The organism is Streptomyces sp. NPDC059895 (assembly GCF_042731035.1).
GTDB lineage: Bacteria > Actinomycetota > Actinomycetes > Streptomycetales > Streptomycetaceae > Streptomyces.
Genome location: NZ_JBHWKO010000057.1, coordinates 1 through 42,196, shown reverse-complemented (window position 1 = coordinate 42,196; position 42,196 = coordinate 1). Strand labels below are relative to the sequence as shown.

General features: G+C 72.9%; 36 protein-coding genes. 20 read left to right on the top strand and 16 right to left on the bottom strand.

Annotation, left to right across the window (positions count from 1 at the left end; translation table 11 throughout):
* Positions 1-326: 326 nt before the first annotated feature.
* The 3 genes from ACFV9M_RS37200 to ACFV9M_RS37190 all read left to right on the top strand — a co-directional run bounded on the left by ACFV9M_RS37200 (position 327) and on the right by ACFV9M_RS37190 (position 4,445).
* A complete protein-coding gene (locus tag ACFV9M_RS37200) occupies positions 327-1,667 on the top strand; it encodes a hypothetical protein (RefSeq protein WP_385102659.1) in 1,341 nt (446 codons plus the stop codon).
* Between the two features lie 154 nt (positions 1,668-1,821).
* Positions 1,822-2,448 carry a DinB family protein gene (locus ACFV9M_RS37195; protein ID WP_385079738.1) on the top strand — a complete coding sequence of 209 codons (627 nt, stop codon included), beginning with the start codon at positions 1,822-1,824 and terminating at the stop codon, positions 2,446-2,448.
* A gap of 158 nt (positions 2,449-2,606) precedes the next feature.
* Positions 2,607-4,445 carry a glycoside hydrolase family 15 protein gene (locus ACFV9M_RS37190; protein WP_385079741.1) on the top strand — a complete coding sequence of 613 codons (1,839 nt, stop codon included), beginning with the start codon at positions 2,607-2,609 and terminating at the stop codon, positions 4,443-4,445.
* 163 nt (positions 4,446-4,608) lie between these two features.
* On the opposite strand, the gene ACFV9M_RS37185 is transcribed toward ACFV9M_RS37190, so the two are convergent.
* Positions 4,609-5,031, bottom strand: coding sequence for a secondary thiamine-phosphate synthase enzyme YjbQ (locus tag ACFV9M_RS37185; RefSeq protein WP_385075301.1), 423 nt, complete (start codon positions 5,029-5,031; stop codon positions 4,609-4,611).
* A gap of 98 nt (positions 5,032-5,129) precedes the next feature.
* On the opposite strand from ACFV9M_RS37185, the gene ACFV9M_RS37180 reads away from it, so the two are divergent.
* Positions 5,130-6,215 carry an NAD(P)-binding domain-containing protein gene (locus ACFV9M_RS37180; protein ID WP_385075297.1) on the top strand — a complete coding sequence of 362 codons (1,086 nt, stop codon included), beginning with the start codon at positions 5,130-5,132 and terminating at the stop codon, positions 6,213-6,215.
* A 58-nt stretch (positions 6,216-6,273) separates the two neighbouring features.
* Here ACFV9M_RS37180 and mltG read toward each other — a convergent pair whose 3' ends face one another.
* Both mltG and ACFV9M_RS37170 read right to left on the bottom strand, forming a co-directional pair.
* Positions 6,274-7,131 (bottom strand): endolytic transglycosylase MltG, encoded by an 858-nt coding sequence (mltG, locus tag ACFV9M_RS37175; RefSeq protein WP_385075294.1) that lies wholly within the window; start codon positions 7,129-7,131, stop codon positions 6,274-6,276.
* Between the two features lie 53 nt (positions 7,132-7,184).
* A complete protein-coding gene (locus ACFV9M_RS37170; RefSeq protein WP_385075291.1) occupies positions 7,185-8,987 on the bottom strand; it encodes an ABC transporter ATP-binding protein in 1,803 nt (600 codons plus the stop codon).
* 94 nt (positions 8,988-9,081) lie between these two features.
* Between ACFV9M_RS37170 and ACFV9M_RS37165 the strand changes: the two genes are divergently transcribed.
* From ACFV9M_RS37165 to ACFV9M_RS37150, 4 genes are all read left to right on the top strand, one after another.
* Positions 9,082-9,531: a MarR family winged helix-turn-helix transcriptional regulator gene (locus ACFV9M_RS37165; protein ID WP_385075288.1), complete on the top strand. Its 450-nt coding sequence runs from the start codon at positions 9,082-9,084 to the stop codon at positions 9,529-9,531.
* Positions 9,532-9,823: 292 nt separating this feature from the next.
* Positions 9,824-11,626, top strand: a complete 1,803-nt coding sequence (locus ACFV9M_RS37160) for an ABC transporter transmembrane domain-containing protein (RefSeq protein WP_385075285.1) — start codon at positions 9,824-9,826, stop codon at positions 11,624-11,626.
* Complete coding sequence (locus ACFV9M_RS37155) at positions 11,623-13,440, top strand: ABC transporter ATP-binding protein (protein ID WP_385075282.1); 1,818 nt, start codon at positions 11,623-11,625, stop codon at positions 13,438-13,440. The genes ACFV9M_RS37160 and ACFV9M_RS37155 overlap by 4 nt, the downstream gene beginning before the upstream one ends.
* A gap of 396 nt (positions 13,441-13,836) precedes the next feature.
* Positions 13,837-14,307 (top strand): DUF5709 domain-containing protein, encoded by a 471-nt coding sequence (locus ACFV9M_RS37150; RefSeq protein WP_385075279.1) that lies wholly within the window; start codon positions 13,837-13,839, stop codon positions 14,305-14,307.
* A gap of 146 nt (positions 14,308-14,453) precedes the next feature.
* Here the strand turns inward: ACFV9M_RS37150 and ACFV9M_RS37145 are convergent, their stop codons facing one another.
* Positions 14,454-15,248 (bottom strand): metal-dependent hydrolase, encoded by a 795-nt coding sequence (locus ACFV9M_RS37145; RefSeq protein WP_385075276.1) that lies wholly within the window; start codon positions 15,246-15,248, stop codon positions 14,454-14,456.
* A 145-nt stretch (positions 15,249-15,393) separates the two neighbouring features.
* Between ACFV9M_RS37145 and ACFV9M_RS37140 the strand changes: the two genes are divergently transcribed.
* Positions 15,394-17,907 carry a DEAD/DEAH box helicase gene (locus tag ACFV9M_RS37140; RefSeq protein WP_385075272.1) on the top strand — a complete coding sequence of 838 codons (2,514 nt, stop codon included), beginning with the start codon at positions 15,394-15,396 and terminating at the stop codon, positions 17,905-17,907.
* A gap of 43 nt (positions 17,908-17,950) precedes the next feature.
* Positions 17,951-18,817 (top strand): acyl-CoA thioesterase, encoded by an 867-nt coding sequence (locus tag ACFV9M_RS37135; RefSeq protein WP_385075269.1) that lies wholly within the window; start codon positions 17,951-17,953, stop codon positions 18,815-18,817.
* A 27-nt stretch (positions 18,818-18,844) separates the two neighbouring features.
* Here ACFV9M_RS37135 and ACFV9M_RS37130 read toward each other — a convergent pair whose 3' ends face one another.
* Both ACFV9M_RS37130 and ACFV9M_RS37125 read right to left on the bottom strand, forming a co-directional pair.
* The gene (locus ACFV9M_RS37130; RefSeq protein ID WP_385075266.1) at positions 18,845-19,870 is read right to left on the bottom strand and encodes a DUF6397 family protein; all 1,026 of its coding nucleotides are present in this window, start codon (positions 19,868-19,870) and stop codon (positions 18,845-18,847) included.
* 129 nt (positions 19,871-19,999) lie between these two features.
* Positions 20,000-20,413 (bottom strand): roadblock/LC7 domain-containing protein, encoded by a 414-nt coding sequence (locus ACFV9M_RS37125; RefSeq protein WP_385075263.1) that lies wholly within the window; start codon positions 20,411-20,413, stop codon positions 20,000-20,002.
* Positions 20,414-20,519: 106 nt separating this feature from the next.
* On the opposite strand from ACFV9M_RS37125, the gene ACFV9M_RS37120 reads away from it, so the two are divergent.
* Positions 20,520-20,948 (top strand): PPOX class F420-dependent oxidoreductase, encoded by a 429-nt coding sequence (locus tag ACFV9M_RS37120; protein ID WP_385075260.1) that lies wholly within the window; start codon positions 20,520-20,522, stop codon positions 20,946-20,948.
* A 19-nt stretch (positions 20,949-20,967) separates the two neighbouring features.
* Here the strand turns inward: ACFV9M_RS37120 and ACFV9M_RS37115 are convergent, their stop codons facing one another.
* The 5 genes from ACFV9M_RS37115 to ACFV9M_RS37095 form a co-directional block, all read right to left on the bottom strand.
* On the bottom strand, positions 20,968-21,573 hold the full coding sequence (locus tag ACFV9M_RS37115; RefSeq protein ID WP_385075257.1) for an ATP/GTP-binding protein: 606 nt from the start codon (positions 21,571-21,573) through the stop codon (positions 20,968-20,970).
* A gap of 70 nt (positions 21,574-21,643) precedes the next feature.
* The gene (locus ACFV9M_RS37110; RefSeq protein WP_385075304.1) at positions 21,644-22,054 is read right to left on the bottom strand and encodes a DUF742 domain-containing protein; all 411 of its coding nucleotides are present in this window, start codon (positions 22,052-22,054) and stop codon (positions 21,644-21,646) included.
* Positions 22,055-22,135: 81 nt separating this feature from the next.
* A complete protein-coding gene (locus tag ACFV9M_RS37105) occupies positions 22,136-22,573 on the bottom strand; it encodes a roadblock/LC7 domain-containing protein (RefSeq protein ID WP_385075254.1) in 438 nt (145 codons plus the stop codon).
* Positions 22,570-25,086: a nitrate- and nitrite sensing domain-containing protein gene (locus ACFV9M_RS37100; RefSeq protein ID WP_385075251.1), complete on the bottom strand. Its 2,517-nt coding sequence runs from the start codon at positions 25,084-25,086 to the stop codon at positions 22,570-22,572. Before ACFV9M_RS37100 ends, ACFV9M_RS37105 begins: the two co-directional genes overlap by 4 nt.
* A gap of 46 nt (positions 25,087-25,132) precedes the next feature.
* Complete coding sequence (locus ACFV9M_RS37095; protein WP_385075248.1) at positions 25,133-25,927, bottom strand: MHYT domain-containing protein; 795 nt, start codon at positions 25,925-25,927, stop codon at positions 25,133-25,135.
* Between the two features lie 152 nt (positions 25,928-26,079).
* On the opposite strand from ACFV9M_RS37095, the gene ACFV9M_RS37090 reads away from it, so the two are divergent.
* Positions 26,080-26,679, top strand: a complete 600-nt coding sequence (locus tag ACFV9M_RS37090; protein WP_385075245.1) for a class I SAM-dependent methyltransferase — start codon at positions 26,080-26,082, stop codon at positions 26,677-26,679.
* A gap of 97 nt (positions 26,680-26,776) precedes the next feature.
* Here the strand turns inward: ACFV9M_RS37090 and ACFV9M_RS37085 are convergent, their stop codons facing one another.
* Positions 26,777-27,673, bottom strand: a complete 897-nt coding sequence (locus ACFV9M_RS37085) for an oxygenase MpaB family protein (RefSeq protein WP_385075243.1) — start codon at positions 27,671-27,673, stop codon at positions 26,777-26,779.
* A 113-nt stretch (positions 27,674-27,786) separates the two neighbouring features.
* Between ACFV9M_RS37085 and ACFV9M_RS37080 the strand changes: the two genes are divergently transcribed.
* The gene (locus ACFV9M_RS37080; protein WP_385075240.1) at positions 27,787-28,146 is read left to right on the top strand and encodes a hypothetical protein; all 360 of its coding nucleotides are present in this window, start codon (positions 27,787-27,789) and stop codon (positions 28,144-28,146) included.
* Between the two features lie 139 nt (positions 28,147-28,285).
* Entirely contained in the window at positions 28,286-29,188 is a 903-nt protein-coding gene (locus ACFV9M_RS37075; protein WP_385075238.1) for a hypothetical protein, read from the top strand.
* A 118-nt stretch (positions 29,189-29,306) separates the two neighbouring features.
* Here ACFV9M_RS37075 and ACFV9M_RS37070 read toward each other — a convergent pair whose 3' ends face one another.
* Entirely contained in the window at positions 29,307-29,489 is a 183-nt protein-coding gene (locus ACFV9M_RS37070) for a hypothetical protein (protein ID WP_385075235.1), read from the bottom strand.
* Between the two features lie 736 nt (positions 29,490-30,225).
* Between ACFV9M_RS37070 and ACFV9M_RS37065 the strand changes: the two genes are divergently transcribed.
* On the top strand, positions 30,226-31,569 hold the full coding sequence (locus tag ACFV9M_RS37065) for an esterase-like activity of phytase family protein (RefSeq protein WP_385075232.1): 1,344 nt from the start codon (positions 30,226-30,228) through the stop codon (positions 31,567-31,569).
* Between the two features lie 153 nt (positions 31,570-31,722).
* On the opposite strand, the gene ACFV9M_RS37060 is transcribed toward ACFV9M_RS37065, so the two are convergent.
* Together ACFV9M_RS37060 and xylA are read right to left on the bottom strand one after the other, a co-directional pair.
* Positions 31,723-32,034: a PT domain-containing protein gene (locus ACFV9M_RS37060; RefSeq protein ID WP_385075229.1), complete on the bottom strand. Its 312-nt coding sequence runs from the start codon at positions 32,032-32,034 to the stop codon at positions 31,723-31,725.
* A gap of 510 nt (positions 32,035-32,544) precedes the next feature.
* Positions 32,545-33,711 (bottom strand): xylose isomerase, encoded by a 1,167-nt coding sequence (gene xylA, locus ACFV9M_RS37055; protein ID WP_385075226.1) that lies wholly within the window; start codon positions 33,709-33,711, stop codon positions 32,545-32,547.
* A 127-nt stretch (positions 33,712-33,838) separates the two neighbouring features.
* Here xylA and xylB point away from each other — a divergent pair, with 127 nt between their 5' ends.
* From xylB to ACFV9M_RS37030, 5 genes are all read left to right on the top strand, one after another.
* Positions 33,839-35,284 carry a xylulokinase gene (gene xylB, locus ACFV9M_RS37050; RefSeq protein WP_385075223.1) on the top strand — a complete coding sequence of 482 codons (1,446 nt, stop codon included), beginning with the start codon at positions 33,839-33,841 and terminating at the stop codon, positions 35,282-35,284.
* Between the two features lie 15 nt (positions 35,285-35,299).
* Positions 35,300-36,508 carry an ROK family protein gene (locus ACFV9M_RS37045; protein WP_385075220.1) on the top strand — a complete coding sequence of 403 codons (1,209 nt, stop codon included), beginning with the start codon at positions 35,300-35,302 and terminating at the stop codon, positions 36,506-36,508.
* Positions 36,509-37,424: 916 nt separating this feature from the next.
* Positions 37,425-38,030, top strand: a complete 606-nt coding sequence (locus tag ACFV9M_RS37040) for an N-acetylmuramoyl-L-alanine amidase (RefSeq protein WP_385075216.1) — start codon at positions 37,425-37,427, stop codon at positions 38,028-38,030.
* 117 nt (positions 38,031-38,147) lie between these two features.
* A complete protein-coding gene (locus ACFV9M_RS37035) occupies positions 38,148-39,446 on the top strand; it encodes a GAF domain-containing protein (protein WP_385075213.1) in 1,299 nt (432 codons plus the stop codon).
* A gap of 400 nt (positions 39,447-39,846) precedes the next feature.
* Positions 39,847-41,370: an aldehyde dehydrogenase family protein gene (locus tag ACFV9M_RS37030; protein WP_385075210.1), complete on the top strand. Its 1,524-nt coding sequence runs from the start codon at positions 39,847-39,849 to the stop codon at positions 41,368-41,370.
* Positions 41,371-41,576: 206 nt separating this feature from the next.
* On the opposite strand, the gene ACFV9M_RS37025 is transcribed toward ACFV9M_RS37030, so the two are convergent.
* A partial coding sequence (locus tag ACFV9M_RS37025) for an IS3 family transposase (RefSeq protein WP_385102656.1) occupies positions 41,577-42,196 on the bottom strand: 620 nt, incomplete at its 5' end.

Here is a 42,196-nt window from a genome sequence, read left to right as displayed (position 1 = left end):
CACCCCTGGGGGGTGGGCGGCCGCCCCGCACATCCCACCCCCGGCGGCCGCCGCCCCCCCCGCCGGGGGGCCCCCCCCCCCCCCCCGGCACCCCTGACGGCACCCCTGACGGCACATCCGTCGGCACCCCCGTCGACGCTCCCACCGGAGCGGCCGAGACCGGCACTCAGACCGGAGTACGTGCCGAAGCCCCGGCCGGGATCGCCGCGGAGGGAAGCGGTCTGCGGACGGAGGAAACAGGGGCCGGAAGCCTCCCGGAGGGGCTGGGGAAGGAGCCGGCGGAAGCCGGAACCGCCACCGACGGCCAGCGCGCCGCCGCCCGGGCCGTGTACGACGCGACGGCCGCCGTCCTGGAAGCGGGCACCGACGGGGCCGGCGCCGTGCTCCAGGCGGAGCTGCTGCGCGCCGCGCACACCGCTCGTCTGGCGGGCCTGCCCCGGGCCTCCGCCGCGGCGGTCGCCGTGGTCACCGGGGTGCGCGCGGCGCGCTCCGCCGACCCCGCGTACCGCCTCGCGGACCTGTCGGCCGCCGTGCGCGGGGTCCTGGACCTCGCCCACCGGCTGCCGCGGGCCGGCGGCCCGGACCTGGCCGACCTGCGGGGCACGGTACGGCAGCCGTACCGCCCGGACGGCTCCCTGCGTCTGTACGGACTCTTCTCCGAGCCCGTCCTGACGGCGACCGGGTACGCGGGCGCCGTCAGCTGGACCGCCGACGCCCGAGGGCGCCTCTACACGGTCTCCGACGTGGCCCCGGGCGGCCCGGCCCGCGCGACCGGTGCCGCCGACCGGGCCGTGCGCATCGGCGACACCGCCCTGACCCACCGTGAACTGTCCCGCGCGGGCCTGGCGGTGTCCGGCGCGACCGTCTCCCCCACGGGGCGGCTCGGCGCGGGGGCCGGGGTGCGGGCGGTACGCGCGGCGGGCGCGTCGTGGTACGGCGAGCCGCTGGACCGGCTGTGGTCCGTCCCCGTCTGCGAGCAGGTGTCCCGGGCCCTGAAGGGCGGCCACGACCTGCTGTTCCTCGATGTGACGCTCAGGGGCACGGTCCGGGAGACGGCGGGCGACTGCCTGCTGGCCGACTGCGACGGGCTGGCCCTCCGCCTGGTGACGGCCCACGACGATCCCGCTCTCCCCTACCGCGGCAACCTCCGTCTCCTTGCCGCCGCCGGGGGCAGCCGGCTGCGGATCGTCGCCCGCCTCGCCCCGGGGCCGCTCCCCCGCGCCCTGCTGCTCGCCGCCGAGCATCCCAGCGATCCCACCGCCCGGGTTGATCTGGGGCTGGACCGTCTCCAGCACGCGGACCTGCCCCCGGCGACGGCCTCGCCGTTGGACGTGCCGGCGCCCACGGTGGACGAGGCCCCCCTGCACCTGCTGCGCCGCCGCGTGCACCAGGCGGTGTCCGGGGGCCGCCGGGTACTGGCGTTCCCCGGCATCGGAGGGGCGGGCGACGGCGCCCGCCTGCGCCGTTGCGGCCTGACCACGGCCGGCGACCTCCTGGACGCCCTGCACATGGCCGCCGCGGACCGTTCCCGTGACGTCTTCGGGCGTCTGCTCCCGGCGGACACGGACCGGTTCTCCCGCGCCTGGCTGGCCGCCGCGCTCTACACGGAGGAGGTGGAACGAGCGCTCTGCACGGCGGCATGGGGCGGATCCGTCCACGACGCATGAGGCCGACGGCCACCGACGCGAACCGGACGTCCGGGGACAGGGCCCGATGTCGGCGCCACATCGGCCCGCCCCGCCCTTCTAGGTCAGGATCTGTCCTCTATGGCTCCTAACGTGTTCCTCGTCCACCGAAGACGACCGACGGAGGCCGCAGAACATGAACACGCCGAAGCACCTCGACGAGCCGACCACGCCCACCACCTCGACCCAGTCCACCACCGCGACCGGTTCCGCCGCCGCACCCGCGACCGCCCCCGCCGCCGGCCTGCCGTCCGTCACCGGCGAGCGGGCGGACCTGCTGGAGTCACTGACCGCCCACCGCCGCTTCCTGCGCCTGACCACGCGCGACCTGACCGACGAGCAGGCGGGGCGGCGCACGACGGTGAGCGAGCTGTGCCTCGGCGGCCTGATCAAGCACGTCACCTCGGTCGAGCGGGGCTGGGCGGACTTCATCCTGGACGGTCCGTCCGCACTGGGCGACTGGAGCAGCATGACCGAGGCGGACTGGGAGCGGCGCGCGAACGAGTTCCGTCTGCTGCCCGGCGAGACGCTCGCCGGGGTCCTGGCGGAGTACGCCCGGGTGGCCGGCCGTACGGACGAGCTGGTCGCCACCCTGCCGGACCTGGACGCGGCGCACCCGCTGCCGTCGGCCCCCTGGTTCGAGCCCGGCGCGCGGTGGTCGGCCCGCCGGGTACTGCTGCACATCGTCGGCGAGACCGCCCAGCACGCCGGTCACGCCGACATCATCCGGGAGGCCCTGGACGGGGCGAAGAGCATGGGGTGAGCGGCCGGCGCCTTCCCGCGGGCCCTGCCGTACAGCCGGATCGCCCCGCCGCTTCCTCCTACGGCGGTCCCGCGGGAGCGAGCTTAGGCTGGAAGCCTCGCCAGGCATTCGCGGCCGCCGCGGGCATCGTGTCCGCCGGCCGGGCCAGGGAGGCTGCGATGACGGATGTGTCGAGCGACCGGTATCCGCGCGGGGACGCCCGCTGCCCGCAGATCGCCGAGCACGGGCTGATCGGCGACCTGCACACCGTGGCCCTGGTGGGGACGGACGGCACGATCGACTGGTACTGCTGCCCCTCCTTCGACTCCCCGAGCGTGTTCGCCTCGATCCTGGACACCGAGCGCGGCGGGGCCTTCGCACTGGGGGCGGCGGTCCCCGCGCGGACGAAGCAGTTCTACTTCCCCGACACCAACGTCCTGATCACCCGGTTCTTCACCGAGGACGGGGTCGGCGAGGTGCAGGACTTCATGCCGGTGACCGGCGGGGACGACACCGAGGCGGAGCGGCACCGGCTGATCCGACGGGTGGTGTGCGTGCGCGGCTCCCTGCCGTTCCGGGTCAACGTGGCACCGCGGTTCGACTACGGCGCCCGTCCGCACACCCTCCGGATGGCCGGTGACGTGGCGGTCTTCGCCTCCGACGGCCTGTCGTTGGCGCTGACCGCCACGGTGTTCCTGGAGACCGACGGGCGGGACGCTCACGCGGAGTTCAAGCTCGTCGAGGGCGAGTCGGCGGTGTTCGCCCTCGACCAGGTCGGCGGCGAGGTGACCCCGCGCGGATGTGCGCGGGCCGAGGCGGAGGAGCAGTTCACCGCCACGGTGGCGTACTGGCGGCACTGGCTGTCCGCCTCCAGGTACCGGGGCCGCTGGCGGGAGATGGTGCACCGCTCGGCCCTCACCCTGAAACTGCTCACCTACGCGCCCACGGGGGCGATCGTCGCCGCCCCGACCACGAGCCTGCCGGAGCAGCTGGGCGGCGACCGCAACTGGGACTACCGCTACGTCTGGGTGCGCGACGCCGCCTTCTGCGTGTACGCGCTGCTGCGGCTCGGCTTCACCGGCGAGGCCGAGGCGTTCATGGAGTTCGTGACCCGGCACATCAGCCCGGGTGACGGAAGGCCCTCCGGACCGCTGCAGATCATGTACGGCATCGACGGGCGCACGGACCTGCCGGAGTCCGAGCTCACCCATCTCGGGGGCCATCACGGCTCGGCGCCGGTGCGGATCGGCAACGCCGCCGCGGACCAGCTCCAGCTCGACATCTACGGGGCGCTGATCGACTCCATCTACCTGTACGACAAGTGGGCGCGGCCCGTCTCCAGCGACCAGTGGGACGACGTGTGCGCCCTCGTGGAGTGGGTCTGCGACCACTGGGACCAGCCCGACGAGGGCATCTGGGAGACCCGCGGCGGCCGTAAGAACTTCCTGTACTCGCGGCTGATGTGCTGGGTGGCGATCGAGCGGGCCGTCCGGATGGCGCACCGGCGCGGCCTGCCCGCGGACCTGCCCCGCTGGCAGGAGTGCCGCGACACGATCTACCGGCGCATCCACTCCCGGGGCTGGTCGCGGACCCGCCGGGCCTTCGTTCAGCACGAGGACGCGGAGGTGCTGGACGCGGCCGTGCTGATGATGCCGTTGACGAAGTTCATCGCGCCGACCGACCCGAAGTGGCTGTCCACGCTGGACGCGCTCACCCACGACCTGGTGTCGGACTCCCTCGTCTACCGCTACGACCCGCTGGCCAGCCCCGACGGACTCCACGGCGACGAGGGCACCTTCTCCATCTGCTCCTTCTGGTACGTCGAGGCCCTCGTACACGCGGGCCGGCTCGACGAGGCACGGCTCGCCTTCGAGAAGATGCTGACGTACGCCAACCATCTGGGCCTGTACGCCGAGGAGATCAGCCACACCGGGGAGCAACAGGGCAACTTCCCCCAGGCGTTCACTCATCTCGCGCTGATCAGCGCGGCGTTCAACCTGGACCGGGCGCTGGGCTGACGGGTGACGGGCCGACCGGCGCCCCCCGGGGCCGTAGCGGGCCCGGGGGCCCGGGGACGCCGCGGGCCCGGGGGCCCGGGGACGCCGCGGGCCCGGGGGCCCGGGGGCCCGGGGGCCCGGGGGCCCGGGGGCCCGGGGGCCCGGGGGCGCCGGACGGCGCCGTTCAGCCCAGGAAGCTCAGCCGCACCTTGCGCTCGGGGTTGTCCTTGTTGGTGTCCACCAGGCACACCGACTGCCATGTGCCGAGTTCCAGCCGGCCGCCCACGACCGGCAGGGTCGCGTGGGGCGGGACGAAGGCCGGCAGGACGTGGTCGCGGCCGTGGCCGGGGCTGCCGTGGCGGTGCTGCCAGCGGTCGTCGGCGGGGAGCAGGGTGTGCAGCGCGGCAAGCAGGTCGTCGTCGCTGCCGGCGCCGGTCTCGATGATCGCGATGCCGGCCGTGGCGTGCGGGACGAAGACGTTCAGCAGGCCGTCGCGGCCCGCGGCCGCGTCCTGGAGGAAGGCCTCGCAGTCGCGGGTCAGGTCGACGACCCGCTCCCGGGAGCCGGAGGCGATGTGCAGTACTCGGGTGGTGAACGCATCTGACATGCTCCCATCCTGACCCACGCGCCGGTCTCCACACCCCGGCGAGCGAGCCCCCGCTGTCGCGATGGAAGATCCCCCGCCTCGGCGCTGTTGGGAGAAGCGTGAACGACATGCGCGAGGTCGAGGTGGTGGTGATAGGCGCCGGCCAGGCGGGTCTGGCCGGCGCCTATCACCTGCGGCGTACGGGTTTCGCGCCGGAGCGCGACTTCGTGGTGCTGGACCACTCGCCCGGCCCGGGCGGCGCCTGGCAGTTCCGGTGGCCCTCGCTGACGTACGGCAAGGTGCACGGGATGCACGCGCTGCCCGGCATGGAGCTGGCGGACGCGGATCCGCAGCGGCCGTCGTCCGAGGTGATCGCGGCGTACTTCGACCGCTACGAGCGCGCCTTCGACCTGCGAGTGCGGCGCCCGGTGGATGTACGGGCCGTACGCGAGGGGGACGACGGGCGGCTGCTCGTGGAGACCTCCGACGGTGCGTGGGTGACGAGGGCCCTGATCAACGCCACCGGCACCTGGGACCGGCCGTTCTGGCCGCGCTACCCCGGCCAGGAGACCTTCCGCGGACGGCAGCTGCACACCGCGCGGTATCCGGGCCCGGAGGCGTTCGCCGGGCAGCGGGTGGTCGTGGTGGGCGGCGGCGCCTCCGGTACGCAGCATCTGCTGGAGCTCGCCCCGTTCGCGGCCGCCACCACCTGGGTGACACGGCGCCCGCCCGTCTTCCGCGAGGGCACCTTCGACGAGATCGCCGGCCGTGCCGCGGTCGCGCTCGTGGAGGAACGCGTACGCCAGGGGCTGCCGCCCCGGAGCGTCGTCTCCGTGACGGGGCTGCCGCTGAACGACGCGATCCGGCGGGGGCTGGCGGACGGGGTGCTCGACCGGCTGCCCGTGTTCGACCGGATCACCCCGGAGGGCGTGGAGTGGCGCGACGGGCGGCGGGTGGCCGCGGACGTCATCCTGTGGGCGACCGGCTTCCGGCCCGCCATCGATCACCTGGCGCCGTTGCGGCTGCGCGAGCCGGGCGGCGGGATCCGCGTCGAGGGCACGCGCGCGGTCGCCGACCCGCGTGTCCACCTCGTCGGCTACGGTCCCTCGGCGAGCACGATCGGCGCCAACCGGGCCGGTCGCGCCGCCGTACGCGACATCGGGCGGCTGCTCACCGGAGGCACGCGGGAGCCGGCCGCCGCCTGACGTGCGTCGCGCTCCCGCACCGCCGCTCCGAAGACCGCCGGGTCGCCGGAACGCCTCGTCACCGGGACGTCGACGGGCTTGTCGAGACCTGCGCGCTCTGCTGGTGCCTGTTGAACTCGGCGACATTGCGCTGGTGTTCCGCGTAGTCCGACGTGAAACGCGTGTCGCCCGGCTTGACGGTGACGAAGTACAGCCAGTCGCCCGGGGTCGGGTTGATCGCGGCGCGCATCGCGTCCTCGCCGGGGCTGTCGATCGGCGTCGGGGGCAGACCCATGCGCTGGTAGGAGTTGTAGGGACTCTCGACATGGGTGTCCCGCTCCGTCGTGTTCACCGAGAAGCGGTTCAGCGCGTAGTTGACGGTGGAGTCCAGCTGCAAGGGCATACCGCGCTCCAGGCGGTTGAAGACGACCCGGGCCACCTTGCCCATGTCCGCCTTGGTGGCGGCCTCGGCCTGGACGATGCTGGCGATGGTCACCGCCTGGTACACGTTCATCGCGTTGCGCTGGGCTCCGGCGGCGATCGGCGCTCCGTTGAACTTCTCGTTCGCCGCGTCGACCATCCGCGTCAGCAGCGCCTGCGGCGTCGGCTTCCCGTCCAGCGGATACGCCGCCGGGAAGAGGTAGCCCTCCGGGTTGCCCTCGGCGTCGATCGGGAGCCTCAGATTGGCCGTGGGCAGCGCCTTCCGGGTGGTGCCGGCGGGCAGGGCGAGGGCCTTGTCGACGGCCGCGTAGATCTGGTTCGCCCGCCAGCCCTCCGGAATCACCAGAGAGGTCGGTCTCTTCTCCTCGTGGCTGTCCGGACTCAGCAGCGGCACCGCCACGGCGGTGCCGGCCACGACGGCTCCGGTCACGATGAGGGCGAGACGGCCCCGGCGCGTCAGTCGAATCGTGCTCCGTGGCGGAGTGTTCATCTGCATGCGGGCACGGTAACCCGCATATCCTCAGAAAATCGGCACAACCTGGCATATCGTCATCTTGTCGGCTCCAGCCGGGCGTCCCGCCGCACCAGGGCCGCATACCGCCCGTCCCTCGCCAGCAGTTCCTCGTGCGTCCCCCGTTCGGCCACCTGGCCGGCGTCGAGGACCACGATCTGGTCGGCGCCGCGGACGGTGGACAGCCGGTGCGCGATGGTGAGCGTGGTGCGGTTCGCCGAGAGTGCGTCGATGGCCTCCTGAACGGCGCGCTCGGTGCGGGTGTCCAGGGCGCTGGTCGCCTCGTCGAGGATGAGCACGGGCGGGTCGCGCAGAATGGTGCGGGCGATGGCCAGTCGCTGCTTCTCCCCGCCGGAGAAGCGGTGGCCGCGCTCGCCGACGACCGTGTCGTACCCGTCGGGCAGGGCGGCGATGTGGTCGTGGATCTGGGCCGCCCGCGCCGCGGCGTACAACTCCTCGTCGGTGGCGTCCGGCTTGGCGAAGCGCAGGTTCTCCGCGACCGAGGCGTGGAAGAGGTACGTCTCCTGGGAGACGACGCCGACCGCGCGCGCCAGGGTGTCGAAGTCCAGGTCGCGGACATCGACGCCGTCGAGGGTGACCCGGCCGCCCGTCACGTCGTACAGGCGGGGGACCAGGTACCCCAGTGTGGACTTGCCGGCGCCGGTCGGGCCGACGATCGCGAGGCTGCCGCCCGCCGGCACGGTGACGTCGATGCCGTCGAGGACCGGTCCGCCCTTGCCGTCGTACCGGAACGCGACGTCCTCGAAGCGGACCTCGCCCCTGACCTTGTCGAGGTGGAGCGGGTCCGCGCGTTCGGTGATGTCGACGGGGAGGTCGAGATACTCGAAGATGCGCTGGAAGAGGGCGAGCGAGGTCTGGATCTGCACGCCCGTCGACAGGAGGCTCACGGCCGGGCGGAACAGGCCCTGCTGGAGCGAGACGAAGGCGACGATGGTGCCGAGGGAGACGGCCGGGCCGCCGAACTGGAGCGCCAGTCCCGCGGTCCAGTAGATGAAGGCCGGCATGGCGGACATGACGATGCCGATCACGGCCATGCGCCAGCGGCCGGCCATGTTCGACCGCACCTCGAGGTCGACCAGTCGCTCGGACTCCCCGGAGAAGGACTGCGTGAGGGAGTCGGCGCGGCCCATCGTGCGGCCGAGCAGGATGCCGCTGACCGACAGGGACTCGGTGACGGTGGCGGCCATGGCGGCCATCTGTTTCTGACGCTGCGTGGTGATCTTCCGGCGTTCGTTCCCGACGCGGCGGCTGATCCACACGAAGACCGGCAGCAGGAGCAGGGACACGACGGTCAGCCGCCAGTCGAGGGCGATCATGGCCACGATCGTGGCGACGACGCTGGTGAAGTTGGAGACCAGGGAGGTGGCGGTGGAGGTGACGGTCGCCTGCATGCCTCCGATGTCGTTGGCGATGCGGGACTGCACCTCACCGGTCCGCGTGCGCGTGAAGAACGCGAGCGACATGCGCTGGAGGCGGCCGTAGACGGCGGTGCGCAGGTCGTGCATGACACGCTGGCCGACCGTCGTGGAGATCAGGGTCTGCAGGACACCGAAGACCCCGGCGAGGACGGCACTGAGGATCATGCCGAGGGCGAGCAGACTCAGCAGGCCCGTACGCCCCTCGGGGAGGGCGACGTCGAGTGTCTCCTTGAGCAGGAAAGGCGTGGCCACCGAGACCAGCGAGGAGGCGGCGACCAGCAGGCCTACGATCGCGAGCCGGCCGCGATAGGGGCGGAAGAGCTTCAGAATGCGGCGCACCTGACGCGGCTGCTGCTCGGCGTCGGTGGGCGGGGTCCAGGAATCTGGCGTGTCGGGGTGCATGGGCTCCTTCGGGAGGTCGAACGGGAGGATCTCGTGGAGCGTAGCTCATTGTTACCTATACTCACAATGAACGGCATCCTGATATTGTTCCCGCATGACGACCCCCGATCCCGACGGCCTGCTCGCCGAGCAGCTGCTGCGGCTGACCCGCCGGGTGCACCGCATCCAGAAGCGCCACCTGGAGCACTCCGACATGGGCGTCACCCCGGCCCAGTCCCGCCTGCTGCGCACCTGCGCCCACTTCAGCGAGCCACCGCGCATGGCGGACCTCGCCGAGCGCCTCGAGGTCGTGCCGCGCGCGGTGACCACGCTCGTCGACGGACTGGAGGCGAGCGGGAAGGTGCGCCGGGTGCCGGACCCCACGAACCGTCGGGTCATACGGATCGAGCTGACGGACGCGGGCCGCGAGACGCTCGGCGAACTGCGCAGGGCCCGCCAGTCCGCGGCACGGGAGATGCTCGCGCCGCTGACGGACGTGGAGCGGGCGGTGCTCGGGAAGTTGCTGGACACACTCATCGACGGGACCGCGGCCCCGCGCTGTTGAGCGGCCGTCACCGGCCTCGCCGCTCGTCGGGGTGCCGACGGCTGGGCCGTCGACCGACCGGGTGAGGCGGGCCGTCCGCCAGGACGGAGGGCGGCGCCCGCAGGTGGCTTCGTCCCCGGCGCGGGGCGCATGTCCGCGCGGGCCGTCCGGATCCATGCGGTGCCACGGAAAACCGGTTGATTCCGACCACCCTCCGACGGGAACCTTGCACGGTTTGCTGCCGCCGCTCCTCGCGGGCACTCCCCTGGTCCGCGTTCCCCCCTCCCCTCCTGACACGAGCCACTGGGACGTCATGCAGATCCAAGACCTTCCGTACCCCGACCCGGGTGTGCCGGACGTACGCTCCGGGCCCCGCTTCCTGTGGTGGCTCGGCCGCAATCAGTCGGGCGGTCAACTCAAGGCACTGGCCTGGGGACTGCTGCACTTCGTGGCCGTCTCCACGCTGCCGTTCTGCGTCGGGTTCGCCGTGGAGGCGGTCGTCGACCGCTCCGGTTCGCGGCTCGCCCTCGCCGGCGGGCTGATGGCGTTGTCCGGTACCGCCACCGCCGTCGGAGACACCTTCCTGCACCGCGCCGCCGTCACCAACTGGATCACCGCGGCCGCCCGCGTCCAGCAGCTCCTCGCCCGCAAGACCTCGCAGTTGGGCTCCGTGCTGAGCCGGCGGGTCGCCGCCGGTGAGGTGGTGGCCGTCTCCACGGGCGACGTCGAGAAGATCGGCTGGTTCGTGGAGGCCGTGTCGCGGTTCACCGCCGCGGCCCTCACGGTCGTGCTGGTCTGCGTCGGCCTCGTGGTCTACCAGCCGGCCCTCGGTCTGGTGGTCGCCGTCGGCCTGCCCGTCCTCGCCGTCGCGGTGCTGCCCCTGCTGCCCCGCGCGACCCGCCGGGCCGACTTCCAGCGCGAGAAAGCCGGACGCGCCACCGAACTGGCCTCGGACACGGTGGCCGGCCTGCGGGTGCTGCGCGGCATCGGTGGCGAGGAGCTGTTCCTCGACCGCTACCGCCACGCCTCCCAGGAGGTCCGGCACGCGGCCGTGCGCAGCGCCCGCATGTGGTCCCTGATCAGCGCCATCCAGGTGATGCTGCCGGGGCTGCTGCTGATCGCGGTCGTGTTCCACGGCGTCCAGCTGGCCCGCGAGGGCCGGATCTCCGTCGGGGAACTGGTCACCGTCTACAGCTCCGTCACGGTCCTGACCTACCCCCTCAGGCACTTCGAGGAGATCGCGATGGCGTACTCCTTCTCCCGCCCGTCGGCCAGACGCGCCGCCCGCGTGCTGTCCCTGGAACGCGCCACGGACGCCGCCGGAACCCGCCCGCCGGACCTCCCCTCCGGCGACCTGTACGACCCGGCCACGGGGCTGCTCGCACCGGCCGCCCGCCTCACCGCGGTGGTGTGCGGCGACCCGGACGCCGCCGGGCGGCTGGCGGAACGCCTGGGCGGACACGCCGCGCAGGACGGTCCGTCGGTGCTGCTCGGCGGGGTTCCGCTCGACGAGCTGCCGCTCGACTGCGCACGCACCGCCGTCCTCGTCCAGGACAAGGACCCGGTGCTGCTGTCCGGTTCGCTGCGCGACCTGTTCGACGTGCCCGCCTCGCGTGACGTCGACGCGGCGGCGGCGCTGGCGGCCGCCCAGTGCGGGGACGTGCTGGAGGCGCTCGTCCAGGGGTCGCTGGACGCCGAGGATCCGATGGACGCGCGGATCACCGAACGCGGCCGGTCGCTGTCCGGCGGCCAGCGTCAGCGACTGGCCCTGGCCCGGTCGCTGTTCACCGACCCGGAGGTCCTCGTCCTGGACGAACCCACCTCCGCCGTCGACTCGCACACCGAGGCACGGATCGCCGAGGGCCTGCGAGGGCTGCGCGCCGGGCGCACGACCGTGATGTTCACCTCCTCCCCGCTGCTGCTGGACCGCGCCGACCAGGTCGTCCTCGTGCACCAGGGGCGGGCCGCCGCGGTCGGAGCGCACCGCGAGCTGCTGCACACCGAACCGCGTTACCGCGCCGTCGTGACCCGGGAGACCGACGAGGAAGCCGCTCTGAGCGGTGTGCTCACGGCATTCGAGAAGAACGAGCTGCAAGAGATCGAGGAGACCGCATGATCGGCGTGGCGCCCCCGGCGTACGACCCGGCGGCACCGACCGCGGCCACCACACTGCCGGTCGGCGCCCCCGCCACCGTACGCGCCTACGTGGGGGAACTGTTCCGCCGGCACCGGCGCGCCTTCCTGATCCTCGTCGCCGTCAACACGATCGCCACCATCGCCTCGATGATCGGTCCATGGCTCCTGGGCGACCTCGTGGAACGGCTGTCGGACGGGGCACGGGACCTGCGTCTGGAGCTGACCGTCTCGCTGTTCCTGCTCGCCCTGGTCATCCAGGCCGCGTTCGTCCGGCAGGTGCGGCTGCGCGGCGCGATGCTCGGTGAGCGGATGCTGGCGGACCTGCGCGAGGATTTCCTCGTCCGGTCGGTCCGGCTGCCGCCGGGCGTGCTGGAGCGGGCCGGGACGGGCGACCTGCTGTCCCGCATCACCACCGACGTCGACCGGCTGGCCAATGCCATGCGTGAGGCCGTGCCGCAACTGACCATCGGGGTGATGTGGGCGGCGCTGCTGCTCGGCGGGCTCGTCGTCACGGCACCGCCCCTGGCGCCCGCCGTGCTGGTCGCCGTACCGCTGCTGGTGGCCGGCTGCCGCTGGTACTTCCGGCGGGCACCGGCCGGCTACCGCTCGGAGGCCGCCGGGTACGCCGCCGTCGCCGCCGCCCTGGCCGAGACCGTGGACGCCGGGCGCACCGTGGAGGCCCACCGCCTCGGCGAGCGCCGTGTCGGGCTGTCGGACCTGCGGATCCAGCAGTGGACGGCCTGGGAGCGGTACACGCTCTGGCTGCGCTCGGTGCTCTTCCCGGTCATCAATCTCGTCCACGTCACCGTCCTCGGCTCGGTCCTCATGCTGGGCGGGGCTTTCGTCCTGCAGGGCTGGATCGGGGTCGGCGAGCTGACGACGGGCGCGCTCCTCGCCCAGATGCTCGTCGACCCCGTGAACCTGATCCTCCGCTGGTACGACGAGCTCCAGGTGGCGCAGGTGTCGCTGGCCCGGCTCGTCGGGGTGCGCGACATCGAGCCGGACGCCGGGGACTCCGCGCTGGAGCCGGGCGGACGGGACGTGCTCGCCGACCGGGTGCACTTCGGCTACCGCGAGGGCGTCGACGTGCTGCGCAAGGTGTCGCTGGAGGTCGCCCCAGGCACCCGGATGGCCCTGGTCGGCCCCTCCGGCGCCGGCAAGTCCACACTGGGCCGGCTGCTCGCCGGCATCTACACGCCGCGCGAGGGCCGGGTCACCCTGGGCGAGGCCGAACTGTCCCGTATGACCGCCGAACGAGTCCGCTCGCACGTGGCGCTGGTCAACCAGGAGCACCACGTCTTCGTCGGCTCCCTGCGCGACAACCTCCGCCTCGCGCTCCCCCACGCCCGGCTGCATCCCGGCGAGGACACCCCGGAGGGTGCCGAGGACGCCGAGCTGTGGTCCGCCCTGGCCGCGGTCGACGCGGAGGGCTGGGCGCGGGCGCTGGACGGCGGCCTGGACACCGAGGTCGGCTCGGGCGGGGTCGCGCTCACGCCGGCCCAGGCCCAGCAGATCGCGCTGGCCCGCCTCGTGCTGGCCGACCCGCACACGCTGGTCCTCGACGAGGCGACCTCGCTGCTCGACCCGCGTGCCGCCCGTCACCTGGAGCGGTCCCTGGCCCGCGTCCTGGACGGCCGTACGGTCATCGCCATCGCCCACCGCCTGCACACCGCCCATGACGCCGACGTCATCGCCGTCGTCGAGAACGGCCGCATCAGCGAGCTGGGCAGCCACACGGAGCTGGTCACGGCGGACGGCGCCTACGCGGCCCTGTGGCGGTCCTGGCACGGGTGAGGATCGTGGCGGTCCTGGCACGGGTTCGGACCGTGGCCGCGGATGCGCCGTCCGGCGGTGCGTCCGGGGCGGTGCCGGAGGTCGGGACGGGGCGGGGGCCGGAGTCGGTGCACCCGTCCAGGCCCCGAGGGGGAGCGGACTGCGGAGAGCGTTCGGGGCGAGGTGGCCGGACCGCGCCCGGCGCCCCGGCCCGGCCAGCCCTCCCCGGCTGCCGTTGCGCGCCCCCGAAGCGGGGTGGAACGCTGGAGAGCGGCAGCCGTGCGGACGGCAGCGGGCCGATCCGTTCGAACACGTCCTGATCCGTCCGTGCTCTGTCGTCCCCGGCCCGCGCCCCGCGCGGCGGTGTTCCATCGCCGACCGCGGTGGGGACGGGCCCGTCATCCCCTGGAGGAACCCGTGAACAGCGCCGAAGGATGGGGGGACGACGTCTACCAGCCCGACGCGTCCGAGGTCCAGGACGACGCGGGCCTGCTCGACGCGGAGGACACACTCGTGGACGACGGTGTCGACGACCCCCTGGACCGGGGCTGGTCGCCTCCGGAGAGGCCGTGGGCCGTGGAGCACACCGGCGTGACGGCCGCGGAGCGCCGACAGGGCGAGACCCTCGACCAGCGGCTCGCGGAGGAACTGCCCGATCTCGCAGCCCCCGACGGCGACGGTCTCGGAGACACCGACGGCACCGACGGGGAACTGCTGGACAACGAGATCGGCTCCGTCCGCTCCGGCCGGCTGGTCGCACCGGACGAAGGGGCCCACGAGGACGAGGAGAGCGCCCTGGTCGCCACCGACGTGGGCATCGACGGAGCGGCCGCCTCCGCCGAGGAGGCCGCGATGCACATCGTCGACGAGGACTCCCTGCCCGGCTGACCCGGCCGTCCCCGGTCCGTCCCGCTCGCCCTCACCGCACGGGGAGCACGACGGCCAGGGCCCGCACGGAGGGCCGTGTCGCCCGCTTCGGGCGCCGCGACGGCGAGGGCACCGCGACCTGGGCCGACTCCGCCGACCGCGAGGGTTCAGATGACGTTGAGCGCGGCCGCGCCGCCCACGCCCCCGAGGACCATGAAGACCGGCATCAGCACCTTCAGCTCCACCCAGCTGCCCGCACGGAACCGCATGGCCTTGGGCGGCCCCAGGGGATACCAGCGCTTGCGCCCGATCGGGATGGGCCACAGGACCGGGCAGCCGGAGACGGTCAGCGCGTCCCCGATGTCGTGCACCAGGGCACCCAGCAGGATCGGCAGCCCCAGCCACAGGTACTCCTGGCCAGGGTCCGTGAACAGCCAGCCCGCGCCGTTGCCGGGCTTGTCCAGGACGCCGGCGAGGATCCAGGCGCTCGTCGCCGCCAGCAGCCACACCAGCACGTCGCTGCTGGAACCGCGGGCCGCCCGCCACAGCAGGCCCTCGATCGCCAGCACCATGTGTACGAAGAGGATCCCCAGGACGGCCCAGCGGCCACCGGTGATCGCCAGCGCCGAGGCGCCCGCGCCGATCATGACCGCCCACAGCCAGGTGTGCGTCAGCGTCCGGTGCCCCCCGGAGCGGCGCGGGTCGCCCTGCTTCTTCGTGGCCTTGTAGACGGCGTACGAGAGCTTGTCGACTATCTCGCACAGCCAACGCGAGACGGGGCCGAAGGCCCGGGAGATCGTGGCCGCCTTGTGGTCGAGATCCGGGGCGAGCGCGGCACCGGCACATATCAGCGCACCCGCCAGCAGCACCGGCCACGGCATCGTGTGCCCGGCCGCGGCGGCCGCGGCGCCGACGCCGAGCCAGGCGGCGGCGCCCGACAGTGAATGTGCTGGTCCCATCATGGCCGTTGCCCGCCCTGTTCCTCGTTCGCCGCTGTCCAGTTGACCGGGTGCGATGACGCTCCGTCGGCGACCCAGCGTAGCGGCCGTGATCTTCGGCCGGGCATCCGATTCCCCCCTTGGGCCCGGGGGCAGGCAAGATGGGGTCGTGACCCTCATCGATCAGCTGCCGCCGACCGCAGACCCCGACGCCCTCTACGACGCCTTCGAGTCCTGGGCCCAGGAGCGCGGTCTCACGCTCTACCCGCACCAGGAGGAGGCGCTGATAGAGGCGGTCTCCGGCGCGAACGTGATCGTGTCGACGCCCACCGGCTCCGGCAAGAGCATGATCGCGGCGGGTGCGCACTTCGCGGCCCTCGCCCGGGACGAGGTCACCTTCTACACGGCGCCGATCAAGGCGCTGGTCTCGGAGAAGTTCTTCGAGCTGTGCAAGCTCTTCGGCACGGAGAACGTCGGCATGCTGACCGGTGACGCCTCCGTCAACGCCGACGCCCCGGTCATCTGCTGCACCGCCGAGGTGCTGGCCTCGATCGCCCTGCGCGACGGCAAGGCCGCGGACGTCGGCCAGGTCGTCATGGACGAGTTCCACTTCTACGCGGAGGGCGACCGCGGCTGGGCCTGGCAGATCCCCCTCCTGGAACTGCCCCAGGCGCAGTTCGTCCTCATGTCGGCCACACTCGGCGACGTCTCCTTCTTCGAGAAGGACCTCACGCGGCGCACCGGCCGCCCCACCGCGGTGGTCCGCTCGGCGACCCGTCCTGTGCCGCTGTCCTACACGTACCAGTACACACCGCTCACGGAGACGCTCACCGATCTGCTGGAGACCAAGCAGGCTCCCGTCTACATCGTGCACTTCACCCAGGCGCAGGCGGTGGAGCGGGCGCAGGCCCTGATGAGCATCAACATGTGTTCGCGGGAGGAGAAGGAGCAGATCGCGGAGCTGATCGGCAACTTCCGCTTCACGACGAAGTTCGGCCGCAACCTCTCGCGTTACGTGCGGCACGGCATCGGTGTCCACCACGCCGGCATGCTGCCCAAGTACCGCCGTCTGGTGGAGAAGCTCGCCCAGGCCGGTCTGCTGAAGGTCATCTGCGGTACGGACACGCTCGGCGTCGGTGTCAACGTACCGATCAGGACGGTGCTGTTCACGGCGCTGACCAAGTACGACGGCAACCGTGTGCGCACGCTGCGGGCGCGGGAGTTCCACCAGATCGCGGGCCGGGCCGGACGGGCCGGTTTCGACACGGCGGGCTTCGTGGTGGCGCAGGCGCCGGAGCACGTCATCGAGAACGAGAAGGCGCTCGCCAAGGCCGGTGACGACCCGAAGAAGCGCCGCAAGGTGGTGCGCAAGAAGGCGCCCGAGGGGTTCGTCGGCTGGACGGAGAGCACCTTCGACAAGCTCATCGAGTCCGAGCCGGAGCCGCTGACATCCCGCTTCCGGGTGACGCACACGATGCTGCTGTCCGTGATCGCGCGCCCCGGCAACGCGTTCCAGGCGATGCGGCACCTGCTCGAGGACAACCACGAGCCGCGCAAGCAGCAGCTGCGGCACATCCGGCGCGCGATCGCGATCTACCGTTCGCTGCTGGACGGCGGGATCGTGGAGAAGCTCGACCAGCCGGACGCCGAGGGCCGGATCGTCCGCCTCACCGTGGACCTCCAGCAGGACTTCGCGCTCAACCAGCCGCTGTCCACGTTCGCGCTGGCCGCGTTCGAGCTGCTCGACCCGGAGTCGCCCTCCTACGCGCTCGACATGGTCTCGGTCGTGGAGTCCACCCTCGACGATCCGCGCCAGATCCTCGCCGCCCAGCAGAACAAGGCGCGCGGCGAGGCGGTCGCCGCGATGAAAGCGGACGGTGTCGAGTACGAGGAGCGCATGGAGCGCCTCCAGGACATCACCTACCCGAAGCCCTTGGAGGAGCTGCTCTTCCACGCGTACGACACGTACCGCAAGAGCCACCCGTGGGTCGGTGACCATCCGCTGTCGCCGAAGTCGGTGATCCGGGACATGTACGAGCGGGCCATGTCCTTCACCGAGCTGGTGTCCCACTACGAGCTGGCCCGCACCGAGGGAATCGTGCTGCGGTACCTGGCCGGCGCCTACAAGACGCTCGACCACACGGTTCCCGACGACCTCAAGTCCGAGGATCTGCAGGACCTGATCGAGTGGCTGGGCGAGATGGTGCGCCAGGTCGACTCCAGTCTGCTGGACGAGTGGGAGCAGCTCGCCAACCCGGAGGAGATGACCGCCGAGGAGGCTCAGGAGAAGGCCGACGAGGTCAAGCCGGTCACCACCAACGCGCGCGCCTTCCGTGTCCTCGTCCGCAACGCGATGTTCCGCCGTGTCGAGCTCGCCGCGCTCGACCACGTCGACGAACTGGGCGAGATGGACGCCGAGTCCGGCTGGGACGCAGACGCGTGGGGCGAGGCGATGGACAAGTACTGGGACGAGTACGACGACCTCGGGACCGGTCCCGACGCCCGCGGCCCCAAGCTGCTGGTCATCCAGCAGGAGCCGCAGAACGCGCTGTGGCGCGTCCGCCAGATCTTCGACGACCCCAACGGGGACCACGACTGGGGCATCAGCGCCGAGGTGGACCTCACGGCCTCCGACGCGGAGGGCCGCGCGGTCGTCCGCGTCACCGACGTCGGCCAGTTGTGAGTACGGGCCGAGGCAGAGAATCAGGCACAGGAGAAGCACACCGATGACGAACCCGGCCGAGAGGCTAGTCGACCTGCTCGACCTGGAGCAGATCGAGGTCAACATATTCCGCGGCCGCAGCCCGCAGGAGTCCCTGCAGCGGGTCTTCGGCGGCCAGGTGGCGGGCCAGGCGCTGGTCGCGGCCGGCCGGACCACGGACGGCGACCGGCCCGTGCACTCGTTGCACGCGTACTTCCTGCGTCCGGGCCGACCGGGCGTGCCGATCGTGTACCAGGTCGAGCGGGTGCGCGACGGGCGGTCGTTCACCACACGCCGTGTCACCGCCGTGCAGCAGGGCCGCACGATCTTCAATCTGACCGCCTCCTTTCACAAGCCTGAGGAAGGTCCGTTCGAGCACCAGCTGCCGCCGGCCCGTGAGGTGCCGGACCCGGAGACGCTTCCGACGGTCGCCCAGGAGGTCCGGGAGCATCTGGGTGGGCTGCCCGAGCAGCTGGAGCGGATGGCACGTCGGCAGCCCTTCGACATCCGGTACGCGGACGGGCTGCGCTGGAGCCCCGAGGAGATCAAGGACGCCGAGCCGCGCAGCGCGGTGTGGATGCGCGCGGTCGGTCCGCTCGGCGACGACCCGCTCGTACACACCTGCGCGCTGACCTACGCCAGCGACATGACGCTGCTGGACGCGGTCCGTCTCCCGGTCGAGCCCCTGTGGGGTCCGCGGAACTTCGACATGGCGTCGCTGGACCACGCCATGTGGTTCCACCGGCCGTTCCGGGCGGACGAGTGGTTCCTCTACGACCAGGAGTCGCCGATCGCGACGGGTGGACGCGGGCTGGCCCGCGGGCGGATCTACGACGTGCACGGCCGTCTGCTGGTGTCCGTCGTCCAGGAAGGTCTGTTCCGGACGCTGTAGGGCCGGTGCCCCGCCGAGACCGGTGCGTCAGGTGCTTCTGCGGCGCAGCCGGCCCAGCAGACCGCTCATGAGCCGGTGGGGCCGGTGCCGGTCCGACGACCGCGGGTCCACCGTCGGGCGCGGCTCATCCGTCGGGCACAGGTCATCCGTCGGGCGCGGGACCGCCGTCGGCCTTCGAGAGACCGGGGATGGCTCCACCGCGCGTGCCTGCGGCTTCGGTTCCCGTTGCGCTTGCGGTGTCGGTGTCGGTTGCGGTTTCGGTTGCGGCGGCGAGGGCCGTGGCGCGGGCTGATGGGCGCGGGCCTCGTCCAGAGCCTGCAGCAGGTCGGACCGGAGCCAGTCGATCTCGTCGGGGGCGTCCGCCGTCACGATCTTCTCGATGAGACGAGCGGCCGGGGAACCGGGCGCTCCGTGGGCAGGGGGCCCTGGGCGGAACCGGTTCAGATGGGAACGGTCGTACGGGTCCTTGACGATCTCGGCGATGTGGGTGGGATCGAGGAGAGAGGCCACGGCTGCCGCTCGCTGCCAGGGGCCGTCGGCCTGCCGCAGCAGGAAACCGAGACGGCGGCCCCGCCAGTTGCGGGGGCGCAGGTCGAGGCCCTCGGCCAGCTGCTGCCGCAGGGCTCGGGGCGTCCGGCCCGTGAGCAGTGGGGCGTTGTCCTCGTCGGTGGCGAAGTGTCGTAGCTCCTCGGCGAGATACAGCCAGACGACGGCCCGATAGCGGTTCAGGTAGAACCTCACCGGTACCACCAGACCCAGCCGCGCCAGGCGCGTGAACCGGGTGGGCGCCACTTCCATGACGGCCGCCCCCTCGGCGGTGCCGACGGCCTCGACGCTCCTGCGAAGTGCCCCGGGGAAGCCGGGCTCGGCGCGCAACCGGTCGAGCTCGGTGCGGGGGACCCGGCGTCCCCCTCCCCCTTCGTCGGGCACGGTCCTGATCCGGCCGAGGTCCACGGCGAGTTCGAACTCGCTCCGCTTCAGGCCCAGTTCCCTCGCCGCTCGGCCGAAGGCGGTGACATGGGCGTGGGGTCGGGTGGTGGTGTCGCCTGGCATGGCCGGTCTCCCCCGTTACGTGGTGGGACCCCGCGCAGTCCGCGAGGGCCTCGGAAAAAACCGTAGCCGGATTCGCGGATCCCGTGGCGAGCCTGTGGATAACTCCATGGTCCGGGAGAAGAGCACAGGTCAGAGGTCTGTCGGTGGAGTGCGGGAGGGCTGGCGGGCGTCCACCGCGAGGTGCTCGCCGACCCGGTTGACGAGCAGCGCCATCTCGTAGGCGATCTGGCCCATGTCGGCGTCCACCCCGCTGAGCACGCACAGGCAGCTGCCGGTACCGGCCGCGGTGACGAACAGCACCGCGTCGTCGAACTCGACCATCGTCTGGCGGACCTGGCCCGCGCCGAAGTGGCGTCCGGATCCCTTGGCGAGGCTGTGGAGGCCGGACGAGACGGCGGCGAGGTGTTCCGCGTCCTCCCTGCGCAGCCCTGTGCTGGCGCCCGCCACCAGCCCGTCGTTGGACAGGACGAGCGCGTGCCGAACGTGGTCGACCCGTTCGGTCAGGTCGTCCAGCAGCCACCCCAGCGTCTGCTTCTGCGCCATGTTCCCTCTCCCCGTCTGAGGTTCCCCGTGTGATGTCCCCGCCCGTCGGGTGGCTCCTTCCGCCAGCCTTCCCCACCACCGGCCGCCGGGCAAGCAGGATGAGGGCATGGCACAGAAGATGACCGATGAGGAATGGCGGGCGTTCGTCTCGCACGGCACGCGCACCGGGAAACTGTCGACGGTGCGTGCGGACGGACGTCCGCACGTGACACCGGTCTGGTTCCTGCTCGACGGGGACGAGGTGGTGTTCACCACGGGCGCGAACACCGTGAAGGGGCGCAACCTGGCCCGGGACGGCCGGGTCGCCCTGTGCGTGGACGACGACCGGCCGCCGTTCGACTACGTGGTGGTGCAGGGCGTGGCCGACATCTCGGAGGACCTGGACGAGGTCCGGGACTGGGCGACCCGGATCGCGGCGCGGTACATGGGCGAGGAACGTGCCGAGGAGTTCGGCGCCCGCAACGGCGTTCCGGGGGAACTGCTCGTCCGCGTCGGGATCGGCAGGGTGCTCGCCGAGAAGGCGATCGCGGACTGACCCGACGGGTGGTGACGGCTCAGCTCACGGAGTCGAGCAGCCGGGCGGTGTGCATCCGCCCGGCGTACTCGACGAGCCGGATCAGCACCTCCTTCCCCGAGGCGCGGTCACGGGCGTCGCACAGGACGACGGGGGTGCCCTGGTCGAGATCGAGGGCGCGTGCGACCTCGGGGGCGCTGTGGGTGCGCGCTCCCGGGAAGCAGTTGACGGCCACCACGAACGGGATGTGCCGGTGCTCGAAGTAGTCGACCGCGGGGAAGCAGTCCTCCAGACGGCGGGTGTCGGCGAGGACGACGGCACCCAGGGCGCCTTGGGACAGTTCGTCCCACAGGAACCAGAAGCGGTCCTGACCCGGGGTGCCGAAGAGGTACAGGGAGAGGCCGGAGCGGATGGTGATGCGGCCGAAGTCCATGGCGACGGTCGTCGTGACCTTCCGGTCCACGCCGTCCGTGTCGTCCACCGACCGGCCCGCCTCGCTGAGCAGTTCCTCGGTACGCAGGGGCTTGATCTCGCTGACCGCCCCCACCAGGGTGGTCTTGCCCACGCCGAATCCGCCGGCGACCAGAATCTTCAACGCCAGCAAGGACGTGTCGCCGCCCGTGGCGTCCAAGTGTTCGGAGACCATCGATCACTTCTCTCGGGAGTACGGGAAAACGGTCGACAGGGGAACGGGGAACAGGGGATCGGGCGATCGTCTACAGTGCCCGCAGCCCGTCGATGACCTCGCGCAGGATGCGTTCGTCGGGCAGTCGCGCGGGGGGCACCGGGCGGCTCACGGTCACGCAGCCGACGTCGAGCAGATCGCCGAGGAGCACCCGGACGACGCCCACGGGCAGGTCGCAGCCCGCCGCGAGTTCCGCCACGGACTGGGTCTCCGTACGGCACAGGGCGATGAGGGCGCGGTGTTCCGGGCCGAGCCCCGCGCCGTCGGCTCCCGGGGCGCCCTGGTCGAGGGTGACCAGGGCGATCAGGTCGAAGCGGACTCCGGTGGGTCCGGATCTGGTGCGTCCCCCCGTCACGGCGTACGGGCGGACGAGCGGTCCGGCGTCCATGTCGTACCACTGGCTGCCCGGCCGACAGGGGGCTTCGGTCATGTCCTCGGTCATCTGCTCCTCGGTCATCTGCTCCTCGGTCATCTGCTCCTCGGTCATCTGCTCCTCGGTCATCTGCGCGGGTCGCCTTTCGCCTCAGCCCGCGGCGGGCGGTCGTGCGGAGCGGCGCGGCGGCGCGTGGAGGTGCTCGCCGACGCGCTTGACCAGCCGTGCCATCTCGTACGCGACCAGGCCGAGGTCGGCGGTCACGGCGGTGAGGACGGCGAGGCAGGAGCCCTCGCCCGCGGCGGCCACGAACAGGAAGCCGTCGTCCATCTCCACCATGGTCTGCCGGACACCGCCGGCGCCGAAGTGCCGGCCCGCGCCCTTGGCGAGGCTGTGGAAGCCGGAGGCGACGGCGGCGAGGTGCTCGGCGTCCTCGCGGCCGAGGGCGCTGGAGGCGCCGACGGCGAGGCCGTCGTCGGACAGCACCACGGCGTGCCGGACCTCGCTCACGCGTGTCACCAGGTCGTCCAGCAGCCAGTCGAGTTCGCCGGGCCGCTGGGCCGGTCTCGTGCTCGGGTCCTGAATCACGGGGCTCCTTCGCTGCTGTCGCCGCCCGGTGCGGGAGCCGGGACGACACGTCGGCCGGGTTGCCGTCCGCCTCCGCGCGCCCATCCGTCCCGGTACGCGGCCATCCGGTCCCGTACGAGTTCCGGAGTGCGCCCGTCGTCGCCGCGAGGGTCAGCCGCCGGGGCCGTCTCCTCGGGGCGAGAGTGGCGCAGTTGGGGGGCCAGGTGTGCCTGCCGCACCCGGCGCGGCAGGTCGTCCGACGTGTCGATGTCGTCCGGTGGGTGGTGCGGGCGCAAGGCGGTGACTCCTGGGGGTGGGGGGTCGGCCGCCGCCGGCTCGGCGGCTGCCGGGACAGGAGCGACCAGCGCCGGCCGGTCCGCTGTGGCGGGTACGGCGTCCTGGTTCCGGTCGGCGGCGGGCACGCGCGCGTACGCGTGTTCGGCCGACGGCGGCGCCTCCGCCGGCTCGGGGGCGGATCGTTCCGGCGTACCGCCGTGCAGCAGGGCGGTGGGCAGCAGGACGACCGCCGTGGTGCCGCCGTAGGGCGAGGTGCGCAGGTGGACCTTGACGCCGTGGCGTGCGGCGAGTCTGCTGACCACGAACAGGCCGAGCCGGTCGCTGTCGAACAGGTCGAGGGCCTCGGACTGCGCGATGCGACGGTTGGCCCGGGCGAGGGTCTCCTTGCCCATGCCGAGGCCCCGGTCCTCGACCTCGACGGCGTAGCCGTTGCCGACGGGCTCGCCGGTGACGCGCACGCGCGTGTGCGGGGGCGAGAACTGGGCGGCGTTCTCCACGAGTTCGGCGAGGAGGTGGGTGAGGTCGGCCACGGCCGAGCCGATGACGGCCGCCTCCGGGAGCTGCCGGACCTCCACGCGCGCGTAGTCCTCGACCTCGGAGACGGCGGCGCGGACCACGTCGGTCAGCGGGACGGGCAAGCGCCAGGCCCGGCCGGGGGCGGCTCCGGAGAGGATGATCAGGCTCTCCGCGTGGCGCCGCATGCGGGTGGTGAGGTGGTCCAGCCGGAAGAGGTCGCCCAGCTCGTTCGGGTCGTCCGAGCGGCGTTCCATGCTGTCCAGGAGCCTGAGCTGGCGGTGGACGAGGACCTGGCTGCGGCGGGCGAGGTTGACGAACACTCCGGAGATGCCGCCGGCGAGCTCGGCGCGTTCCGCCGCGGCCCGCAGGGCGGCGCGGTGCACGGTGCCGAGGGCCTCGGCGACCTGGCCGGTCTCGTCCTCGGCGGACGGTCCGGGCGGTGCCTCGGCCTCGATGTCGATCCCCTCTCCGGCGCGTAGTCTCCGCATGGCCTCGGGCAGTTTGCGGCGGGCGATCTCCAGGGCGTCGTTGCGCAGGCCCACCAGGTCCACGACGAGTCCGCGGCCGATGCGCACGGAGATGACGAGCGAGGCGGCGACGGCCACGAGTCCGAGCAGGAGTGCCGCTCCGGCCGGGGTGAGCAGCCCCTGGGTGAAGGGGTCGGCGCGGTCGGCGGCTCGGCGTGCCGCGTCCGCCTCGACGGTCCGCATGCCGGCCTGCACGCGCGCGTGGGCCGTGCTCCAGGTCGTCTCCGGCGCTGCCGAGAGGGCCTTGGCCCCGGGTCCGTGGGCGAGCACCCTCTCCTCGGCGGTGTTCACGGCGGCGTAGGCGCTCCCCGCGGCCAGTTTCCGCCAGGCGGTGCGCTCGGAACCGCCGAGGTCCGCCACGGCCGACTCGGTGAGGGTGCGGCGGGAGGCGACCGCGCCGGTGAACAGCCTCAGGCGCGGTCCGTCCAGGCGCCCGGCCAGGCGCGCACTGCCGAGTACGACGTCCTCCTGCGCCAGGGCCTCGCCCGCGCGGGCGAACTCGAGCAGCACGCGCGCGTCGGAGCCGAGTTCGGCGTCCTGGATGCCGGAGAGCGACCCGCCGACGGCGAAGGCGGCCGCGATCGTCCGCGTGTACCGGCCGTACGTCTGCGCCCAGCCCGCCGTGCCGTCGATTGTCGCGGGCCGCAGGGCGCGCAGTTCCTCGGCCCCGGAGACGAACGCCTCGAGGCGCCGGGCGACGTCGGCGGGCAGGTCCTGGGCGTGGGCGACGGTGCTGTCGTCGTCGAGCCGTAGTGCGGCCACCGCGCGGTCGGTTCGTTCCCCGAGCTGCCGCAGGCCGTCCTGGTGTCCGGCGGTCGGGTCGGTGGCATGGCGTACGGCGGCCGCGCGTTCCGTCTGGAGCGCGGTCACCGCGGTCGCGACCGGAGTGCGGATCTCGGTGTCCACACGGTGTGCCTGGCGCAGTCGGGAGACGTCCTGTGCGGTGCTGACGGTGGCGTACGCCCACAGGGCCAGCAGGGAGACGACGGGCACCATCAGCAGGCAGACGATCCTGGCGCGCACGGTGCGCGGCCGTGTCCGCCGGCGGCCCGCGCGCGTGGGTGAGGTGTCCGCCGGGGTGCCCGGCTCTTCGTCCGGTCCCTCGTCGGCCGGTGGTCCGGCGTGGGCGCGTCGCCCGCGCACGGGGGGCGGCGTCTTCGCGCCGTCCGTGGGGGTCCTCAGGGGTGTACGCATGGCCTCCTCGCTCGGGAGTGGTTCGGGGGCGTGCCGTCCGGGCCCGTCACACGGTGCGGGCCTGTCGGCGGCTTGCGGCGCGCTCCGCCGGCTGCTGCGCGGAGGCGGACGCCGCGTGCTCTCCCGTGGTGGGCGACAGCGCGACGAAGGCCGAGGTCAGGAAGAGGTAGGAGCCGAGGCCGACGGCGAGGGGGAAGACGAACTGCATCGCCGTGGCCCCGGGCAGGGCTTCGCCGGAAGGTGTGACGCGTACGTCCACCGCGAGCATCCCCGTGTAGTGCATGCTGCTGACGGCGGCGCCCATGACGAGCGAGGCGAGGGTGACCGCGACCGGCGACTCGATGTTGAGGGCCGCCCAGAGGGCCGCGGTCGCCGCGACGACAGCGATCACGACGGAGACCGCGACCAGGGCCGGGTCGTAGGTCACGTCGCCGTGCAGTCGGACCGCCGCCATGCCCAGGTAGTGCATGCTCGCCACGCCGAGTCCGGTGGTGAGACCGCCGAGCAGCAACGCGCGCGTGCGGTCGCGGCCGTAGCCGACGGCGAAGACGCCGGCGCAGACGACGAGCATGGCCACGAGGAGGCTGAGCACGGTCAGGGGGACGTCGTAGCGGATGTCGGTGCCGCCGACGCCGAAGCCGAGCATGGCCACGAAGTGCATGGTCCAGATGCCGGTGCCGATCGCGGAGGCCGCCGTGACGAGCCAGTTGCGGCGGGAGCGTCCGGTGGCGCCCAGCGCGCGGACGGTGCAGCGCAGTCCGAGGGCGGCACCGATGCAGGCCATCCCGTACGACAGCACGGGGGTCAGCCAGCCGAAGGTCGCGTGGTCCAGGTGTCCCATGGCTCCGGGACGCTAGTGGGGGCACGGAGGCACAAAGGGGGCGCATTTCGAAAGGTGCCGCAAAATGACGGGGAATTGCGCCGGCCCGATCGGCTCGCGCTCGAACGTGTGCACCGCGATGTCCTCCGTGCCGGTGAGGGATCATGCGGCACATGAGCGACGACCACACACACGTCCAGGAGTTCTTCACGGCGCGCGCGGCGGACTGGGATGGCCGGTTCCCCGACGACGGCCCCGCCTACGCGGCCGCTGTCGCCGAACTCGGTCTGCGGACGGGCGACCGCGTGCTCCACGCGGGCTGCGGCACCGGCCGCGCCCTGAGGCCCCTGCGCGCGGCCGTGGGAGCTTCGGGCGAGGTCGTCGGGATCGATCTGACGCCGGCCATGCTGCAGGCGGCCGTACGGGTGGGACGGGACCGTGACGGGCGGCTGGTGCTCGCCGACGTGGCGGCTCTGCCCCTGGGCTCGGCGGCCTTCGACGCCGTGTTCGGAGCGGGGCTCGTCTCCCACCTGCCCCGCCCGGCGGAGAACCTCCGGGAGTTGGCGCGCGTCGTGCGCCCGGGCGGCACCCTGGCACTGTTCCACCCGATCGGCAGGGCGGCGCTCGCGGCACGCCACGGCCGGCAGACGACCCCGGACGACCTGCGCGCCGAGCCGAATCTCCGCCCGCTGCTGGCCGGCTCCGGGTGGCGCCTGACCTCGTACGTCGACGAGGACACCCGCTTCCTGGCCCTGGCCGTCCGGGAGGCGTGAGGCTCGTGTCCGATCACCGCTTGCAGGGCTTGGGCTCCCGCGGGCTCACCGCCGGGCTCGCCCTGGAGGCGGGCGAAGGCGGGCACGGGGCCCGGGGTCACTGCGTGGCCGAACCGTCGACATGCCGTACCGGGCAGCCGCGCGCGCCGGGCACCGGGCGGGTGCCCAGGTCCTGCAGCCGGTAGCCGTTCGGGTAGCTCTTGATCTCCCAGTTCCGCCGCGCGAAGTGCGGTGCCCGGCGCGGTGGCAGCAGCCGGACGGCGCGTCCACGCGCGCGTACCGCCCGGCGGACCAGGGCGCGGGTGACGGGGGCCGGCGGCGGGTAGCGGAAGGCCTTCAGGAGCGGTTCGTCGAGCAGGGCGAGGGTCGCGGTGCGCAGCGCGGGGGCGAGCGGCCGCGGGTACCAGGAGGCCATCAGGTCGAGTGTGGCGTCCGAGACGCGCCGAGCGCCCTCGTCGAAGGCGAAGTGGGCCTCCTCGTAGGCGTCGAGGCAGCTTTCAAACTCCTCGTACGTCTCGGGGATGTCCTTGATGCCCATGCGCTGTCCGAGGGTGCGGTAGTGGACGGTGGAGGCGACGGTCTCGTGGCGGGAGAGTCTGCGCCATCCGTAGGAGTCGATCCAGCGCTTGGGCATCACGACGAACGTGCAGAGCACGTACCTCATGTCGTCGTTGCCGATGTCGTAGCTGCGGTGCATCTGGTTGATGCGGCGGACGGCCGTACGGCCCTGTTCACTGTCGAAACCGTGCTCCACGACGGCGTCGAGGAGCAGCGAGGTGTCGTCGTAACGCCTCTGTGCGCGGTCCGTGAGTTCCGCCGTGCGCGCCAGCAGGGCGCCGATGCTCGGCACCGCGTACGTGCGGTAGAGAGCCAGCTCCAGGGCTCGGGTGAAGTCCCAGGGGAACTCGTACGCCGCGGTGAGCCGGTAGATCTCGGAGGCCTGCTCGTAGGGGTCCATCGTCCGTATGCGTGCGAGCCGCTCGAAGCGCTTCACCGTGCCGTCCCCCTTCTGCCGTCCTTCTGCCGTCGGAACCACAACTCTAGGGCGCACAGGGGAAGATGAACGCCCGGCAGGGGGAATCACGCAGGGGGAAGGTGGTGGTCTGCATGGTCGACGAGGTGCGCAGGGCGTGGGAGAGGGTGCTCGGTGCGGTGCGCGCACCGGCGCGCGCACGCGGGAAGCGGTCCGGCGGCGGGAGCCGGGGCTCCGGCGGCGGGGCTGCCGACGGGCGGGGGGCGAAAGGCGGTAGGCGGCACAACCTCTTCGAGGCGGCCGCGGTGTACGTGTCGGCCTGCGCGGAGGACGATCAGGACGGCATGGAGGAGGCGGCGGGCTGGGTGTCGCCGGAGGCGCTGTCCTTCGGGGTCAACGAGCTGGCCTGCCGTGCGGTCATCGCGCTCGCGCGGGAGCGCGACGAGTCGCCGCGGACGGTCGCCCGCGCGCTCCTCGGGCTGCCGGCCGCCTGAGCGCCGGGGGCGGCGAATCGGGGAGCTTCGCCTTGTCCGGCCGGAGAACGGCGGCTCCAGGCGTGTCGGGGAGTCGTGACAACCGCGTCGCCGCCGCACTAGGGTGCGCGCGGTTGGACGAACCTGTGGGGAGGCTGAGATGGCCGGGACGGGCGAGGACGCCGTCGCCGCCGAGGACGACGCGCTCTACGTGCTCACGGCGGTGCTGCTGACGCCGGCGCAGTTCCCGAGTGTGCTGGGCGACGACTACCCGGCGGCCTGCGCGGCCCTCGGCCTGGCGCCGCTCGCCGACGGATACGGCCTGGTGCTGGGCCAGGACGGCGGGGGCGCGCGGTGGACGGTCGTCATCGACGACGTGTCGCTGGTGGCCGTGGCCGTCGCGTCGTGGGACTGCGGCATGGAGTACGACCTCTCGCCCGACGAGCGCACGGTGGTCGCCGCCTTGCCGGGCTGGCCCCTGGAGGTGGCCGTCGCGGCTCCGGGCGTGCCCGCCCCGCACGACCCCGCTCCCGAAGGCGAGGAAGGTCCCACGCTGTCCCCACCGGACACGAGCACCTGGGGTCCCGCGCAGCGGCGCCTGGGAGCGGACGAGATAGCCCTCCAGTGGACGCTGTGGCGCGAGCAGATCGACGACGCCGCGTTCACGGCTCGCCGGGAGGCGTCGGGGGACGAGGGACCGGGCGCAAGCGCGAGCACGGGCGGGGGCGGAGAGGCGAGCACAGGCGAGGGCGCGGGGACAGGCGCGGGCGGGGGCGGCGAGGGCGGTCCGACGGGGCACAGCGGCATCCGGCGCGTCCTCGCGGAGGCGCGTGCCTATGTGGACTCACCGCCCCCGCTGGGCCGTGTGCGCTCGTCGTTCGCGCCCGGGGACGCACGCACGCTGCGGGCCGACGGTCCCGGCTGGTCGCTGGTGGCCCGGACCGACGACATCGCGTTCGTACTGCTCGACGACGAGCCCGGCGAGGTGCTTCCCGTCGGCCGGGGCGCCGAACTTCCGGGTCTGCTGGAGGCACTCGACAAGATGGCGGTCCGGCCCAGCTGAGCCGCCGCGCGGAGCCGTGCCGCGGCAACCGTGGCGCCCGCGTGGTGGTGGCTGCCGCACCGCGGATGCGGGAGGGAGCACCGCGAAGGGCGGGGGCCGCGCCCCGGCCCCCGCCTTCTCAGCGACCGAGCTCCTTGCGTGTGACGCGGCGCAGCCTGCGCCGCTGCGAGGGATCCAGCGCCAGGTACGCCGCCGCCGGAACACCCACCACGATCAGCAGTGCCACCCACCAGGGCAGCCAGATCAGCAGTAGAAGCCCGACCGCCACACCTCCTGCGGCGATCTTCGCGTTTCTCGACATGTGTGTCGCCTCCTTCGCGGCCACTGCCGCTCTCTGCTCTGAAAACGGGTCCGCGCGGCGCGCGGTTCCACCGGCACCCCTGAGACGTCCCTGACCTGCACCCCCCAAATGCCCCTGAGAAGGCCTGCTCCCCCGTCATCGAACCACTCTGCCGGGCAAGGCGCGCGTCAGGCCCGGCGGGACCGGTGTAGATCTCGTGCGGCTGCCCGCCCTCCTGGTTCCCGAGTCCGACACCCTGTCCGTCCTCACGCGCGCCCGTGCCGTTCCCGGGCCGTACCGGGCCGTCGCGATCTGGGTGCGGTGGCGATGACCGCGCTGGGGCTCCGGCGGGCTCGGCCTGTAGCTGCCCGGTCTCTGACCGGACGGCCACGACTCCTGGCTCGTGGGTCCGCCGGGGCCGGCCGACGCCGATCGCGTCCGCCGGCTCGCCGCCGCGATGCCGCCGGAGGCGCGCGCAACGCTCCCCGCCGCGCCGGTCCTCGCGGTCGGCCCGGCCCCGCCGCCGGACCGACCAGTGGCCGACGGATGACCGACGCCCGGGCCGACGGTTGGCCGACACCCAGGCCGATGAGTAGCCGACGCCCAGGCCGATGAGTAGCCGACGCCCAGGCCGATGAGTGGCCGACGCCCAGGCCGATGGGTGGCCGACGCACGGCGTTCACCGGGGCGTCGTGCGGCGTTCCGCGGGTGACCCAACCCTGGCGGCTGTCACCGAACATGCCCCTCAGGAGGCCCGATGTCCCCGCACGCCCCCGGCCGGCGCCGCGTCCACCGATCCGTCGCGGCGGGCGTACCGCTCGCGGTGCTCGCCGCTCTCGCCACGGCCGGACCGGCCGCCGCGCACACGCCGTCCGGGGAGGCGTACGTCACCCGGACCGCGACGCTCGGCGACATCCCGCTCGGGACGTTCAGCAACACGCTGCTCACGGGCACGGTGGCCGACGACCGCGGGGTGGACCTCGGCGGCATCGGCAGCGACATCTACCCGGCGGACCGCGCGGGCGAGTTCTGGACGGTCACCGACCGCGGACCCAACGGTCAGATCAAGGTGGACGGGACCAAGCGCCGCACGTTCCCCGTGCCCGGCTTCGACCCGGCGATCGTCCGGATCCGGGTCACGGGCAGCACGGTGAAGGTCCTGGGGGCGATCCCCCTGACCACGTCGTCCGGGAAGCCCGTCACCGGCCTGTCGAACCAGGCGGGGCGGGACGAGGCGCCCTACTCCTACGACGCCGGCACGCCGCTGTCGTACAACCCGAACGGGCTGGACACCGAGGGCATCGTGCGGGCCTCGGACGGGAGTTTCTGGCTCGTCGACGAGTACGGACCGTCGCTGGTGCACGTTTCCGCGCGCGGGAAGGTCCTCACGCGCTATGTGCCCGAGGGGCTGAACCTCGAGGGCGCCGACTACCCGGTCGTGGAGGCACTGCCCGGGGTCCTGCTGAACCGGAAGATCAACCGCGGCTTCGAAGGACTGGCCCAGCTGCCGGGCGGTGACCTCGTGCTGGCGGTGCAGAGCCCGCTGTCGCTGCCGGACGAGGACGCGGGCGAGGACTCGCGCACCGTGCGTCTGCTGCGGTTCTCCCCCCGGAAGAAGGCCGTCACCGGCGAGTACGCGTACCGCTTCGACCCGGTGAACGTGGTCGACCCGAGCGAGGACGACACCTCCGAGCTCAAGATCTCGTCCGTGGTCGCGGTGGGAGGCGATCGGCTGCTGGTCGAGGAGCGCACGGACAAGGCGGCGCGCCTGCACCTGGTGCGGCTGGACCGCGGGGCGAACATCCTGGGCGGCCGCTGGGACGACGAGGCGACCTCGCCCTCGCTCGAGCAGCTCGACGATCCCGCCGCGTCGGGCGTGCCGGTCCTGTCCAAGCGGCTCGTCGTCGACCTGGGCACGGTCGCCGGGGTGCCCGGGAAGATCGAGGGCGTCGCGCGCGTGGACCGCGACACACTCGCCCTGATCAATGACAACGACTTCGGGATGACGGACGGCGCCGAGGCGTTCGACGCGCAGGGCCGGCTGGTCGACAGCGGCGTCGAGACGACGGTGACGTACGTACGGCTGCCGCGGGGCCTGTGACGCCGGGCGGTCGGTCCACGGCCTCGGGGACGCGTCATGCGGCACACACACGCGCGTGAGGATCATCTTCGCTCGTGCGAGTGCGTCTGCGAGAGGGTTCGAACCATCTGCGGGTGAGGACCCCTCACGCCGGTGTGTCGCGCGACGGCCCTGTCACGGCAGCAGTTCGTCCAGGGACGGCAGGAGCGACTCGAGGTCACTGGGCACTTCGGTGGGCAGTGCGGTCGGCAGCTCCGTCGGCCACGCGGTCGGCAACTCCGTCGGCAACTCGGTCGGCAGTCCGCTGGGCAGCCGGGTCGGCAGGTCGCTGGGGAACCCGCTGGGCAGCTCGGTCGGGAGGCTGAGGGACGGCTCGGGAGAGGAGCTGGTGCCCGAAGGCGGGTTCTCGTCCGGCGAGTCGTCGCCTCCCGTGGCCATCAGCACCACGGCGACCACGGCAACGGCGGCGGCCAGCAGCGCGAGCACCACGAAGAGGGTCTTCCCGCGCCTCCCGGAGCCGCCGGGCGGGCCTGTCGGCGACGAGGGCGGAGGAGGAGGCCAACCGCCCCCTCCCGTGCCGTGACCGGGGCCGGAGCCCGAGGGAGGCGGTCCGAAGCCGCCCGGAGGCGGCGTGTCATCCGGCGGTCCGGGCGGCTGGGGCGGTACGGGCGGCATGGCCATGGTGTCCAGCGTCGCCCGTGACCGCCCAGGGCGCGACCCTCTTACGGGACTTGATACGCCTTCATGCCCTGGAGCGCACGATTCCGGCGTATCCGATGAAGGGACCGCCACCATGACGGCATGCGGTCGCAGTCGCAGTCGCGGCAGAGTCCGACGTCGAGGTCGAGGTACGTACAAGAGCCACCGCACGCACGAGCGCCGGCGGGGGCGTACCACCGCCGGGGCGTACGCCCGCGTGAGTGCCGGGACCGCCTCCGAGCTCGCGTGGGTGCGGTCGGAGACGGGCCCGGGCCTCACGCCCACGCGCGCGTGCGGTCAGCCCCGGGCGCCGAGAAGGTGGTCCATGGCCAGCTGGTCCAGGCGCTCGAAGGCCATGCCACGGGCGGCGGCCGCATCGACGTCGAAGTCCTCGAACGCGGAGCGGTCGGCCAGCAGTGCCTGCAGGCCGTCGGCGGCGGTGGGCTGGGCCAGCTGGTCCAGGCGGGCGTCGCGCAGGGCCTGCTGGACCTCGGGGTCGTTGCGGAAGGCGGCCGCGCGCTCCTTGAGGATCAGGTAGTTGCGCATGCAGCCCGCGGCCGACGCCCACACGCCGTCCAGGTCCTCGGTGCGCGGCGGCTTGAAGTCGAAGTGCTTCGGGCCCTCGTAACCGGCGCTCTCCAGCAGGTCGACCAGCCAGAACGCGGAGCGCAGGTCGCCGGCGCCGAAGCGCAGGTCCTGGTCGTACTTGATGCCGGACTGGCCGTTGAGGTCGATGTGGAAGAGCTTGCCCGCCCACAGCGCCTGGGCGATGCCGTGCGGGAAGTTCAGGCCCGCCATCTGCTCGTGGCCGACCTCCGGGTTCACGCCGTACAGCTCCGGGCGCTCCAGGCGCTCGATGAACGCCAGGGCGTGGCCGACGGTGGGCAGCAGGATGTCGCCGCGCGGCTCGTTCGGCTTGGGCTCGATGGCGAAGCGCAGGTCGTAGCCCTGGGAGGTGACGTACTCGCCGAGGAGGTCGAAGGCCTCCTTCATGCGGTCGAGGGCGACGCGCACGTCCTTGGCGGCACCGGACTCCGCGCCCTCACGGCCGCCCCAGGCCACGTAGGTCTTGGCGCCGAGCTCGGCGGCGAGGTCGATGTTGCGGATCGTCTTGCGCAGGGCGTAGCGGCGCACGTCGCGGTCGTTGGCGGTGAACGCGCCGTCCTTGAAGACGGGGTGGGTGAAGAGGTTGGTGGTGGCCATCGGCACGGTCATGCCGGTGGTGTCCAGCGCCTGGCGGAAGCGCTTGATGTGCTCCTCGCGCTCACTGTCGGACGACCCGAAGGGGATCAGGTCGTCGTCGTGGAAGGTCACGCCGTAGGCGCCCAGTTCGGCCAGGCGCTGCACCGTCTCGACCGGGTCCAGGGCGCGCCGCGTGGCGTCGCCGAACGGGTCCCGTCCCTGCCAGCCGACGGTCCACAGGCCGAAGGTGAACCTGTCGTCGGGGGTGGGCTGGTAGCTCATGCCACGGCTCCTTGCTTGAAGACTGTCTTGCCGACTATTTCGTCATGGCCGTTTACAAATTAGTATGCGGACGCATCTCTGGGAAGACAGATCCCGCAGAGCCGCGGAAAAACTTGAGGAGAGCCCGATGTCAGCAGCCGAGGGTCCGCTCGTCGTCGGCGTGGACACGTCCACCCAGTCCACCAAGGCACTGGTCGTCGACGCGGCCACCGGCCAGGTCGTCGCGAGCGGCCAGGCGCCGCACACGGTGTCCTCCGGCGCCGGCCGGGAGAGCGACCCGCGCCAGTGGTGGGACGCGCTGTGCGAGGCGCTGCGCCAGTGCGGTGACGCGGCACACGAGGCCGCCGCGGTGTCGATCGGCGGACAGCAGCACGGGCTGGTGACGCTGGACGGGCGAGGTGAGCCGGTGCGTCCGGCGCTGCTGTGGAACGACGTGCGCTCGGCCCCGCAGGCCCGTCGGCTGACCGAGGAGCTGGGCGGCGCCACGTTCTGGGCGGAGCGCACCGGGTCGGTCCCGGCCGCCTCGTTCACGGTGACGAAGTGGGCCTGGCTCGCCGAGAACGAGCCGGAGGCCCTGCGCGCCACGAAGGCCGTCCGCCTCCCCCACGACTACCTCACCGAGCGTCTCACGGGCGAGGGCACCACCGACCGCGGCGACGCCTCCGGCACCGGCTGGTGGGCGTCCGGGACCGAGGCGTACGACGAGGAGATCCTCGCCCACGTGGGCCTCGACCCGGCACTGCTGCCGCGCGTGGTGCGGCCCGGCGAGGTGGCGGGTACGGTGCGCGACAGCCACGGCCTGCCGTTCTCCAAGGGCACCCTGGTCGCCCCGGGCACCGGTGACAACGCCGCGGCCGCGCTGGGCCTCGGTCTGCGCCCCGGCACTCCGGTGCTGAGCCTCGGCACCTCGGGCACGGTGTACGCGGTGGCGAAGCGGCGCCCCGCCGACCCGACCGGAACCGTGGCGGGCTTCGCCGACGCCCACGGCGACTGGCTTCCCCTGGCCTGCACGCTGAACTGCACGCTCGCCGTCGACCGTGTCGCGGCCCTGCTGGGCCTGGACCGGGAGGCCGTGGAGCCCGCCGCGGAGCTCACGCTCCTCCCCTACCTGGACGGCGAGCGCACCCCGAACCTGCCGAACGCCTCCGGCCTCCTGCACGGCCTGCGCCACGACACCACCGCCGGGCAGCTGCTCCAGGCCGCCTACGACGGCGCGGTCCACTCCCTGCTCGGCGCGCTCGACCTCGTCCTCGACGAGGACGCGGACCGTTCCGCCCCCCTGCTGCTGATCGGCGGCGGCGCCCGCGGCACGGCCTGGCAGCAGACGGTACGGCGGCTGTCGGGGCGGCCGGTGCAGATCCCCGAGGCCAAGGAGCTCGTCGCGCTGGGCGCGGCGGCGCAGGCGGCCGGGCTGCTGACCGGCGAGGACCCGGCGGCCGTCGCCCGGCGCTGGAACACGGCGAAGGGCCCGGTGCTGGACGCCGTGGAGCGGGACCAGGCGACGCTGGCCAGGATCGCCGGGGTACTCTCCGACGCGGCCCCGCTGCTGGAGCGGGCCACGGACACCCACTGAGAGTCGACCGACGGCATGACCGCACCGCTGCACGAGGCGCGCCCGGCCGGACCGGGGCGTGCGCTGCCCGACACCCAGCAGGGCATGCGCCGCCGCAACCTGGCCCGGGTGATGCACGCCGTCAGCGCCGAGGGACCGCTCTCACGGGCGGCGGTCGCCTCGCACATCGGCCTGACCCGGGCGGCGGTGTCGACCCTCGTCGACGAACTCATACGCTCCGGCCTGCTGGAGGAACTGGGCCCCGAGCGGCCCGGCCGGGTGGGCCGGCCGGGGTCGGCGCTCGCCGTCAGCGGGCGCGGCCCGGCGGGCATCGGCGCCGAGATCGGCGTCGACCACCTCGCGGTCTGCGCCGTGGACCTGCGCGGTGAGGTGCGGGTGCGCGCCGAACGGCAGGGCACGAACCGGGGCCGCCCGCCCGGGCCGGTCGTCGAGGAACTCGCCCGGCTGGTGCGCGAGGTCGCCGCGGAGGCGGAGGGTGAGGGGCTGTGGCCGGCCGGACTCGCCGTCGCCGTTCCCGGCCTGGTGGCCCGCGACGCCCACACCGTCGTCCGCGCCCCCAACCTGGGCTGGCAGGACGTCGACCTCGGCGCGCTGCTGCCCGGGGAGTTCCCGCTGGCCGTGGACAACGAGGCCAACTTCGGCGGACTGGCCGAACTCTGGCTGCGGTCCGGCACCCCGCGCGATTTCCTGCACGTGTCGGCCGAGATCGGCATCGGCGCGGCACTCGTCGTGGACGGCAGTCTGCTGCGCGGCACCCGCGGCTTCGCCGGCGAGCTCGGCCACGTCCCGGTCCATCCCGACGGGCCCCGGTGCGTGTGCGGCGGACGCGGCTGCCTGGAGCAGTACGCCGGCGAGGAGGCGGTCCTGCGCGCGGCCGGCCTCACGCCGGGCGAGGGCCGGGTCGGCCTGCTGGCCGGCCGCGCGGCCGACGGCGACGAGGACGTACGACGGGCCCTGCGCGAGGCGGGAACAGCCCTCGGTATCGCCCTGACCGGGGCGCTCAATCTGCTGGACCCCGAGAGTGTCGTGCTCGGCGGTGCTCTGTCCGGCCTCGCGCCGTGGCTGCTGCCGTCCCTGGAGGCCGAACTCGCCCGCCGCACGGCGGGCCCGCCCTGCCCGGTGTCCGTGTCACGACTGGGCCCCGAGGGTCCGCTGCTCGGGGCGGCGCACTCCGTGGTGCGGGCCGTGCTGGACGATCCGGCGGCGGTGGCGGGGCGAGGCTGAGCCCCGCCGTTCCCAGGCGCCTCGCCGTTCCCCGACGCCCGGCCGCTCCCCCCACCCGGCCGTTCCCCGACGCCCCGCCGTTCCCAGGCGCCTCGCCGCTCCCCGGCGCCTCGCGCCCCCCGACGCCCCGCCGCTCCCCGCCTCGCCGCTCCCGACGCCCCGCCGTTCCCCGACGCCTCTCCGCTCCCCCACGCCCGGCCGGTGAACGCGCGTGACGTCGGCGGCGCCCGTGGCTCGGATCCGCAGCACCCGCACGGCCGCCGCGACCGGAACTCCCCATTCGGGTGAGCGAGTTGTCCACAGTTCCGCGCTCGTCCACCGAACCCCGCGGTTGCGTCCTGCGTCCCGGCCGGTCGCCGTAACGTGATGCACGCGAGCGCAGCCCGGGTCTCCCCCCGCGTCACACCGGGCCCCGCCGCGCAACCGTCCACGCCCGCGTCCTCGTCCCCGCCTCCACCAGCCGTCCCCGGAACGGAGCCGTGCAGCATGACCGACTTCAGCGTCACGACCGCCTCATGGAGCATGACCGCGCGGTCCGAACGAGCTCCGGCCGCCCCGGCGTTCGGCGGCTCGCCACAGCGGACACCGACTCGTGGCCATGCCGCGCACCGGCCGCGTCGCCCGGCTCCTATCACACCCGCGACACCCCTCACAACCCGCATAGGGACAAAAGCACGCAACCCCGACGGTCGAGTCCTCGTTGGCACACCATGTGCGACACCACCCACACCTGCGTGGCCAAGCTCCGCAAGCACGGGTTGCCGGCACGCGAGACGGGCCGCGGACCACACGCGCGACGGCGGGATACCGCGGCTCCGCTGACGAAGGCCGCGGCAACACCTCGCGGCTGAGGCCCCGAGACCCGCCGGTATCGCACCCCGAACGCTCTCCCGCTCCCCTCGAAAGGCATCACCCCGTGGAACGAGCAAGACTCCTGTCCGGCAGGCGACGGATCCTGAAGGGCGCCGTCCTCGCGGCCGTCCCCTACGCCCTGCTGCCGGACGCCCGGGCCGGCGCCCAGGACGTGACCGTCGACTACGCCTCAGCCCAGTGGCAGCCCGCGACCCCTTCCAACTACACCGCGTCGAACCGCCCCGCCGCCCACACCGTCGACCGCGTCGTCGTCCACGTCACACAGACCACCTACTCCCAGACTCTCGCCGTCTTCCAGAACCCGAAGAAGAAGGTGTCCGCGCACTACGTCGTCCGTTCCGCCGACGGCAAGGTGGCGCAGTGCGTGCGCGAGACCGACATCGCCTGGCACGCGGGCAACTGGGAGTTCAACACGCGCAGCATCGGCATCGAGCACGAGGGCTGGGTGGACCAGCCGTCCTACTTCACCGACGCGTTGTACGAGCGGTCCGCCCGGCTGACGTCCTCCGTCTGCGACCGCTACGGCATCCCGAAGGACCGCACCCACATCATCGGCCACTACGAGGTGCCCGGGACGGACCATACGGATCCGGGTCGCCACTGGGACTGGGAGCGCTACCTGAGACTCGTCGCCTCGGTCCGGCCGTAGCGGCGCGACGGGCGGACGCGTCTCGTCGCCTTCGGCGCGACCCCGGTCCGAACGGTTGTCGGCGCGCACCCCCGGAGTGACGATGTCCCCAGTCGCATCGCCCACCGGGAGGCCGAGTTGACCGATCCCTGGGTGGCCCTGGAGCCGGGGGCCGACCCTGCCGAGCGCGTACGGGCACTGCGGCGGGCGCACGAGACGTTCACCGCCGCCGGCACGGTGCCGCGGCCGGTGCGGGCCGTGGTGGCCGCCTCGTGGCGGCGTTCGGCACGGGCGGGCGTCGGGCCCGACGGCACCGCGAGTGTCGAGCTGACGGACGGCGATCTCGGCGCCTACCGGGCCGAGCATCCGCTGGCACGCGTGATGCCGCTGTTCCGTGAACTCCTGGGTCCGTTCGCCGCCGACGGGGAGCATCTCGTCGCCGTGTGCGACGCGCACGGCAGACTCCTGTGGGTCGAGGGTCATCCGGCGACGCGGCGGAGGGCGGGGCGGATGAACTTCGTGCCGGGTGCGCGGTGGGCGGAGAGCGCGGTCGGGACGAACGCGCCGGGCACGGCGGTCGCCGTGGACCGGCCGGTGCAGGTGTTCGCGGCCGAGCACTTCATCCGGCGGGTGCAACCGTGGACGTGCGCGGCGGCCCCCGTGCACGATCCGCGGACCGGGCGGGTGCTGGGTGCGGTGGACATCACCGGTGGGGACCGGCTCGCCCATCCGCACAGCCTGGGCTTCGTCCAGGCGGTCGCCCGGGCGGCCGAGTCCCATCTCGCGCTGCTCGCCCCCGAGCCGGCGGACGCAGCCCCGCCCGTACTGACCGTGCTGGGGCGGGACGAGGCGTGTCTGACCATGGACGGCCGCCGGCTCCGGCTCAGCCGGCGGCACAGCGAGATCCTCGTCCTGCTGGCCCGCCACCCGGAGGGCCTGACCGGCGACGAGTTGTCGTGCGCGCTGTACGAGAACGAGTCGGTGACGCCGGTGACGCTGCGCGCCGAACTCGCCCGGCTGCGCGGGGTGCTGGGGCCGGGACTGCTGGCCTCGCGTCCCTACCGGCTCACCGTTCCCGTCGAGACGGACGTGTCCGCCGTCGAACGCCGGCTGGCGTCCGGCGCGGTCACGGCGGCGGCGTCGGCCTACACCGGACCCCTGCTGCCGGCGTCGCGGGCACCGGCGGTGGTGCGGCTCAGGCACCGCACGGCCGACGCGCTGCGCGCCGCGCTGATCGCGCGCGCCGACCCGGACCTGCTGGCGGACTGGGCGCACGCGCCGTGGGGCGAGGACGACCTCGACGTGTGGCGGGCGCTGGCGGCGACCCGCCCGACGGCGTCGGTCCGGGCCCGCCTGAGGGCCCTGGAGTCGGAGCTGGCGGTACCACAGGGACGGACGGGCCGCGACGGCCCGGCATCCACTGGTCCGGCCCTCTGACGGCAGACCGCCCCCGCAGCAGCAGTCCGCCGCGTCCTGGTGGTGTGAGCGCACAGGTTCGCCGGGTCGGGTCAGGGCCGCAGCGGTGAGGGGCGTCCTCCCCGGCGGATGCCCCAGACGCGTCGGATGCGGGCGTGTTCTCCGCGTTCGACGGCCACCGCCGGCGGATGTCGGTGCCCTCGTGGGCGCAGAGGGCGGCCAGGATGACGGAGGTCGGTGCGCCGTCGGGCGGTCGAACCACCTCGGCCCAGCCACCCCGGCCCAGCCACCCCGGCCCAGCCACCCCGGCCCAGCCACCTCGGCCCAGCCGTCGGCGCAACGTCCTCGCAACGTCCGCTTCCCTAGCCTCCGGCGGAGAGCTGTCCAATGGCGGGCAGCACTGCTCAGGGAGGCAGGCACCATGACCCGTTACGCGGCGCCCGGTACCAAGGGCGCGATCGTCTCCTACCAGAACCGCTACGACCACTTCATCGGCGGCGAGTACGTGCCGCCGCTCCGGGGCCGGTACTTCGAGAACCCGTCGCCGGTGAACGGGTTGCCGTTCACGGAGGTGGCCCGCGGTTCGGCCGAGGACGTGGAGCGGGCGCTGGACGCGGCGCACGCGGCCGCACCGGGCTGGGGCAGGATGTCGACGACCGAGCGCTCCGACATCCTGCTCAAGATCGCCGACCGTATGGAGGCGCATCTGGAGCCCCTGGCCGTCGCGGAGAGCTGGGAGAACGGCAAGCCGGTCCGTGAGACGCTGGCGGCGGACATCCCGCTGGCCATCGACCACTTCCGGTACTTCGCCGGAGCGGTCCGCGCGCAGGAGGGGACGCTCAGCGAGGTCGACGGCGACACGGTGGCGTACCACTTCCACGAACCGCTCGGTGTCGTCGCGCAGATCATCCCGTGGAACTTCCCGGTCCTGATGGCCGCGTGGAAGCTGGCGCCGGCTCTCGCGGCGGGCAACGCGGTCGTCATCAAGCCCGCCGAGCAGACGCCGGTGTCGTTGCACTACTGGATGAGCCTGATCGCGGACCTGTTGCCGCCCGGGGTCGTGAACATCGTCAACGGCTTCGGCGAGGAGGCGGGCAAACCGCTCGCGTCCAGCCCGCGCGTGGCGAAGGTGGCGTTCACCGGGGAGACCTCCACAGGCCGGCTGATCATGCGGTACGCCGCGGAGAACCTGAAGCCGGTCACGCTGGAACTGGGCGGCAAGTCGCCGAACATCTTCTTCGACGACGTGTGGGAGAAGGACGACGACCTGCGCGACAAGGCCCTCGAAGGCTTCACGATGTTCGCGCTGAACCAGGGCGAGGTGTGCACCTGCCCGTCCCGCGGCCTGATCCAGCGCGGCAACTACCCCGACTTCCTGGCCGCGGCCGTCGCCCGCACCGAGCTGATCAAACCCGGGCACCCCCTCGACACCGACACGATGATCGGCGCCCAGGCCTCCGACGACCAGCTCAAGAAGATCCTCTCCTACATCGACATCGGCCGGCAGGAGGGCGCCAGGATCCTCACCGGCGGGGAACGAGCGGAGTACGACGGCGAGTTGAAGGGCGGGTACTACATCCAGCCGACCGTCTTCGAGGGCGACAACCGCATGCGGATCTTCCAGGAGGAGATCTTCGGACCGGTCGTCTCGGTGGCCTCGTTCGACGACTTCGACGACGCCATCAAGATCGCCAACGACACGTCGTACGGCCTCGGGGCCGGGGTCTGGACGCGGGACATCAACACGGCGTACCGCGCCGGCCGTGCGATCCAGGCCGGCCGCGTCTGGACCAACTGCTACCACGCCTACCCGGCCCACGCGGCGTTCGGCGGATACAAGCAGTCCGGGATCGGCCGGGAGACGCACAAGATGATGCTGGAGCACTACCAGCAGACGAAGAATCTGCTGGTGTCATACTCGCCGAAGAAGCTCGGCTTCTTCTAGAGGCACGAGGAAAGGCGCCTGACCTGGGTTTTCACCCGTCAGGCGCCCTTCGTGCAACCCGCTCTCGACCGGGCCCGGCTTGCGCGCTAACTCCCAATTCCTCCCACGACTGCACCCCTCCTGACCAGTGCTTCCGGACCAGTCACGGACCAAACCCCGGTTCAGCCCTCGGGTACATCTGAACCGTTCCGGGTTCGGTAGAGATCTCAGACGTTGGGTGTGACCTGGAGTTTTATGGTTGCGAGGTAGTGGTTGTTCTCGTATTCGACCGGTGGGACGTGGCCTATCTCACCGTGGAGTCGCCGGTGGTTGTACCAGTCGACGTACTCGGCGGTGGCGAGCTCGACGTCGGACAGCGTCTTCCATGGCCGCCGGGGCTTGATCAGTTCGGTCTTGAACAGGCCGATCGTGCTCTCCATCAGGGCGTTGTCGTAGGCGTCGCCCACCGATCCGATGGAGGCGGCGATGCCGGCGGCCTCCAGGTGGTCGGCGAGCCGGAAACTCGTGTACTGCGACCCGGCGTCCGAGTGGTGTATCAACTCGCCTGGCTGAACGGGGTGTTGGTCGCGGTCGCGTTGCCACAGTGCCATCTCCAGGGCGTCCAGCACGAAGACCGTTTCCTTCACGGTGGCTGCGGACCAGCCGACGATCCGGCGGGAGAAGGTGTCCACGACGAAGGCGACGTAGACGACGCCGGCCCAGGTCTTCACGTGGGTGAAGTCCGCGACCCGGCACCGGTTCGGGGCGCCGGCGACGAAGTCGCGGTCGACGAGGTCCGGTGCCCGGTCGGTCTGACCGCCGGGCAGCGTGGTGATCACGCGCCGGC

Coding starts and splice junctions, on each gene's coding strand:
- ACFV9M_RS37195 (WP_385079738.1), top strand. CDS start 1,822: ATGAACACGCCGAAGCACCTCGACGAGCCGACCACGCCCACCACCTCG.
- ACFV9M_RS37190 (WP_385079741.1), top strand. CDS start 2,607: ATGACGGATGTGTCGAGCGACCGGTATCCGCGCGGGGACGCCCGCTGC.
- ACFV9M_RS37185 (WP_385075301.1), bottom strand. CDS start 5,031: ATGTCAGATGCGTTCACCACCCGAGTACTGCACATCGCCTCCGGCTCC.
- mltG (WP_385075294.1), bottom strand. CDS start 7,131: ATGCAGATGAACACTCCGCCACGGAGCACGATTCGACTGACGCGCCGG.
- ACFV9M_RS37170 (WP_385075291.1), bottom strand. CDS start 8,987: ATGCACCCCGACACGCCAGATTCCTGGACCCCGCCCACCGACGCCGAG.
- ACFV9M_RS37165 (WP_385075288.1), top strand. CDS start 9,082: ATGACGACCCCCGATCCCGACGGCCTGCTCGCCGAGCAGCTGCTGCGG.
- ACFV9M_RS37160 (WP_385075285.1), top strand. CDS start 9,824: ATGCAGATCCAAGACCTTCCGTACCCCGACCCGGGTGTGCCGGACGTA.
- ACFV9M_RS37155 (WP_385075282.1), top strand. CDS start 11,623: ATGATCGGCGTGGCGCCCCCGGCGTACGACCCGGCGGCACCGACCGCG.
- ACFV9M_RS37145 (WP_385075276.1), bottom strand. CDS start 15,248: ATGATGGGACCAGCACATTCACTGTCGGGCGCCGCCGCCTGGCTCGGC.
- ACFV9M_RS37135 (WP_385075269.1), top strand. CDS start 17,951: ATGACGAACCCGGCCGAGAGGCTAGTCGACCTGCTCGACCTGGAGCAG.
- ACFV9M_RS37130 (WP_385075266.1), bottom strand. CDS start 19,870: ATGCCAGGCGACACCACCACCCGACCCCACGCCCATGTCACCGCCTTC.
- ACFV9M_RS37125 (WP_385075263.1), bottom strand. CDS start 20,413: ATGGCGCAGAAGCAGACGCTGGGGTGGCTGCTGGACGACCTGACCGAA.
- ACFV9M_RS37120 (WP_385075260.1), top strand. CDS start 20,520: ATGGCACAGAAGATGACCGATGAGGAATGGCGGGCGTTCGTCTCGCAC.
- ACFV9M_RS37115 (WP_385075257.1), bottom strand. CDS start 21,573: ATGGTCTCCGAACACTTGGACGCCACGGGCGGCGACACGTCCTTGCTG.
- ACFV9M_RS37110 (WP_385075304.1), bottom strand. CDS start 22,054: ATGACCGAGGACATGACCGAAGCCCCCTGTCGGCCGGGCAGCCAGTGG.
- ACFV9M_RS37100 (WP_385075251.1), bottom strand. CDS start 25,086: ATGCGTACACCCCTGAGGACCCCCACGGACGGCGCGAAGACGCCGCCC.
- ACFV9M_RS37095 (WP_385075248.1), bottom strand. CDS start 25,927: ATGGGACACCTGGACCACGCGACCTTCGGCTGGCTGACCCCCGTGCTG.
- ACFV9M_RS37090 (WP_385075245.1), top strand. CDS start 26,080: ATGAGCGACGACCACACACACGTCCAGGAGTTCTTCACGGCGCGCGCG.
- ACFV9M_RS37080 (WP_385075240.1), top strand. CDS start 27,787: ATGGTCGACGAGGTGCGCAGGGCGTGGGAGAGGGTGCTCGGTGCGGTG.
- ACFV9M_RS37075 (WP_385075238.1), top strand. CDS start 28,286: ATGGCCGGGACGGGCGAGGACGCCGTCGCCGCCGAGGACGACGCGCTC.
- ACFV9M_RS37070 (WP_385075235.1), bottom strand. CDS start 29,489: ATGTCGAGAAACGCGAAGATCGCCGCAGGAGGTGTGGCGGTCGGGCTT.
- ACFV9M_RS37065 (WP_385075232.1), top strand. CDS start 30,226: ATGTCCCCGCACGCCCCCGGCCGGCGCCGCGTCCACCGATCCGTCGCG.
- xylA (WP_385075226.1), bottom strand. CDS start 33,711: ATGAGCTACCAGCCCACCCCCGACGACAGGTTCACCTTCGGCCTGTGG.
- xylB (WP_385075223.1), top strand. CDS start 33,839: ATGTCAGCAGCCGAGGGTCCGCTCGTCGTCGGCGTGGACACGTCCACC.
- ACFV9M_RS37045 (WP_385075220.1), top strand. CDS start 35,300: ATGACCGCACCGCTGCACGAGGCGCGCCCGGCCGGACCGGGGCGTGCG.
- ACFV9M_RS37030 (WP_385075210.1), top strand. CDS start 39,847: ATGACCCGTTACGCGGCGCCCGGTACCAAGGGCGCGATCGTCTCCTAC.